47 protein-coding genes and 2 pseudogenes (2 of these 49 cut by a window edge) are annotated in these 56,093 nt (G+C 72.4%); 21 read left to right on the forward strand and 28 right to left on the reverse strand.

The features are described from left to right. The 4 genes from ACFXKG_RS15850 to ACFXKG_RS15865 all read right to left on the reverse strand — a co-directional run. Nucleotides 1–47, reverse strand: the beginning of a protein-coding gene (locus ACFXKG_RS15850) for a pyridoxal phosphate-dependent decarboxylase family protein (RefSeq protein ID WP_384838169.1). It extends 1,792 nt beyond the left edge of the window; 47 of the gene's 1,839 nt are visible here — the first part of the coding sequence; its start codon is at nucleotides 45–47; its stop codon lies beyond the left edge, outside the window. Then, nucleotides 44–1,453 carry a diaminobutyrate--2-oxoglutarate transaminase family protein gene (locus tag ACFXKG_RS15855; protein ID WP_384838171.1) on the reverse strand — a complete coding sequence of 470 codons (1,410 nt, stop codon included), beginning with the start codon at nucleotides 1,451–1,453 and terminating at the stop codon, nucleotides 44–46. The genes ACFXKG_RS15850 and ACFXKG_RS15855 overlap by 4 nt, the downstream gene beginning before the upstream one ends. Nucleotides 1,454–1,608: 155 nt before the next feature. Then, nucleotides 1,609–2,847, reverse strand: a complete 1,239-nt coding sequence (locus ACFXKG_RS15860) for an alanine racemase (protein WP_384838174.1) — start codon at nucleotides 2,845–2,847, stop codon at nucleotides 1,609–1,611. 185 nt (nucleotides 2,848–3,032) lie between these two features. Next, a complete protein-coding gene (locus ACFXKG_RS15865; protein WP_384838176.1) occupies nucleotides 3,033–4,139 on the reverse strand; it encodes an alpha/beta hydrolase-fold protein in 1,107 nt (368 codons plus the stop codon). A gap of 295 nt (nucleotides 4,140–4,434) precedes the next feature. Here ACFXKG_RS15865 and ACFXKG_RS15870 point away from each other — a divergent pair, with 295 nt between their 5' ends. From ACFXKG_RS15870 to ACFXKG_RS15880, 3 genes are read left to right on the forward strand one after another with little or no spacing between them, the layout of a single operon-like run. Further along, entirely contained in the window at nucleotides 4,435–5,547 is a 1,113-nt protein-coding gene (locus ACFXKG_RS15870) for an LLM class flavin-dependent oxidoreductase (RefSeq protein ID WP_384838179.1), read from the forward strand. A gap of 2 nt (nucleotides 5,548–5,549) precedes the next feature. Beyond that, nucleotides 5,550–6,269 (forward strand): FMN reductase, encoded by a 720-nt coding sequence (locus ACFXKG_RS15875; protein WP_384838182.1) that lies wholly within the window; start codon nucleotides 5,550–5,552, stop codon nucleotides 6,267–6,269. A 52-nt stretch (nucleotides 6,270–6,321) separates the two neighbouring features. Then, nucleotides 6,322–9,675, forward strand: coding sequence for an ATP-binding protein (locus ACFXKG_RS15880; protein ID WP_384838185.1), 3,354 nt, complete (start codon nucleotides 6,322–6,324; stop codon nucleotides 9,673–9,675). Between the two features lie 49 nt (nucleotides 9,676–9,724). Here the strand turns inward: ACFXKG_RS15880 and ACFXKG_RS15885 are convergent, their stop codons facing one another. The 4 genes from ACFXKG_RS15885 to ACFXKG_RS15900 form a co-directional block, all read right to left on the reverse strand. Beyond that, the gene (locus ACFXKG_RS15885) at nucleotides 9,725–10,915 is read right to left on the reverse strand and encodes a MerR family transcriptional regulator (protein ID WP_384838188.1); all 1,191 of its coding nucleotides are present in this window, start codon (nucleotides 10,913–10,915) and stop codon (nucleotides 9,725–9,727) included. Nucleotides 10,916–11,034: 119 nt separating this feature from the next. Further along, nucleotides 11,035–11,904, reverse strand: a complete 870-nt coding sequence (locus ACFXKG_RS15890; protein ID WP_384838191.1) for an ABC transporter permease — start codon at nucleotides 11,902–11,904, stop codon at nucleotides 11,035–11,037. Next, a complete protein-coding gene (locus tag ACFXKG_RS15895) occupies nucleotides 11,901–13,046 on the reverse strand; it encodes an ATP-binding cassette domain-containing protein (RefSeq protein WP_384838194.1) in 1,146 nt (381 codons plus the stop codon). The genes ACFXKG_RS15890 and ACFXKG_RS15895 overlap by 4 nt, the downstream gene beginning before the upstream one ends. Before the next feature lie 80 nt (nucleotides 13,047–13,126). Beyond that, nucleotides 13,127–13,624: a hypothetical protein gene (locus tag ACFXKG_RS15900; RefSeq protein WP_384838197.1), complete on the reverse strand. Its 498-nt coding sequence runs from the start codon at nucleotides 13,622–13,624 to the stop codon at nucleotides 13,127–13,129. Between the two features lie 178 nt (nucleotides 13,625–13,802). On the opposite strand from ACFXKG_RS15900, the gene ACFXKG_RS15905 reads away from it, so the two are divergent. From ACFXKG_RS15905 to ACFXKG_RS15920, 4 genes are all read left to right on the forward strand, one after another. Next, nucleotides 13,803–14,888 carry a hypothetical protein gene (locus ACFXKG_RS15905; RefSeq protein ID WP_384838200.1) on the forward strand — a complete coding sequence of 362 codons (1,086 nt, stop codon included), beginning with the start codon at nucleotides 13,803–13,805 and terminating at the stop codon, nucleotides 14,886–14,888. Nucleotides 14,889–15,134: 246 nt separating this feature from the next. Beyond that, nucleotides 15,135–15,491, forward strand: a complete 357-nt coding sequence (locus ACFXKG_RS15910) for a hypothetical protein (RefSeq protein ID WP_384838203.1) — start codon at nucleotides 15,135–15,137, stop codon at nucleotides 15,489–15,491. 155 nt (nucleotides 15,492–15,646) lie between these two features. Beyond that, entirely contained in the window at nucleotides 15,647–16,789 is a 1,143-nt protein-coding gene (locus ACFXKG_RS15915) for an endonuclease/exonuclease/phosphatase family protein (protein WP_384838206.1), read from the forward strand. 59 nt (nucleotides 16,790–16,848) lie between these two features. Further along, complete coding sequence (locus ACFXKG_RS15920; RefSeq protein WP_384838209.1) at nucleotides 16,849–18,969, forward strand: FUSC family protein; 2,121 nt, start codon at nucleotides 16,849–16,851, stop codon at nucleotides 18,967–18,969. On the opposite strand, the gene ACFXKG_RS15925 is transcribed toward ACFXKG_RS15920, so the two are convergent. The 3 genes from ACFXKG_RS15925 to ACFXKG_RS15935 all read right to left on the reverse strand — a co-directional run bounded on the left by ACFXKG_RS15925 (nucleotide 18,950) and on the right by ACFXKG_RS15935 (nucleotide 20,970). After that, complete coding sequence (locus tag ACFXKG_RS15925) at nucleotides 18,950–19,426, reverse strand: ATP-binding protein (RefSeq protein WP_384838212.1); 477 nt, start codon at nucleotides 19,424–19,426, stop codon at nucleotides 18,950–18,952. The genes ACFXKG_RS15920 and ACFXKG_RS15925 overlap by 20 nt on opposite strands. A gap of 135 nt (nucleotides 19,427–19,561) precedes the next feature. Then, the gene (locus ACFXKG_RS15930) at nucleotides 19,562–20,359 is read right to left on the reverse strand and encodes a maleylpyruvate isomerase family mycothiol-dependent enzyme (protein WP_384838216.1); all 798 of its coding nucleotides are present in this window, start codon (nucleotides 20,357–20,359) and stop codon (nucleotides 19,562–19,564) included. A 95-nt stretch (nucleotides 20,360–20,454) separates the two neighbouring features. Next, nucleotides 20,455–20,970, reverse strand: coding sequence for a YceI family protein (locus ACFXKG_RS15935; protein ID WP_384838219.1), 516 nt, complete (start codon nucleotides 20,968–20,970; stop codon nucleotides 20,455–20,457). 153 nt (nucleotides 20,971–21,123) lie between these two features. Between ACFXKG_RS15935 and ACFXKG_RS15940 the strand changes: the two genes are divergently transcribed. Next, nucleotides 21,124–21,621 (forward strand): MarR family winged helix-turn-helix transcriptional regulator, encoded by a 498-nt coding sequence (locus tag ACFXKG_RS15940; protein ID WP_384838222.1) that lies wholly within the window; start codon nucleotides 21,124–21,126, stop codon nucleotides 21,619–21,621. A gap of 142 nt (nucleotides 21,622–21,763) precedes the next feature. Here the strand turns inward: ACFXKG_RS15940 and ACFXKG_RS15945 are convergent, their stop codons facing one another. Next, the gene (locus ACFXKG_RS15945) at nucleotides 21,764–22,681 is read right to left on the reverse strand and encodes a class I SAM-dependent methyltransferase (protein WP_384838475.1); all 918 of its coding nucleotides are present in this window, start codon (nucleotides 22,679–22,681) and stop codon (nucleotides 21,764–21,766) included. Between the two features lie 206 nt (nucleotides 22,682–22,887). Here ACFXKG_RS15945 and ACFXKG_RS15950 point away from each other — a divergent pair, with 206 nt between their 5' ends. From ACFXKG_RS15950 to ACFXKG_RS15960, 3 genes are all read left to right on the forward strand, one after another. After that, nucleotides 22,888–23,721: a M55 family metallopeptidase gene (locus ACFXKG_RS15950; RefSeq protein ID WP_384838224.1), complete on the forward strand. Its 834-nt coding sequence runs from the start codon at nucleotides 22,888–22,890 to the stop codon at nucleotides 23,719–23,721. Nucleotides 23,722–23,830: 109 nt separating this feature from the next. Next, a complete protein-coding gene (locus ACFXKG_RS15955; protein ID WP_384838227.1) occupies nucleotides 23,831–24,958 on the forward strand; it encodes a nucleotide disphospho-sugar-binding domain-containing protein in 1,128 nt (375 codons plus the stop codon). Between the two features lie 318 nt (nucleotides 24,959–25,276). Further along, entirely contained in the window at nucleotides 25,277–26,053 is a 777-nt protein-coding gene (locus ACFXKG_RS15960; protein WP_384838231.1) for a DUF4232 domain-containing protein, read from the forward strand. Here ACFXKG_RS15960 and ACFXKG_RS15965 read toward each other — a convergent pair. Then, a complete protein-coding gene (locus ACFXKG_RS15965; protein ID WP_384838234.1) occupies nucleotides 26,043–26,600 on the reverse strand; it encodes a hypothetical protein in 558 nt (185 codons plus the stop codon). The genes ACFXKG_RS15960 and ACFXKG_RS15965 overlap by 11 nt on opposite strands. Nucleotides 26,601–26,701: 101 nt before the next feature. On the opposite strand from ACFXKG_RS15965, the gene ACFXKG_RS15970 reads away from it, so the two are divergent. Next, nucleotides 26,702–27,469 (forward strand): hypothetical protein, encoded by a 768-nt coding sequence (locus ACFXKG_RS15970; protein ID WP_384838237.1) that lies wholly within the window; start codon nucleotides 26,702–26,704, stop codon nucleotides 27,467–27,469. 58 nt (nucleotides 27,470–27,527) lie between these two features. Here the strand turns inward: ACFXKG_RS15970 and ACFXKG_RS15975 are convergent. Then, nucleotides 27,528–27,995: pseudogene (locus tag ACFXKG_RS15975) on the reverse strand (CatB-related O-acetyltransferase); the annotation flags it as partial. On the opposite strand from ACFXKG_RS15975, the pseudogene ACFXKG_RS15980 reads away from it, so the two are divergent. Then, nucleotides 27,932–28,138, forward strand: a pseudogene (locus ACFXKG_RS15980) (TetR-like C-terminal domain-containing protein); the annotation flags it as partial. The pseudogenes ACFXKG_RS15975 and ACFXKG_RS15980 overlap by 64 nt on opposite strands. A gap of 46 nt (nucleotides 28,139–28,184) precedes the next feature. On the opposite strand, the gene ACFXKG_RS15985 reads toward ACFXKG_RS15980, so the two are convergent. From ACFXKG_RS15985 to ACFXKG_RS15995, 3 genes are all read right to left on the reverse strand, one after another. Next, nucleotides 28,185–28,727, reverse strand: a complete 543-nt coding sequence (locus ACFXKG_RS15985; RefSeq protein ID WP_384838240.1) for a DUF1707 domain-containing protein — start codon at nucleotides 28,725–28,727, stop codon at nucleotides 28,185–28,187. Between the two features lie 107 nt (nucleotides 28,728–28,834). Beyond that, nucleotides 28,835–29,269: an RNA-binding S4 domain-containing protein gene (locus tag ACFXKG_RS15990; RefSeq protein ID WP_384838243.1), complete on the reverse strand. Its 435-nt coding sequence runs from the start codon at nucleotides 29,267–29,269 to the stop codon at nucleotides 28,835–28,837. Between the two features lie 141 nt (nucleotides 29,270–29,410). Beyond that, nucleotides 29,411–31,507, reverse strand: a complete 2,097-nt coding sequence (locus tag ACFXKG_RS15995; protein ID WP_384838246.1) for a PhoX family protein — start codon at nucleotides 31,505–31,507, stop codon at nucleotides 29,411–29,413. Between the two features lie 336 nt (nucleotides 31,508–31,843). Between ACFXKG_RS15995 and ACFXKG_RS16000 the strand changes: the two genes are divergently transcribed. Then, a complete protein-coding gene (locus tag ACFXKG_RS16000; protein ID WP_384838249.1) occupies nucleotides 31,844–33,640 on the forward strand; it encodes a VWA domain-containing protein in 1,797 nt (598 codons plus the stop codon). Nucleotides 33,641–33,811: 171 nt separating this feature from the next. Here ACFXKG_RS16000 and ACFXKG_RS16005 read toward each other — a convergent pair whose 3' ends face one another. Together ACFXKG_RS16005 and ACFXKG_RS16010 are read right to left on the reverse strand one after the other, a co-directional pair. Then, the gene (locus ACFXKG_RS16005; RefSeq protein WP_384838252.1) at nucleotides 33,812–35,044 is read right to left on the reverse strand and encodes a sensor histidine kinase; all 1,233 of its coding nucleotides are present in this window, start codon (nucleotides 35,042–35,044) and stop codon (nucleotides 33,812–33,814) included. Beyond that, nucleotides 35,041–35,694 carry a response regulator transcription factor gene (locus ACFXKG_RS16010; protein WP_384838256.1) on the reverse strand — a complete coding sequence of 218 codons (654 nt, stop codon included), beginning with the start codon at nucleotides 35,692–35,694 and terminating at the stop codon, nucleotides 35,041–35,043. The genes ACFXKG_RS16005 and ACFXKG_RS16010 overlap by 4 nt, the downstream gene beginning before the upstream one ends. A 323-nt stretch (nucleotides 35,695–36,017) precedes the next feature. Here ACFXKG_RS16010 and metG point away from each other — a divergent pair, with 323 nt between their 5' ends. After that, entirely contained in the window at nucleotides 36,018–37,622 is a 1,605-nt protein-coding gene (metG, locus tag ACFXKG_RS16015; protein WP_384838259.1) for a methionine--tRNA ligase, read from the forward strand. Nucleotides 37,623–37,721: 99 nt separating this feature from the next. On the opposite strand, the gene ACFXKG_RS16020 is transcribed toward metG, so the two are convergent. From ACFXKG_RS16020 to ACFXKG_RS16030, 3 genes are all read right to left on the reverse strand, one after another. Further along, nucleotides 37,722–38,672 carry an intradiol ring-cleavage dioxygenase gene (locus tag ACFXKG_RS16020; RefSeq protein WP_384838262.1) on the reverse strand — a complete coding sequence of 317 codons (951 nt, stop codon included), beginning with the start codon at nucleotides 38,670–38,672 and terminating at the stop codon, nucleotides 37,722–37,724. Nucleotides 38,673–38,831: 159 nt separating this feature from the next. Beyond that, nucleotides 38,832–39,713 (reverse strand): hypothetical protein, encoded by an 882-nt coding sequence (locus tag ACFXKG_RS16025; protein WP_384838265.1) that lies wholly within the window; start codon nucleotides 39,711–39,713, stop codon nucleotides 38,832–38,834. Nucleotides 39,714–39,982: 269 nt separating this feature from the next. Further along, nucleotides 39,983–40,453, reverse strand: coding sequence for a MarR family winged helix-turn-helix transcriptional regulator (locus ACFXKG_RS16030; protein WP_384838268.1), 471 nt, complete (start codon nucleotides 40,451–40,453; stop codon nucleotides 39,983–39,985). 228 nt (nucleotides 40,454–40,681) lie between these two features. Here ACFXKG_RS16030 and ACFXKG_RS16035 point away from each other — a divergent pair, with 228 nt between their 5' ends. Then, nucleotides 40,682–41,257: a DoxX family membrane protein gene (locus tag ACFXKG_RS16035; protein WP_384838271.1), complete on the forward strand. Its 576-nt coding sequence runs from the start codon at nucleotides 40,682–40,684 to the stop codon at nucleotides 41,255–41,257. Between the two features lie 107 nt (nucleotides 41,258–41,364). Here the strand turns inward: ACFXKG_RS16035 and aspS are convergent, their stop codons facing one another. Beyond that, the gene (aspS, locus tag ACFXKG_RS16040; protein WP_384838274.1) at nucleotides 41,365–43,158 is read right to left on the reverse strand and encodes an aspartate--tRNA ligase; all 1,794 of its coding nucleotides are present in this window, start codon (nucleotides 43,156–43,158) and stop codon (nucleotides 41,365–41,367) included. A gap of 245 nt (nucleotides 43,159–43,403) precedes the next feature. On the opposite strand from aspS, the gene ACFXKG_RS16045 reads away from it, so the two are divergent. Then, nucleotides 43,404–45,782: a SpoIIE family protein phosphatase gene (locus tag ACFXKG_RS16045; protein ID WP_384838277.1), complete on the forward strand. Its 2,379-nt coding sequence runs from the start codon at nucleotides 43,404–43,406 to the stop codon at nucleotides 45,780–45,782. On the opposite strand, the gene ACFXKG_RS16050 is transcribed toward ACFXKG_RS16045, so the two are convergent. The 3 genes from ACFXKG_RS16050 to ACFXKG_RS16060 all read right to left on the reverse strand — a co-directional run bounded on the left by ACFXKG_RS16050 (nucleotide 45,713) and on the right by ACFXKG_RS16060 (nucleotide 48,598). Next, nucleotides 45,713–46,816 carry an AI-2E family transporter gene (locus ACFXKG_RS16050; protein WP_384838280.1) on the reverse strand — a complete coding sequence of 368 codons (1,104 nt, stop codon included), beginning with the start codon at nucleotides 46,814–46,816 and terminating at the stop codon, nucleotides 45,713–45,715. The two genes, ACFXKG_RS16045 and ACFXKG_RS16050, sit on opposite strands and share 70 nt — an antisense overlap. 128 nt (nucleotides 46,817–46,944) lie before the next feature. Beyond that, nucleotides 46,945–47,892: a pirin family protein gene (locus ACFXKG_RS16055; RefSeq protein ID WP_384838283.1), complete on the reverse strand. Its 948-nt coding sequence runs from the start codon at nucleotides 47,890–47,892 to the stop codon at nucleotides 46,945–46,947. A gap of 229 nt (nucleotides 47,893–48,121) precedes the next feature. Then, entirely contained in the window at nucleotides 48,122–48,598 is a 477-nt protein-coding gene (locus ACFXKG_RS16060; RefSeq protein WP_365807350.1) for an SseB family protein, read from the reverse strand. Between the two features lie 188 nt (nucleotides 48,599–48,786). Between ACFXKG_RS16060 and ACFXKG_RS16065 the strand changes: the two genes are divergently transcribed. From ACFXKG_RS16065 to ACFXKG_RS16075, 3 genes are all read left to right on the forward strand, one after another. Further along, nucleotides 48,787–50,613: an acyl-CoA dehydrogenase gene (locus ACFXKG_RS16065; RefSeq protein WP_384838287.1), complete on the forward strand. Its 1,827-nt coding sequence runs from the start codon at nucleotides 48,787–48,789 to the stop codon at nucleotides 50,611–50,613. Nucleotides 50,614–50,748: 135 nt separating this feature from the next. Then, nucleotides 50,749–52,077: a M18 family aminopeptidase gene (locus ACFXKG_RS16070; protein ID WP_384838290.1), complete on the forward strand. Its 1,329-nt coding sequence runs from the start codon at nucleotides 50,749–50,751 to the stop codon at nucleotides 52,075–52,077. A gap of 142 nt (nucleotides 52,078–52,219) precedes the next feature. Next, entirely contained in the window at nucleotides 52,220–52,438 is a 219-nt protein-coding gene (locus ACFXKG_RS16075) for a DUF6458 family protein (RefSeq protein WP_382895351.1), read from the forward strand. A 65-nt stretch (nucleotides 52,439–52,503) separates the two neighbouring features. On the opposite strand, the gene ACFXKG_RS16080 is transcribed toward ACFXKG_RS16075, so the two are convergent. Beyond that, nucleotides 52,504–54,348, reverse strand: a complete 1,845-nt coding sequence (locus ACFXKG_RS16080) for an NHL domain-containing thioredoxin family protein (RefSeq protein WP_384838294.1) — start codon at nucleotides 54,346–54,348, stop codon at nucleotides 52,504–52,506. 84 nt (nucleotides 54,349–54,432) lie between these two features. Continuing rightward, nucleotides 54,433–55,227 (reverse strand): carbon-nitrogen family hydrolase, encoded by a 795-nt coding sequence (locus tag ACFXKG_RS16085; RefSeq protein ID WP_384838297.1) that lies wholly within the window; start codon nucleotides 55,225–55,227, stop codon nucleotides 54,433–54,435. Between the two features lie 177 nt (nucleotides 55,228–55,404). Here ACFXKG_RS16085 and ACFXKG_RS16090 point away from each other — a divergent pair, with 177 nt between their 5' ends. Further along, on the forward strand, nucleotides 55,405–56,093 hold the 5' portion of the coding sequence (locus ACFXKG_RS16090; protein ID WP_384838300.1) for a maleylpyruvate isomerase family mycothiol-dependent enzyme. 136 nt of this gene lie beyond the right edge of the window; 689 of the gene's 825 nt are visible here — the first part of the coding sequence; its start codon is at nucleotides 55,405–55,407; its stop codon lies off the right edge, out of view.

Consider the following 56,093-nt stretch of genomic DNA (forward strand, 5'->3'; position numbering starts at 1 on the left):
TTCGCCGTCTGCGTCCCCGCCCGCGTTTCCGTCCGCGTTTCCGTCATGCCTGCCGTCCCTGGCCCGCGGCCCGGCGCGGCGCGTCCTTCGTGGCCGTCGCGATCGCGTCCGCCAGCCGGTCCACCACCGCCTCCGCCTGCTCGTCCGTGATCACCAGCGGCGGCAGCAGCCGTACGGTCGCGTCGAACCGCCCGCCCAGTTCCACGATCAGCCCCCGGTCGAGACAGGCCGCGCGCACCCGCCCGGCCAGCTCCGCGTCGGCGGGACGGGCGCCGCAGGAGTCCGACGGGCCGTCCGGGTCCACCAGTTCGACGCCGATCATCAGGCCGCGCCCCCGTACGTCGCCGATCGCCGGGAGCTCCGCGCGCAGGCCGTCGAGCCGCGCCGTCATCCGGGCGCCGACGGTCGCCGCGCGTTCGCTCAGGCCTTCGGCGGTCACGAACCGCAGCGTCGCCGCGCCCGCCGCCATGGCCAGGGTGTTGCCGCGGAAGGTGCCGGTGTGGGCGCCGGGCAGCCAGCCGTCGTAACTCTCGTCGTACACGATCACGGCCATCGGCAGCCCGCCGCCGATCGCCTTCGACATGACCAGCACGTCCGGGGTGATCCCGCTGTGCTCGACGGCCCAGAAGGCGCCCGTGCGCCCGACGCCCGTCTGTACCTCGTCCACGATCAGCGGAATCCCGCGCTCCCGCGTGATCCGCCGCATCTCGCGCAGCCAGGAGTCCGGCGCGGGCACCGCCCCGCCCTCGCCCTGCACCGCCTCGACGATCATCGCGGCGGGCGGGACGACACCGCCCGCCGGGTCGTCGAGCAGCCGCTCCGCGTACGTGGCGGCGAGGGCGGCCCCGCGCTCGCCGCCGATGCCGAACGGGCAGCGGTACGCGTACGGGTACGGCAGCCGCGTCACCTCGGCCCCGCCACCCGCGACCCGTTCCTTGACGGCGACGCTGCCGGTCACGCCGAGCGCGCCCGCCGTCATGCCGTGGTACGCCCCGGTGAACGCGAGCAGTCCGCTCCGCCCGGTCGCGGTCTGCGTCAGCTTCAGGGCCGCCTCGACCGCGTCCGTACCGGCGGGTCCGCAGAAGTGGACACGGGCGCGGTCGGCGAGGCCGGGCGGCAGGGTGGCGAAGAGGGCGTCGGTGAAGTCGTCCTTCTCGGGGGTCGCCAGGTCGAGGACGTGCAGGGGCGCCCCGCTGTCCATCGTGCGCCGGACGGCCTCCAGCGTGACGGGGTGGTTGTGGCCGAGCGCGAGGGTCCCCGCGCCGGAGAGGCAGTCGAGATAACGGCGGCCGTCCGTCCCCTCGACGGTCATGCCCGAGGCGCGGGCGGGCACGATCGGGAACGAGCGGGCATAGGTACGTGCCGAGGACTCCCGGGCGCGCTGGCGCCGCAGGATGCCGTCCGCGGCCGCGGCGGCGGCCGGGACGGGCAGGGTGACGGGGGGCACGGTCATGACACGACTCCGGAGATACGAGGAGGGCAGACGGAGCGGATACGGACGCGGACACGTACGCGGATACGGATACGGATACGGATACGGATACGGATACGGATACGCACTTGTACGCGGATGCGGATGCGGACAGGTACGCGCATGCGGATACGGGCTCAGAGCAGATACCGCTCGGCGACGGGGTGGCCGAGGAAGGAGTGCGGGGCGAACTCCCAGCCGTACGAGCCCGCGCAGGGGAAAACGATCAGATCCCCCGCGCGTACCCGGTCGATCAGGACATCACGCAGAAGGGTGTCCTCGGGAGTGCACAGCTCACCGACGACGGTGACGCGCGTGTTCTCGGCCACCGGGCGCGGACACTCCTCGTCCCACCGCTCGACGGGCAGTACGGCCACGTTGTGGACGGCGTCCCGGGATATCGGAAGCTGGAAGTGGTGGATGCCGCCGCGCAGCACCGCGTACGTCACGCCGTACGACGTCTTGACGTCGGTCACCTCGGCCGCGTACCAGCCGCAGTCGGCGACGAGGAACCGGCCGGGTTCGAGGATCACCTTCACCCCGGCCGGAGGCTCGGTACGGCGGACGAGTTCGCCGAACCGGACGACGTCGAAGGGGAGTTCGCCCCCGGCGGGGACGCCGATGCCGCCGCCGACGTCGACGTGCCGCAGCTCGATCCCCGCCGCCCGGGCCGTCGCCGCGCTCCACTCCACGCACCAGCGGAGATAGTCGGCGTGGGCCTCGGCGTCGAGGTTGCCCGACGCGGCGTGGATATGGAAGCCGACCAGGTCGATACCGGGCAACGCACGTGCCTCGCACAGCACTTCGGGTACGTCGGGCTCCGCGACGCCGAACTGCGACACGACGCCCCGGGCCAGCGGCGTCCCGGCCGGGTTGACGCGCAGCGCGACGCGCGCGGTGACCCCCTCGGCGACGGCGATCCGGCTGATCCGGTGGAGTTCGAGGATGCTCTCGGCGTTGATGGCCTCGACGTCGGCGCGGACGAGGGAGGTCAGTAAGGAGACGGGCTTGGCCGGGCCCGCCGCGACGACCTGGACGGACGTGCCGGCCGGGAGGTCGGCGCACGAGCCCGCGTACAGGGCGAGTTCGAGCTCCGCGGCGGAGGCGACCTCGAAGCCCTCGACGTACGGGGCGAGCGCCTCGACGATGCCCGGGTACGCGTTGGCCTTGACCGCGTAGTAGACGGACGCCCACTCCGGCAGCGCGGCCCGCAGCTCGCGCGCCCGCAGCGCGGCGATCTCGCTGTCGTACACGTACGACGCCACCGGCTCCCCGGCCGCGGCCAGTTCGAGCAGCCGGTCACGGACCGGGGCGGGGAGGACGTCGACCGGGTACGAGGAACGCGGCGCGGCGGAGGGCGGGAGCTGTACGGTCACGGCTGGCACTACCTCGGAGTGGGGGGTGCTGCGGAAAGGGCACATGCCCAACAGCTTGCACCGCAAAGGTTTTGCTGAGGAGCCGTCAGGGACTCCCACCGGAAGGTTAGGCGAGCCTAACCTAACTTTCCACTCCACAGAGCGCCGGGCGCCCCCCACCACGCACGGACGGGGGACCTGAAACGCTACCCGACGGCCCCGGGTACCGGGCCCCGCATGTGGGCGCTGATCCACTGGATCAGGCCGCCGTCGACCAGGTTCGGCACGTACGTACGCGCGTTGTGCCCGCCTCCCCGGATCACGCTGAGCCTGGTCCTGACCGGCCCCCTCGTGTACGTCCGTACGAAGTCCTCGACCTTCGGCCGGGCGCGGGCGTCCGAGCCGGCCGTGCCCACCTGGAAGGCGAGGAAGACCTCGGGGCCCCCGGCCTCGACCAGCGCCGGGGCGAGGACCCGCGGGTCGTTCGCGCGCCGCTGCCGCTCGTGCCCGGCCCACAGCCGGGAGTCCGGCACGATGTCCGGGCCGGAGGCGATGGCCGCCTTGAACCGGCGGGGTTTCTGGAGCACGGACTTCAGGGCCGCGAATCCGCCGGTGGACGACCCCATGACCGCCCAGCCGTCGCGCGACCGCAGGGTGCGGAAATTGGCCCTGACGAGGTCGGGTACGTCCTCCGTCAGCCACGTCCCCATCTTCGGCTGCCCAGGGATGTCACTGGCGTCCCAGTACAGCCCGCCGGTGTCGGGACGGGGGTTGAGCACCGGCATCGCCAGGATGAAGGGCAGGCTCCGGCCCTCCTTGGACCACTTGGCGATGCTCGCCTCCAGTTTCAGATCCGTGCCCATCCAGTAGTTGACGGGGTAGCCGGCACCCCCGGGCAGCGCGATCAGCACCGGGAACCCGCTCCTCGCGTACGCCGGGTCCTTGTACTGCGGCGGCGCCCAGACCCAGACCCGCCCCGTGAATCCGGATTTCCTCCCCTTCAGCGTCGTGACGGCGATCTTGGACCCGTCCTCGGGAACGGTGGCCGCCACGGAGAAGGCGGCGGCAGGGCCGGTCGGCATCCGCACCTCGGACGCGCCGGCCGTCACCCCGGGGCGCCGGCCGCCGTCACCGCCGCTCACGGCCGGGGCCGGGGACAGGGGCACGTTCCCCTCCGTGGCGAAGCTGATCGGGTCGCCCGTGTCGGAGAAGACCCCGAGAGCGTCGAGCACGGGCCGGGCGACCAGCCCGAGCGCGACGGCCAGGACCACTCCGAGGGCCCACAGGCGGCCCCTGCGGCAGAGGTGCGACATCGGCGGTTCTCCTCGGGGCGTGCCGGTCCGTTCCACCCATCGAGAGGGGCATCGCGCGCCAAAGGGTTCCAGATGGACCAGATTGATATGACAAATCTACGTAAAGTGACCTGCCGCCTGACCTATCGCCTGACCTATCGCCTGACCTGTCGCCGCCGAGCGGCGGACCCGGAATAGATTCCGCACCCCCTGCCGTTGTAAGGTTCGGAAAGAAAAGTTGAAGCTTCAACTAAAGCGTTGAAGTACTGAGCCGGTCCACCGAGGACGAAAAGGCGAGAGGCAAGAGGTGAGCTCGATGCAGTTCGGGATCTTCACAGTCGGCGATGTCACGACCGACCCGACGACCGGACGTACGCCGACCGAGCACGAGCGGATCAAGGCGATGGTCGCCATCGCGCAGAAGGCCGAGGAAGTGGGACTGGACGTCTTCGCGACGGGCGAGCACCACAACCCGCCGTTCGTGCCCTCCTCGCCCACCACCATGCTCGGCTACATCGCGGCCACCACCGAGCGCCTGATCCTCTCCACCTCCACCACCCTCATCACCACCAACGACCCGGTGAAGATCGCCGAGGACTTCGCGATGCTCCAGCACCTGGCCGGCGGTCGCGTCGACCTGATGATGGGGCGGGGGAACACCGGGCCGGTCTACCCCTGGTTCGGGGAGGACATCCGGCAGGGCATCCCGCTCGCCGTCGAGAAGTACGCCCTGCTCCACAAGTTGTGGCGCGAGGACGTCGTGGACTGGGAGGGCAAGTTCCGTACGCCGCTCCAGGGCTTCACCTCGACGCCCCGGCCGCTGGACGGGGTCCCGCCGTTCGTCTGGCACGGGTCGATCAGGTCGCCGGAGATCGCCGAGCAGGCCGCCTACTACGGGGACGGCTTCTTCGCCAACAACATCTTCTGGCCCAAGGGGCACTTCCAGAAGCTGATCAACCTCTACCGCAGGCGGTACGCGCACTACGGCCACGGCACCCCGGAGCAGGCGATCGTCGGCCTCGGCGGCCAGGTGTTCCTGCGGAAGAACTCGCAGGACGCGGTACGGGAGTTCCGGCCGTACTTCGACAACGCGCCGGTGTACGGGCACGGTCCCTCCCTGGAGGAGTTCACCGAGCAGACCCCGCTCACCGTGGGCAGCCCGCAGGAGGTCATCGAGAAGACGCTGTCCTTCCGGGAGAGCTTCGGCGACTACCAGCGCCAGCTCTTCCTGATGGACCACGCGGGACTGCCGCTGAAGACGGTGCTGGAGCAGCTCGACCTGCTCGGCGAGGAGGTCGTCCCCGTACTGCGCAAGGAGTTCGCGAACCTGCGGCCGGCCGGGGTGCCGGACGGACCGCTGCACCCGGCCGTCTCCGCATCCGAGAAGAACGTGACCGACAAGGCCGTGAACGAGAAGAAGGGGGTCTGACGATGACCACAGCGCCGCTCGCCTCCGTCACTGTGGAGCCGTTGAGGCTGGTCGCCGTGTCGGCCGGGCTCGGCAAGCCGTCCTCGACGCGCCTGCTGGCCGACCGGCTGGCGGAGGCGTCGGTGCGCGCCCTCGCCGCCGAGGACCGCAAGGCCGAGGTCCAGGTCGTCGAAGTGCGCGAACTGGCCGTCGACATCGCGAACAACCTGGTCACCGGCTTCCCTTCGGCCGCGCTCGGCGCGGCGCTGGCAGCGGTGAGCGGCGCTGACGGGGTGATCGCGGTGACGCCGGTGTTCGCCGGTTCGTACAGCGGGCTGTTCAAGTCGTTCTTCGACCTGGTCGAACCCGACGCGCTCACCGGGACGCCCGTGCTGCTCGCGGCCACCGGCGGGACCGCCCGCCACTCGCTCGCGGTGGAGCACGCGATGCGGCCGCTGTTCTCGTACCTCCACGCGCTGACCCTGCCGACCGCCGTGTTCGCCGCGACGGACGACTGGGGCGCGGGCGCCGACACCCACGCGGGCGGGCTACCGGCCCGGATCGAACGGGCGGGCGGGGAGTTCGGCCGGCTGCTCCAGGGGCGGACGGCACGCGCGGCAGGCCCTGGCGGTGCGGGAGGCACGGGAGGTGCGGGAGGCCCGGGAGGCCCAGGAGTCGTGGGAGGCGGGAGCGACGATGAGGTGGTTCCCTTCGAGCAGCTTCTCGCGAACGTGACGCGCTGACCCGATCGGCGAACGAGGGCCCGTTGTCAGTGGGGCCTCCTATCGTTTGGGTATGACCCCTGCTCTCATCGGGCGTGACCACCCCATGGGTGTCCTCCGGGCGGAGATCGCCCGGACGGCGGACAGCCATGGGGGACTCACGCTGGTCACGGGGGAAGCGGGCATCGGCAAGACCGCGCTCGTCACACGGGCCGCGCACGAGGCGCGGCGGCGCGGGGCGCTCGTCGTCGGCGGCTCGTGCTGGGACTCCGACAGCGCGCCGGGTTACTGGCCGTGGGTGCAGGTGCTGCGGGGGCTGCGGCGCGGGGTCGGTGAGGAGCGCTGGGCGGAGGTCGAGAGCGCGGCGGGCGGGCAGCTCGCGGTGCTGCTGGGCGAGCCCCCGTCCCCGGCCGGGCTCCCGCCCCCGGATCCGGCTCCCGCTCCGGACCGGGACCGGGACGAGGACGCCTTCGCGCCGGACCGGGAGGACGCCTTCGCGCTGTACGACGCGGTGACCACGGCCCTGGTCACCGTCTCGCAGGACCGCCCCGTCGTGGTCGTCCTGGACGATCTGCACCGGGCGGACAGCGCCTCCCTCCGGCTCCTCGAATTCGCCGCGCAGCACGCCTGGTTCGAGCGGCTGCTGCTCGTCGGGGCGTACCGGGACGTCGAGGTGGAGGCGGCGGACCATCCGCTCCAGCCGCTGATCCTCCCGCTGGTCGCGCGCGCGACGACGACGGTGACGCTGACGGGGCTCGACCGGGACGACGTGGGTGCGCTGCTCGCGCTCACCGCCGGGCGGGAGCCGGACGCCGCCGTCATGGACGAGGTGCACCTGCGGACCGGCGGCAATCCCTTCTTCGTCGAGCAGACGGCCCGGCTCTGGTGCAGCGGCAGCCCGCTCTCCGCGGTGGCGCCCGGGGTGCGGGAGGCGGTCCGCAGCCGGCTCGCCCAACTCCCGCCGCCGGTGCACGCGTTACTGACCTCGGCCGCCGTGCTGGGCCGGGAGTTCCACCGCGGGGTGCTGGCGGGCGTCGTGGCGGAGCCGGTGCCGCGGGTGGACCGGCTGCTGGAGCGCGCGGTGGCGGCCCGGGTGGTGGTGGGCGCGCGGTCGGGGCGGTTCGCCTTCGCGCACGATCTCGTACGGGAGGCGCTGTACGAATCGCTCCCCGCGCCGGACGTACGGCGCCGGCACGCCGCGGTCGTCCGCGCCCTGGACGCCGATCCCGCCCTCAACGCCCATCTGCTCCCCGCCGAGCTGGCCCGGCACGCCTATCTGGCCGGCGCCGCGCTGGAGCGTGACCGCAGGCTGGACCTGCTGCTGGCGGCGGCCCGGGACGCCTCCAGCAGGCTGGCCGGCGAGGAGACCCTCGGCCACTACCGGCGCGCGTTGCGGATCGCCGAGGGGAGCGCGGAAGGAAGCACGGAGGAGAGCACGGAGGGAAATGCGGAGCCGGAACCGCTGCGGGCGCGGGCGCGGGCGAACGCGGGCGGGCCGGGCAGGACGGAGAGCGAGCCGGGCGGGCCGGAGCGGGGGGAGAGCGAGCCGGGCGATCCGCGCCGGGCCGTGCTGATCGCGCTCGACCTCGGCGGGGAGTTGCGGAACTACGGCGAGGAGGAGGAAGCCTGGCGGTACTTCGAACGGGCGGCGCTCCCGGCCCGCGAGCTACGGGACGCCGAGCTGCTGGCCCGGGTGGCGATCACCCTGCACCGGCGCGGCGGGGTCCCCGGGCACGAGGCGCAAACCGCCCGGCTGCTCCGGGAGGCCCACCGCACCCTGATCGGCGGCGAGGCCGATCCGCGGCAGCTCGACCCGGCGCAGCTCGCGCAGGAACTGACCGTGAGGTCCACGGCGTTGGCGCGCCGCGGGGAGGACGACGACGCGCTCGCCTTCTCGCTCTGGGCGCGGCACGACACGATCTGGGGCCTGGGCACGGCGGCCGAACGGCTCGCGCTCACGGACGAGATGGCCGCCATCGCCCGCCGCACGGGCGACCGTGACATGGAGGTGCACGCCACGGCGATGCGCTGGGTCACGCTGCTGGAGCAGGGCGATCCGCGCTTCCACGCGGAGCTGCGCGCGTATGTCGCGCTGGCCGAGCGGACGGGAAAGCGCCGCTTCGAGCTCGGCAGGGCCATCGACCTGTCCATGGCCGCGTCCCTCGCGGGCCGCTTCGACGAGGCGGAGGAACTGCTGGCCGAGGCGCTGGAGCCGTGGCGCGAGCACGCGCCGTACGGGTTCATCAGCGCGCACCTGGACTGGGCGCTCAAGCTGCTCCGGGGCCGTTTCGACGCGGCGCACGCGGTGGCCGGGGCGCTGGCCGGGCTGGGCCATCCGTATCCGCGGCTGCCGGCGGCGCTCACGGCACTGGAGCGCGGTGACACGGCGAGCGCCGTCCGGTATCTCCGGGAGACGGAGACCGGCGCCGATCCTCCCTTCCCGCGTGTCTTCGCCCCGCTGTGGCTGCGTTTCCGCGCCCAGGCGGCCGCCGCGTCCGGCGACGAGGCGCTGATCGACCGCGCGCGGGCCGCGCTCGCGCCGTACGCGGGCCAGTGGATGGTCTCCCTGTACGGCTGCGACATCAGCGGCCCCGTCGATCTCTGGCTCGGTGTGCTGGCCGCCGCGAGCGGCCGCCCGGACGAGGCGGTGACGGCGCTGACGGCCGCCCGCGACGCGGCGGACCGGCTCGGAGCGGCCCCGTGGTCGCACCGCGCGGCCACGGCCCTGGCCGCAGCCCTGCGCAGCCGCGACCACGACGGCAGCCGCTCCCCCTCGCACACAGCCACAGCCGCCCCCACCCCGGCGCCCGCGTCCACCGGGCCGCCCGCTCCCCCCTCCGTGCCGGTCCCCGCCGCCCGCATGCCGTCCCCCCGGGCCGAGTTCCGGCGGGACGGCACGGTCTGGGCGCTGGCCTTCGCGGGGCGGGCGATCCATGTGCCCGACGCCAAGGGGCTACGGGACCTGCACACGCTCCTCGGCCACCCGGGCACCGACCTGCCCGCCGGGGAACTCCTCGCCCCCGAGGGCGGCCGCGCCGTGGCCGCGACCCGGGCGCTGGGCGGCGACGCGGTACTGGACGAGGCCGCCAAGGCCGCCTACAAGCGCCGGCTGGCGGAGCTGGACGAGGAGATCGACCGGGCCTCCGTCCGCGGGGACACGGACCGCGCCGCCGAGGGCGAACGGGAGCGGCGGGCCCTTTTGGACGAGCTGCGCCGGGCGGCGGGGCTCGGCGGCCGGACCCGGCGTCTCGGCGACGAAGCCGAGCGGGCCCGCAAGACGGTCACCGCCCGGATCCGGGACACGCTGCGCAAGCTCGACACCCTCCACCCCGAACTCGCCGCCCACCTGCGGGCGTCGGTGTCCACGGGCACCACCTGCGCCTACCGCCCCGCCCCCGCCACCCCACCCCTCACCTGGCACCTCTGACCGGCCCCGGCCCCGGTCCCGCCCTCGGCCCCGGCCCCGGCCCCGGCACTCACAGCGGTACGACGTCCGCCACCACGCACGCGATGTTGTCCGCCCCTCCCGCGTGACGGGCCAGCTCGATCAGCTCCCGCACGGCCGGCTCGGGTCCGGCGGCCGCGGCGACCGTGCCGCGGATCACGTCCGCGTCCACCGCCGTGAACAGCCCGTCCGAGCAGAGCAGATACCGGTCGGCGGCGCGCACGTCATGGACGCGCAGTTCGGGCCGGGCCATCTCCTCGCTGCCGTCGAGCGCCCTGAGCAGCATGGCCCGCTGAGGGTGCGAGGCCGCTTCCTCGGGGCTGAGGCCGCCCGCGTCGATCATCGACTGCACCACGGTGTGGTCATGGGTGATCTGGAAGAACTCACCGTCGCGCAGCAGATAGGCGCGGGTGTCCCCGACATGGACCAGCGCGAGCCGCGAGCTGGTCCACAGCAGCGCCGTGAGCGTCGTGCCGGAGTCGACGAACCCGTCGACGGCCCGGTTCGCCTCCTCCACCGCCTCGGCGAGAGTGCTCAGCAGGTCGTCCCCGTCCCGGGCCTCCGGTCCCGTCCCGGGCAGCGACTTGAGCACCTCGACCGCGGCCTCGGACGCCGGGGCGCCCTCGCGCCCGTAGCCGTCGGCGACCGCCAGCAGCCGCGCACCCGCGTACGCCGTGTCCTGGTTGGTCTCCCGGACCAGACCCCGATCGGATCGCGCCGCGTACCGGAGGCCGAGCCGGGCGGCGGGAGAAGACGCGGACGAGGAAGTGACCGTAGAGGGGGACGAAGAGATGGACGAAGAGGGAGACGAAGAGGTGGAAGGGAGTTCGGATGATGACATGGCGGTGACGTCCTTCCCTGCCGGATTCCCCGACAGATGGCCGATGAGGAAGGTCGCCAGGTCCCGGCGGGCGGCCGTCTCGGCCTCCACCTGGATCCAGTACGCCCCGATGTCCCGCGCCGCGGCGTCCGCGTCCGTCTCACGGAGGTCGCACACGTACCGGATACGGGCCAGCGGCATCCCGATCCGCCGCAGCCACGCCACCAGCCGGGCCCGGTCCAACTGGGTCTCTTCGTAGTACCGGTAGCCGGTGTACGCGTCGACCCGGGCCGGTCGCAGCAGCCCCAGCTCGTCGTAGCGCCGCAGCGCCTTCGCGGACAGCCTGGACACACGGGCGAACGCACCGATCGTCAGCGAACCGGGATCCGGCGCCGGGCCCATGCTTCCTCCCTCGTACCGGGCTCCGTGCCCGGCCCCACCGATGCTGGGGCTTCCCCGCGGAGGAAGGTCAAGGGAGCGGTGAGCGTGGGCCGGTGAGCCCTGCGGGAGCGGCAGCGCTGTCATCTTCGGTTGTAGAAGCGCATCGTGACCGTACCGAACGCGATCAGCAGGACCGCCGACCAGCCCAGCGACCAGGCGATGGCGGCCGTCGGCCAGTTGCCCGCCATCAGTTCCCGCACCGCTGTGGCCACATGGCTGACCGGGCTGTTGTTGACGAACGCCTGGAGCCAGCCCGGCATGGTCTTCGGGTCGACGAAGACATTGCTCAGGAAGGTCAGCGGGAAGATCACCATCATGCTGACGCCCATCACGGACTTCTCGCTGCGCAGCATCAGCCCGAACATCGTCCAGACCCACGAGAACGAGAACGCGAAAACGAGCAGCAGCACCACGCCCGCCACGACCCCCGGCACGCCGCCCTGGGGGCGGTAACCGATGAGGATGCCGACGCCGAGCATGACGGCCGACGCGATCACATAGCGGACGACGTCGCCCAGGAGATAGCCGACCATCGGCGCCGGGCGCCAGATGGGGAGCGTGCGGAAGCGGTCGAAGACGCCCTTGCCGATGTCGGTGTTGACCGCGACGCCCGTGTACATCGTGACCATCACGACGCTCATCACCAGGATCCCCGGCAGCAGGAACTGGATGTACTCCGCGACCGAACCGGCCAGCGCACCGCCGAAGAGGTACGAGTACAGCAGCACCATCATGATCGGGAAGGCCGTGACGTCGAAGAGCTGCTCCGGCACGTGCTTGATCTTGAGCATGGTGCGCCAGCCGAAGGCCAGCGAGGCGGTGAGCCCACTGGGCCGGGCCGGCCGGTCCTGGTCGCCCAGCAGCTCTGCCAGGACCTCCGCCGTGGGGGACGCCTGCGCGGGATCCACGGAATCGGGCGCGTGCTGCGTCTTCGTGGCCCCGGTACTCATACCGCCGCCTCTTCCTTCGTCGCCGGGTCCACACTGTCCGCCGGTCTGTCCTCCTGCGGGCTGTCCTCCTGCGGGCTGTCCTCCTGCTGCCTGTCCTCCTGTTTGTCCGCCTGCCTGTCGTTCTGCCTGCTGTCCTGCCTGTTGTTCTGCCTTTTGTCCTGCCCGCTGTCCTGGTCTCGGGCCGGCTTTCTCTCGGTGAGGGCGAGGAACACCTCGTCCAGACTCGGCTGGCCCAGCGCGAAGTTGTCGACCGTGATCCCGGCGCGGGCCAGCTCCGCCAGCGCCCGCGCGGCCTGTTCCGCCGCGCCCCGCTCGGTGCTGTGGCCGTTGACCGTCGCCGTCAGCGCCACCGGGTCGGGGTCGAGCTGCACGGCCGTGTCGAGCGCGCGCGCCAGCACCCGCTCGGCCTCCGTCCGCTGCCCGGCGTCCCGCAGCCGCAGATGGACCGCCCCGGCACCGACCGACGCCTTCAGCTCGCCCTTCGTGCCCTCGGCGATCATCCGGCCGCGGTCGATCACCGCGATACGGGAGGCCAGCTGATCCGCCTCGTCCAGATACTGCGTCGTCAGCAGCACCGTCGTGCCGTGCGCGACGACGGCCCGCACGATGTCCCACACCTGATTGCGGCTGCGCGGGTCGAGACCGGTCGTCGGCTCGTCCAGGAAGAGCAGGTCCGGCGTGTTGAGGAGGGACGCGGCGATGTCGATACGGCGCCGCATCCCGCCCGAGTAGTGCTTGACCTGGCGTCCCGCCGCCTCCGCGAGGCCGAACGCCGCCAGCAGCCGCGCCGCCCGCTCGCGCGCCGCCCGGCCGGAATGGCCGAGGAGCCGGCCGAGCAGCACCAGGTTCTCCGTACCCGTCAGGTCTTCGTCGACCGACGCGTACTGACCCGTGAGACTCACCCGGCCGCGCACCGCGTCCGCGTCCTTCCGTACGTCCTTGCCGAAGACCCGCGCCTCGCCCCCGTCGGGCCGGAGCAGCGTCGCCAGCATCCTGACGAGGGTCGTCTTGCCCGCCCCGTTCGGCCCGAGGAGCCCGTAGACCGTGCCCGCCGGCACGGCGAGATCGACTCCGTCGACGGCCCGGTTCGCGCCGAAGACTTTCACCAGCTCTCTGGTCTCGATCGCCAGATCAGTGCTCATTACCGTTCCCTCACGCATTCGACAGTCCGCTTCGAGGGCGCCCCCTCACCACTCAGGCGCGAGACATGACCGCGCGGACCTCAGGGTTCTCGCGTGTAAAAGCTGTAGAACGTGGCGATGACCGTCCCGGCGCCGATCGCGAGGCCGATCCCCGAGGACAGCAGCACGCTGTGCCCGGTGAGGCTGTAGAGGAAGCCGATGGATCCGCCCACCAGCACCCCCCAGGCCGCGGCCCGCAGTTCGCGGGGCAGGACGTGCTGCACCCGGAGCAGCCCGAAGAGCAGCAGTGCGAAGGCCGCTCCCGAGATCAGCGCCAGGGCCAGCTGCCCCCAGGTCGCGGGGCCGCCGCTGCGCGCGATCTCCTGCGCGTAGGCGCCGTACGCGATGCCCAGGAGGAGCGGTACGCCGATGACGAGCGGGGAGACGCGCCCGCGGACACCCGCGTGCCGGCGTCGGTCGGGTGCGGCAGTGGTGGCGGATGTGGCAGTGGTGGCAGAGGTGTCATGCGTACGGTGCGCCCCTCGCGTGCGGAACGGCGCGCCACCGTGCCGCCCCGGCAGCCGGACAGGTGTGGCCATGACCGGGAACTCCTTCCCTCACACCCCCCGCACCCCCCACTTCTCCAGGGCACACCCGCCCGCCGTGCCCGTCAAGCCCGTTCCTCCCCTCTCGCGTCCTTTCGCTCCTCTTCCTCCCTCTCACCGGGTCGGCGGCGTACCGCTCGCGCCGCCCGGCCGCGCCACGTTCCCTTGAGATGTGCGGACCATTCACCGGACTTCCCTTTCCACGGCGCTGATCCTGCTGCTGACGGTCCTCACCCCGCTCAGCGCGATCGCCGCCTGGGCCGATCTGGAGATCGGCGACACCCACCGCTTCGTCGCGACAACCGCGCCGCTCGCCTCCGACCCCGCGGTACGGAACGCTCTGGCGGACCGGATCACGGACCAGGTCATGTCGGAGATCGCCAACGGCGGGTTCAATGTGGGGCCACTCCAGGACGACCTGCAACGCGCGATGCGCGGCCTGCTGCACGACGCCGTGCTCTCCTTCACCGAGGCCGGCGCCTTCAGGAACGCGTGGCGGACGGCCGTGCGCGCCACCCATTCCACCGTGGAACGGGCCCTGACCGAGGGGCGCGGCAACGCCGTGACCCTTGATCTGGCGCCTGTCGTCCGGCAGGTGAAGAGCCAACTGGTCGCGGACGGGGTGCCCTTCGCCGACCGGATCCCCGTGCAGGGCACCCGGATCGTCGTCGTGGAGGCCAACGGGCTCGGCGTCTGGCGCGATGTCACCGAGGGGCTGCGCGCCGCCGGGATCTGGCCCGCCGTGGGCACGTCGCTGCTCGCGGCGGCGGCCGTACCGCTCGCCGCGGCCGGCCGTCGGGGCCGGGCGCTGACGGGCGTCGGTCTGGCGGTCGCGGCGGGCGGGGCACTGCTGGTGGTGGTCGTCGCGGTGACGCGGGGGACCGTACTGCAGGATCTGCCGGACAACGGCGACCGGTCGGCCGGGGCCGCGTTCTACGACGCGCTGACCGGCTCGCTCCGGGGCACCGGCTGGGCCCTGCTGGCCGCCGGGCTCCTGCTGGCCCTGGCGGCGTGGCTGACGGGGCGACTGCGGCCGGCGGGACGGCTGCGTCGAGGCGTACGGACCGGCCCCGTCGACGGCCGGGGCAGCGGCCCCGTGGACGGCCCCACCGCCGCCCCGGGCACCGGCCCCGCCGACGGCACCGGCACCGGTCCTTCCACCGGCCCCTCAACGGGCCCCGGCGGCCCTCCCGACGGCCCCCGTGACGCCTGGCGCACTACCCGTCCCGAGGCCCGTCACGATGCCCGCCGCGCCTGACTTTACTAAATCTTTATGCCGATAACGCCCAGTCGAATGTCCCTTTTGTGGCGTTTGGAGCACCATGGGGATATGAGCCAGAACACAGCACAGCGGCCCCCCACCACGGGCATGGGCACAGGCACAGGTACTGGTACTGGAATGGGCATGGGAACCACCGGCGTAGGAACCGGAACCGGAGCCCATGCGGAAAGGAAGGCCGCTTGGGCAGTTGGCGGTAGCTTCTTCGCCGGCGTACTCCTGCTGGTGACCGGAGTGACAGACATTCTCCAGGGCATAGCGGCGGTCAGGAGGAACGCCTTCCTCAACGCCGCGGGCTACACCTACTCGTTCAACCTGACGTCGTGGGGCTGGATCCATGTGGCGATAGGCATCGTGCTCTGCCTCGTGGGTCTGGCGATCCTCGGGCGGGCCAGGTGGGCGCGGTACGCGGGTATAGGAATTGCGTCGCTGAATCTGATCGCGCAGTTCATGTATCTGCCGCACCAGCCGGTGTGGGCCATCGTCGGCATGGCACTGTCGGCGTTCATCATCTGGGCGCTGGCCACGGACCGAGGCGCTCTCGGCGCCGGAGCCGGAACCGGAGCGGGCGCCAGAACCTGACGGTTCGGCTCGCCGGAACAGAGAACCCCCCACCCATCTCGCGGGAGCAGCGGTCGTCATCGCTGTTCCCGCATTCACATGTGTGCTTCGTGCGTCCGTACGGCTTGAGGAAAGATGGACACCTCCAGCAGGCCGAGCGCGAGAGGCCAACCCCTTTGAGCGGCACGCACGACACGAGCGGCACGGACGCCACGGACGGCGAAACCAACAGCGCGGACGGCACGGACGGCACGAACCGCACGCCCCGTAAGGACCGTAAGGACCGTAAGGCCCCACCGGCACCGTCGGACACACCGTCACCGCCGGTCGCCCGTCCCCTCCCCCAGCGCCTGCTGGTCGGCGCCACCGGTCTGTTCCTTCTCGCCGCCACCGTCCTCCTCGGCTGCCGCGCACTCGGCAGCGACGGCGTCACCCCCGTACCGCAACTCCTCGCGTTCCTGCCCTGGCTGCTCGTCCCCGCCGCCCTCGCCCTGCTCCTCACCGCACTGCTGCGCTGGCGCGCCGGGGTGGTCTGGGCGCTGGTGGTGACCGGCGCCGTGGGTTGGTTCCTGCGGCCGTACGAAACAGGCACCGGCCCCGAAGTCAGGGCGGCGGGCGCCGTGTCCGGCTCCGGCGGCACCGCGCCGACCACGCTCAAGGTGCTGACGTCCAACGTCGAGTTCGGGCAGGCGGCGTCCGGCCTGGCCGACGCGATCCGACGCGAGAAGCCCGACCTCATATTCGTCCAGGAGTGCGAATTCGGCTGCACGCGCCTCCTCGACGAACGCATACCGGCCGCCGACTACCCGTACCGGAACATGGTCAGGGCCAGTGGCGCCGAAGGGTCCTCGATCCTGTCCCGCTTCCCGCTCACCGACACCGCGGGCCTCCCCGGCACCCTTGCCATGCCCGGCTCCGCGGCGCACATCGGGGACCGTACGGTGCAGCTCCAGCTCGCCCACCCGCTGCCGCCGATCCCGGGCATGGTCGACGACTGGCGGACGGAACTGGGCCGTATCCGTGACTACGCCGCCACGCAGAAGGCGGCCGGCGCGCCGCTGATCCTCGCCGGGGACTTCAACGCCACCCGCGACCACGCCGTGTTCCGCGCCCTCCTGGACGCGGGCCGGCTGCGCGACAGCGCGCTCCTGGCGGGCGCGGGCCACACCCCGTCCTGGCCCTCGGACGTGCCGCGGCCGCTGGGCGCCCAGATCGACCACGTACTGGTCAGCGACGACTTCTCGGTACGGAGCGCCCGCTTCCTGGACCTGGCGGACACCGACCACCGGTCACTGCTCGTCACCCTCGAACTGCACTGACCCTCGTACATCTCGTACGTCCCGCACGTCTCGCACATCTCGTACGTCACGCTGGCGTCATGGGAGAACATTCCGAGAGCAGTGTCCCGAGCGGCGCTTCCGGCGCCGGTCCGCCCTCGCCGCGCCGCCCCGCCGCGCCGCCGTGGCTGCTCGCGGGCCTGCGGCCCAGCTCCGCGCCCGTCCCCTGGGCCGCCGCCGCCCGCGCCTCCGTCGGCATGGCCGCGCCGCTCGCGGTGGGAATCGCCGCCGACCGGCCCGCCTATGGGGCGCTGGCCTCGCTGGGCGCCCTGTACGGCGTCATCGGCGACACCGCGGACGCGTACCGGATGCGTATCTTCAACATCGCGGTCCCCCAGCTCTTCGGCGCCGTCGGTGTCACGCTCGGCACGCTCGTCTTCGGCCGGGGCTGGTGGGCGGTGGGCGTCCTCACGCTGCTCGCGCTCGTCTCCGGAATGATCTCCTCCATCGGCGCGGTCGCCTCGTCCTCCGGGCTCCAGCTCCTTCTCTTCGCCGTGCTGGGCGCCGGCCTCGCGATGCCCGAGCCGTGGTGGGTGGCGCCGCTCCTGTTCACCCTGGGCGGGCTCTTCGTCCTTCTGCTGTCGCTGCTGGCCTGGCCGTTGCGCGGGCTGGAACCGGAACGGGCCGCCGTCGCCGGTACGTACCGCGCCGTGGCCGACCTCCTCGCGGTGGCGGGCCGTCAGCCGCCCGCGTCCGGCGCGCCGTACAACACGCACGGCACGCACGGGACATACGGCACGCACGGCACGTACGAGACGAGGCGTCAGGCCGTCACCGACGCCCTCAACAACGCCTACGACCTGGTCCTCGCCCGCCGCGCCCGCGAGCACGGCCGCTCGGAACCGCTCGTGCGGCTGCTCGCCCAGCTCAACGTCGTCATCCCGCTGGTGGAGGCCGCCCCCGCCGCCCATCAGCGCGGCCGTCCGCTGCCGGACGCGGTGCCCGCCGCCGTACGGGAGCTGGCGGACGCGGTGGCCGAAGGCCGTACGGACCGCGCGCGCTCCGCGCCGGAGCCCGCGCGGCCGGACCCGACGCGCCCCGGCGCCACCTCGGCCGAACGGGCCGTGGACGCCGCGCTCCGCCACGCCACGTCCGTCGTGCACCACGCCGAGCCCGACCCGGACAACGTCGACGACCGGCTCGGCCGCCCCGCCGCCCTGCGCGTCCGCGCCCGGCGCGCGACCCGTGACGTCCTGCTCTCCGGGGACTCCTGGCGGTACGGACTGCGCCTCGCCCTCTGCATCGGGCTCTCCCAGGCGCTGGTGTCCCTCATCCCGGTGCCGCGCTCGTACTGGGTGGCCCTCACCGTCACCTTCATCCTCAAGCCGGACTACGGTTCGGTCTTCTCCCGCGCGGTGCTGCGCGCCCTCGGCACGGTGGCGGGGCTGGTCGTCGCGGCGGTGATCCTCTCCCACGTCGCGCGCGGCTGGTGGGACGTGGCGGTGATGCTGGTCATCGCGGGGCTCGTGCCCGCGATGACGGTGAAGGGCTACGCCTTCCAGACGGCGGCCGTCACCCCCGTCATCCTGCTGCTCTCCGACCTCCTCAGCCACGAGGGGTCCGGGCTGCTGCTCACGCGCTTCGTCGACTCGATGATGGGGTGCGCGATCGCCCTGGTCGCGGGCTATCTGCTCTGGCCGGAGAGCTGGCACACCCGGATCGGGGACCGGCTGGCGGACGCGGTCGAGGAGACGGCGGAGTACGTACGGTGCGCGTTCGCCGCGGCGCCCGACGCCGACCGTGCGGAACGGGTGCGCACGCGCCGTCGTATCTACCGCGATCTCTCCGTCGTCCGCACCGAGTTCCAGCGCGCCCTGACGGAGCCCCCGCCCACCGGTACGCGCGCCAGGGCCTGGTGGCCGCTGCTCGTCGCCGTCGAACGCGTCGTGGACGCCACGACGGCGGCCCGGGTCCGCGTCGACCACGGCGCCCCGGCGCCCGCCCCCGCCGAGACCGCCGCGATCGAGCGCCAGTTGCGGGAAATGGCGGCCGGTATGCGCTCCAGCGACGTCCTGGTGGAGGTACGGGCGGAACTCGGCGGCGACGAGAAGGGCGTACTGGCCCCGCTGCGCCACGAGGTACGGGCGGCCCGCGCCATCGCCTCCCCGCAGCGCCGCACGGGCCTCGGCGGCACCACCGGGCTCACCGGTCGTGCGAGGTGACTCCCGGTACAAAGCCCCGCGTACCCCCGCCGGGCACCTTCAGCAGCGCCCAGACCCGCTTCCCGGGCCCCCTGCGCGGCGCCACGCCCCAGTCGTCGGCCAGCGCCGCGACCAGCGCGAGCCCCCGCCCGCACTCGTCGTCCGCACCCGGCACGCGCGGCCTCGGCAGACGGTCCCCCGCGTCCTCGACCTCCACCCGGAGCAGCCCCTCCGCGTGGTACAGGGTGACGGCGATCTCCCGGCCCGGCGGACTGCCGTGCCGCAGCGCGTTGGTGACCAGCTCGGACAGGAGCAGGGCCGCGGTCTCGCCCGGATCCCCGGGCAACCCGATCCGCGTGTGCAGGACTTCGCGGGCCCGGCCGACGCTACGGGGGTGACTGGGGAGCCGGAACGTGACGTATCGGCCCTGCGGATCGCGCTGTTCGTCGTCGTGCTTCATGGGGGCGTCGTGGTTCATGCGACAAAACTTCCCCGTAACAGGACATTTACGTTTTCCGGCCCGAATATCTCGGCCCGAAGTCCGCCGCCCGCCCGGAGCCGGGCTCCCCCTCGAAGTCCGCCGCCCGTCAGAAGTCCCGCCGCACGCCCGACGTCAGAACCCGGGGAAGACGCGCCGCAGGTCGTCCAGGGTGATCGCGTCGCCCGTGAGCACGACCGCGGCGGGGGTGTGGTCGGGGGCGTGCCGGCCGGTGACCGCGCGGAGCCACCACTCGGCCGGGGCGGTGAGGACACCGTCCGGCCGGTCGGGGGTGTCGCCGACCGTGGCGGCGTCGCCGAGTTCGAGGCCGAAGGAGCGGTCCGGGGAGGTGAGGCGGACGGCGAGCGCGACCTGACGGCCGTCGAGAGCGGCCGGCTTGGCGAGGAAACCGATGAGCGCGGCGGTCTGGTCGAGGAGCAGCCTGGTCGCCTCGGGCGCCAGCGCCGCCGTGGGGTCGAAGCCGACCCTGACGTCCCACGCGTGATGCGCGAACTCGCTGAGCCGCATGGTGGCCGCGGTGGCCACGTCGACCGGCGCGGGCAGGAAGCCCAGGTCGATACGGAGGTCCGCGCGGGCCTGCGCGTCCAGGCCCTCGTACCGCCGGACCAGGACCTCGTCGGCTTCGAGGAAGCGCTCGGCCCGCTCGGCGGGCGTCATCGCGTCCCAGCGCGCCCAGACGGAGCGGTTGAAGTCACCGTCGGGGCGCTCCGTGCCGTTCAGGGCGCTTTCGAGGACGGCGAGGTTGATCTCGGCGCCGCTGCCGAGATGGCTGAGCACCTGCGACACGTCCCATTCCGAGGCCCCGGTGGCGTGGGTGAGGTCGTCCGCGGTGAAGTCGCGCACGAGGGACGCCAGTTCGTCGTGTCCGGTACGCAGGGCCTTGATCGTCAGGTCGGCGCGGTCGGTCGTCATTGCTGTGGTCTCCGTCATCGGCGAGGCAGGTGGTCGGGAAGCAGGGCGTAAAGGAGGGGAGGAGAAGGGGGCAGGGGTAGGGGGTACGGGGCCGGTCACGCTACCGCGCGGGTGAAGCGGAGGGTGGCGTTGACGGCCGTCAGGCCGCGCATCATCCCCATCTGGTTCCACCCGATGCCGAACTGGGCGCGGTCGACGTCGAACTCGGTCTCCAGCGTGACCGCGCCGGCGTCCGCCCGTACGACCCGCGCGGTCAGCGTCTGGGGCCGGCTGACGCCGCGCACGGTGAGCTCGCCGGTCACCTGGACGGTGTCGTCGGGACGGAGCTCGGCGCCGTGGACGGCGAAGGTGAGGGCGGGGTGGTTGTCGGCGTCGAAGAAGTCGGCGTTGCGCAGGTGCTGGTCGCGCTTGGCGTGCTTGGTGTCGAGGGAGGCGGCGCCGAGCGTGACCGTGCCCTGGGCGGAAGCGCCGGCCCGGACCTCGCCCTCGCCGCTCACGGAGGTGAAGGTCCCCTTGACGTTGACCAGGCCCCACATCGTCTTCTGCTGTACGGCGACGACGGAGGCGGCCTGGTCGAGCCGCCACAGGCCGGTTTCGACGGCGACGGTCATGAGAGCGCTCCTTGCGGGGGACGGCATGCCGGAGGACGGCACGGGTCATCGGACGGGAAAAGTCATCCAAATTTGAACAACGCCACCGTAGCCCGTAATCCAAATATGAACAACCTACTCCTCCAAAATTGGACGACCGATAGAATGGGCCCCATGCCGGAACCCTCCGACCACCCAGCCGCACCCGAGTGCACCGCGCCCCGGGGGGACGCGCTGCTGCCGCCCGAGCTGCGCGCCTGGATGCACCTCCTGGCGGCGGCCGGCGTGGTCGAGCAGCGGCTGCGCTCGGACGTCAAGGAGGCCCTCGGGGTCTCGCACGACGAGTTCCTCGTGGTGTGCCTGCTCGCGGACCAGCCGGACGCCAGCCTCCGGATGACCCGGATCGCCGAACTCCTGGGCCGCCCGAAGACCCGGCTGACCTATCAGGTCGCCTGCCTCCAGCGTGCCGGGCTGGTCACCCGCCGGTCGGTCTCCTGCGACAAACGCGGCGTCGAGGTCGCCCTCACCGACAGGGCCCGCCGCGTCCTGGGCGAGGAGTTCCCGGCCCTGGCCGCCGCCGTCGTCCAGGCGCTCGCCGAGGACATCGACCCCACCCAGCGCGCCGCGCTCTGCGGGCTGCTGCCGCCCACCCGCGAAGAGGGCACCCCGTAACACCCTCAGCGGCGCCCGGACCGTCGCCGCGACGGCCCGGCGGTTTCGCTTCCCGCGCCGAAGTCGCTCACCTCGGCGAAAGGTGCGGAGGGGAAGCCAGGGAGGGCTAGGAGGGCTAGGAGGGCTAGGAGGGCTAGGAGGGCTAGGAGGGCTGGGAAGCCGGGGACGCCGGTTCGGCGGGACCCTTCCGCCAGACGCGGACCTCGGTGCTCGGCACGCGGCCGGAGAACCGGCCGGACGAGGAGGCCCGCCACAGCAGTCGGCGCAGGTCCGCCTCGAACGCGTCGCGACGGGCGCCGAACAGGTGCGGGGCCGAGAACGACATCGAGAAAACCCCCGCGACGGCGTCGTCCACCGTACGTTCCAGCGGCTGCCCGCCGGGCACGACATGGCGCTCGGGGCCGGTGAACCCCGCCCGCGCGAACACCGCCGCCTCTCCGCCGGGCGTCCCGTGCGGCAGCACCCCGCGGCCGGCCCGCCGGACCGGGCCCAGGTACTCCCTGACCAGTGCCCCGATCGCCGCGTCGGGCTCCGCCGGATACGGCACCCCGCTAACAGAGCTGACAGAGCTGACCGAGCCGACCGAGCCGACCGAGCCGACAGACTGGTCCGCCGACTTCAGGTCCGCGACGTGCACCAGCGCCCCGCCGGGAAGGAGCAGGTCCCGGATGATCGCGGCCACCCTGTCCTGATCCATCCAGTGGAAGGACTGACCGAACGTCGCGGCGGTGAACGTCCCGAGCCCCGGCGGCAGTTCCTCGGCCCGTGCCCGCACCCACCGCGTCCTGCCGGCCACGCCGGTCCCGGCCGCACCGCGCTCCGCCTCGGCGATCATCCCGGCGTCCGGGTCCACCCCGACGGTCTCGCGGAACGCGTGCGCCAGGCTCAGCGCGAGGGTGCCCGGTCCGCACCCCACGTCGATGAGGCGTCCGCGCCCGTCGAGGTCGAGCACATCGGCGAGCACGCCCGCCAGTCCGGGGGCGTACGGCGGTCTCCCGCGCCGGTAATAGGGCGCCGTGCCCAGGAACAGCGTCTCGTCCCACTCCCAGCCGGCCACCATGTCCGCGCACCACTCCTCGAAGAGATCACCCACCGGTCCGGCGGCCCGATGATTCCACGGCCCGCCCGGGCCCGCCGAACCCTTTTCACGGACGCCCGGACGCACGGACGCACGGACGCCCGGTCGGCCCGGAGACAGCCCGTCGCCACACCCGATCGCCCCAACCCGTGGGAGACAACTCACCTGACACCTAGGCTTCTTGAACTATGAAGGTGCTGATATCCGTTGACATGGAGGGCATCTCGGGGGTCGTACACCCCGCCGAGACGAATCCGGACCGCTACGACTACGAGCGCGGCCGGGCGTTGATGACGGCCGAGGCGAACGCCGTGATCGCCGGTGTCCTCGACGCCGAACCCACCGCCGTGGTGTGGGTCGCCGACGCGCACGGCCCGTACCGCAACCTGCTGCCGGAGGAACTCGACCGGCGGGCCCATCTCGTACGGGGCAAACCGCGCGCCCTGGGCATGCTCGGCGGGATCGACGAGGACACCGACGCGGTGCTGTTCATCGGCTACCACGCCCGCGCCGGCGTCGGGCCCGCCGTCCTCGCGCACACCATGAGCGGCGACATCCTCGACGTACGCGTCGCCGGACTCCCCCTGGGCGAGATCGGCCTCAACGCCGCCCTGGCCGGAACCCTGGGCGTGCCGGTCGTGCTCCTCAGCGGCGACGACACCGCCTGCGCCGAACTGCGCGAACTTCTGCCCACCGCGGTCACCGTCCCCGTCAAGCAGTCCCTCGGCCAGGCCGCCGCCGTCGCCCTGCACCCCGAGGAGGCCCGGGAGCGGCTGCGCCGCGCCGCCGCCGAGGCCGTCGCCCGGCGCGCGACGGTTCCGCCGCTGGCCCTGACCGGACCGTTCGACGTCGAGGTCGACCTCTACAGCCCGGTCTCGGTCGACCTGGCGACGCTCATCCCGGGCGTCTCACGCGCCGGCGGCGACGGGGGCCGCACGGTCACCTTCACGGTCGACGACTTCGCCGACGCCTATCGGCTGGTCCTCCTGCTCGTACAGCTCTCCTCCGTCAAACCCGGTTAGCGGTCCGCCGTTTCAGGTTGGATCGGATTACCAGGCACCACAGCGACAGTGAGGAACACAGATGCGAATACTCTTCAGCGCGACGCCGGCACACGGTCACCTCTTACCGATGGGCTCACTGATCCGTGCGGCAGTGGACCGCGGTCACCAGGTGGCCCTGCTGACCGGTGGGGGAATGGCTCAGGTGGTGGCGGAGGAACTGCCCCCGGCCGTGGAACTCCTGCCCGCCGGCCCCATGCCCGCGGAACTCCTCGCCGAGGCGACGCGGCGCGTGGGCAACGATGTCATGAACCCCTCGCCGGACGAGGTCGGCGAGATCTTCGCCGCGAGCAGGATCGACCTGACCGTCGAGGAAGCGGTGCCGGCCGTGTTCGGCTGGAAGCCGGACGTCGTCGTCGCCGAGGCGTACGACACCGTCGGCCCTCTCCTGGCGGCGATGCTGAACGTCGAGTGGTACGAGGTGGGCCTCGGGCCCGCCATGCCCGCCCCGTTCGCCGAGGCACTGGCCCGGGAGGCGGCTCCTCGCTATGCCGCGCGCGGGGCGCGGCCGGCGCCGCCGCGCAGTTACATCGACCCCTGCCCGCCGCTGCTCCAGGTACCCGAGTGGTCCAGCCCCGTCCGCCACTGGCCGATGCGCCCGGAGGCCCACCGCCGCCCCGGCAGCAGCTGGTCACCGCCGGCCTTCGCGGATCCGGCCAGGCCCCGAGTCCTCGTCACCCTCGGAACCATCTTCTCCGAGGCGGAGTTGCTCAACACGGTGGTGGAGGCCGTCACCTCGCAGAACACCAATGCCCTGGTCACCGTGGGCTTCGGCATCTCGCAGGGCCTGAAGACCGGAACGGGGCCGGCGGACGGTGCCGGCGGCGGTCCGGTGAACGGGGCGGGCGAGGCGCTGTACGTCCCCTTCGCGCCGATCCACGATCTGCTCGACGGCGCGGACGCGGTGGTCGGCGTCGGCGGCTCGGGCACCGTCCTGGCGGCCCTCAGCCACGGGGTGCCCATGGTCCTCTGGCCGCAGGGCGCCGACCAGCCGTTCACCGCCGCGCGCACGGAGGCCGCGGGCGTCTCGCTCGTCGCGGACAGCGCCGCGACGGTGGCCTCGTCCCTGTCGGAACTGCTGGCCGACGGCCGGTACCGCACCGCCGCGCGGGACGCGGCGGACCGGATCGCCGCGATGCCGAGCCCCGGCGACGTACTGGACGCGCTCGTGGCGGAAGCCGCCGCGAACGTCCGCTGACCCGGAGGACCGGAGACCTGGAAGACCGAGGGTCCTGGAAGACCGAGGGTCCTGGAAGACCGGAGGCCCCGGGGCCCGGGCGGCCCCGGGGCCCTCGTGCGCCGTACCCTGCGGTCCCTCAGCTCCCGCAGCGGCGCCGCGGACCCTTCCGCCGTCCCATCCACGCGTTCCAGGGACCCCGCGTTTCCCCTGCTCAGGGCACTTCTCAGCGTTCCACCATCCCGAACTCCCCGCTGACCGTGGCGGCTGGGACGGATGACCGGACAAGCTCTGGTCATCCAAGCAGCACCCCACCCGACGCCTAAGGGGAACCGCACCATGTCCCGCATCCGTAACTCCCGCACCCGTCTCGTGACCGTCGCCGCGAGCGTCGCACTCGCCGCGTTCTCCCTGACCGCGTGCCAGGACGGAACGGGCCTGGCCGACGAGGGCGCGTCGAAGGACTCCGCCGCGACCGCCCCGGCCGACGAGAGCGCGAACGCGTCGAAGGAGTCCGCCTCCGGCTCCTCCGACGGCAGTTCCTCCGGCGGCAGCTCTTCCGCCAACGGCTCCTCGGGCAGCGGCTCCTCCGGCAGCGGCTCCTCCGGCGGTGACGCGAAGCAGAACACCGGCGGCTCGCAGCCGAACGCGGAGGCCCCCGACCAGAAGGACTCCGCCTCCTCCGGCAAGACGGTCACCTGTGAGGGCTCCGTCACCAAGACCGTCGCGACTCCGCTGAGCCGCCCGCTGAACCACCTGCTCCTCACGGTCACCAACACCGGCAGCAACACCTGCTTCCTGTACGGCTACCCGGCCGTCCAGTTCGGTGAGGCCCAGTCCGTACCGCCGGTCATCGAGGACACGCAGCCCCAGGCCGTCGTCACCCTGGAGCCCGGCCAGTCCGGCTACGCCGCCGTGAGCCTGTCCGCCGGCGACGGCAGCGGCGCCGACGGCAGCACCGAGAAGTCCCTGGGCGTCTACTTCCAGGGCCGCTCCGGCAACGCGAGCGTCGGCAAGGGCGCCAACCCCCCGCTGCCCTCCAAGGGCGTCCACATCGACAACTCCCTCAAGGTCACCTACTGGCAGTCGACGATGGACCTCGCCATCAACTGGTGACCCCGCGGCTCTCCCCGCCCTCACCGCGCCGGGCGGCGGATGCCGCCCCCATGACCGTCCAGAGGGCCATGCCCCACAGGCTGAACGCGGCGATGAGACCCACCGCGAGGCGGACGGTCTCGTCCGGGCCGTCCGCGAGCCACACGGCCAGGCCCGCTGCTCCGGCCGCGACCAGCAGGGCCGCCGGCACGCGCAGCCGGGGCTGCCCGAACGCCGTCGCGAGCGGGAGGAAGTGCAGCCCGACCACCATCGCGACCAGCGGAGGAACGAGCACCGGCACCCCCGCGCGAGCGCACACCAGGGCGATGACGACGATCAGCAGCCACTGGAGACCGTTGATCTGATGGAACCGCCGGCGCCGGTCGGCGGGGAACGGTCCCCCGGCCGACGCGGGGAGAATACGTCGCGCGGCGAGCATCAGCCCCACCGTTACGGCGCAGCCGGCCACGACCGCGACCAGCCTCGCCGGGCCGTCGAACGCGCTGGTGGCCAGGGACCACCAGCCGAGGCCGAACAGCGCGAGGAACCCCACCCCTGACTTGAACATGATCAATATCCTAGAGGGAGGAGTGGTTCGTGGGACCGGAATATTCCCGGGCCGGCGCCCGCCTCGCCGACGGGCGGCCTCATCCGTTACCGTCCGGGGCCATGGAGGACGCGCGGCGCTGGCTCGCCGAGCAGGGCATCACGGAGCAGAGCATCACGGAGGCCGCCGGCAGGTGGTTCGACGCCGAGGCGCCGGACCGTCCGCTCACCGGCCACGAGGTCGCGCTCGCCTGGGCGGGCCAGCTGCTCGCCGACGGGTCCCTGGACGCGGCCGAGCGCGTACGGCTGGCCTTCGGGCTGCTGGATCTCCTCGGCGAGTACTGGGTGAGCCACGAGATCCGGTCCGCGGACCAGGGCCCGGAGGGCCCCCTGCCCGCCGACGCGCTGTGGGAGGGTTACCGCCGCGGACTGGAGGCGGACCGGGACGCCGAGGCGGTCACCTACTCGCTCTGGGTCGACTGGTTCGAGGACTCCGACACCGCGGCGACCGCCTTCGCCGAGGTGCTCGGGAACGACATCGACCGCGTCGTGGCGGAGGGAGCGGAGGGACCCGCGGCCCCGCTCCGCCGGGCCGGCCGCGTCCTGGCCGTCTCGGGCCCCGTCCCCTGGCCGGTGAAGCGGGCGGCGTACGAAGCCGCCGCACGGCTCCCCGCCCTGCACGGCCCGCTGTTCAAGGGCCTGCTCGCCGGCTACCACGATGTCCGCGGCGACCTGGATCCGGCGGGCGCCCGGGCCCTCCTCGCCCGGCTGCGGCTCCCGGCGGACACCCCGCATCTCGCGGAGCTCCGGTCCGTACTCGCGGCGGGGCACAGGAATCACTACCGCAGCCCCCACGCCTGGAACGACGCGGTGCGAGCCACGGCGGACTGATCCGCCGCGGCCCCGGCCTCGTAGCGCCGTACCGCCGTACAGCTCGCTCCCAAGAAGCTCACGGGGATGTCTGCGTCGCCCGTGCGGCCGGCGCCGCGTTCTCCAGGTCGTCGATGCTGCCGGACATGATCGTGCGGACGTGTTCGGTGAGGTGCTGGAGCGGCCAGTCCCACCAGGCCACGGCCAGCAGGCGGTTGACGTCCGCGTCGCTGTGGCGGCGGCGGATGAGACGGGCGGGGTTGCCGCCGACGACGCCGTAGTCGGGGACGTCGTCGACGACGACGGAGCCCGCGGCGATGATCGCCCCGTGGCCGATGCGGACGCCGGGCATCACCATGGTCCGGTAGCCGAACCAGACGTCATGGCCCACCACGGTGTCACCCCGCCCGGGCAGACCGGTGATGAGGTCGAAGTGCCCGGACCAGGAACCGCCCATGATCGGGAAAGGGAACGTGGAGGGGCCGTTGCGAGATCGTCGTCGGCCGGGCGGTCCGGCGCGGCGAACTCCCGCCGCGCACCGACGCCCGGCCGCTGCTCATCGCCGCCACCGCGCCGCTCTACCACCAGCTGGTGCTCCTGCGCACGCCACCCGACCCGCGCCTGCCCGGCCGTGCGGCCAGAACCGCCGCCCTCGCCGCGGCCGCGGGCGCCTTCGCCGGAGCTTCACCCACCGGGCCGCCGCCCACCGGGCCCCGCCCGCCGGGCCTTCGTCAGCTCAGCGCCGCGCGTGACGGATCTTCAGCCGCCCGAACCCCATCGTCCCGGAGATCCGGATCCTGGGCACGCCGGGGCGGTGGCCCCGCGGGACCCTGTGGAGCGAGTCCTTCCACCCGGTGCGCAGATCCTCGATGTCGACCGTCGCGTCGCGGGGCACCGTGATCTTCGCTCTGCCGGTGCCGAGTTGCAGCTCGATGTCGACCTCCGCATGGTCGAAGACCGCCCGGGACAGGTCCAGGTGCACCTTTCCGAACGCGGACTCGACCTTGAGGAACCGGGGTACCCGCCATGCGCCGCGCCGCCGGATCCGTCCGCCGGCGACGGCGATCGTGGACGTGGTGCCCGCGTTCTCCGCCGGGAGCGAGGCCAGAGCCGACACCAGCTCGCCGTGCGTCCTGGCGGTGAGCGCCCTGCCGAGCCGCTCGTCCATCTCCTCGTGCGAGAGGTGCCCCTCGGCATAGGCGTCCTGGAGGCGCCGCACGGCCGCGTCCCGGTCGTCCTCACGGATCAGCGACAGCGGGTCTTCCGGCAGCGAGGTCACCGTTTCACTGTAGTGCCGGGGTCACGACGCGAACACGCCCGGATCGCCCGGGAGTTCACGACAGGCACCGGGCCCGGCGGCGGCGTACGGGCGCCGTCGCCGTACGATCAAGAACTTTTCGGCGCCTGGCCCTGATCGAACCCCTGCAACCGCTCCATCTCCCGCCGGTCCCGCTTCGTCGGGCGGCCCGCGCCCCGGTCGCGCACCGGGACCGACGGGGTCAGCTCGCGGGGTGGGGGCGGGGGGCTGTTGTCGACGTAGCACTCGACCGCCACCGGGGCGCCGACCCGTTTCCGTACCGTACGGGAGACCACGACCACCCGGTCACGGCCCGCGTGGCGCAGGCGGACCTCGTCGCCCGGCTTCAGGGCGTACGCGGGCTTGACCCGCTCGCCGTTGACGCGGACATGGCCCGCGCGGCAGGCCGAGGCCGCCTGGGAGCGGGTCTTGGTGAGCCGTACGGACCAGATCCAGGTGTCGACCCGGGCCGTTCCCTCGTCCTGCCCTGTCCCCGTCCCCGTACCGGAAGCCTCAGAAGCCATACCCCGAGGGTAGCCCGGCCCGGCACGCGGAAGGGGTGGCGCCGGTCCGAGCGGCGCCACCCCTGGTCATACGTGTCTCACGCGGCCGGCGTCATACGGGTCGCACGCGGCCGGTGTCACACGTGTCTCACGCGACCGGCGTCACACGCCGATGTCACGGCCGTCGTTGCGCCACACCGAGACCACCGACGGACGGACGATCCGGCCCGGGCCGTCCGGCCACGCGCTCGCCGGCTTCTCGACCGACGCGCCGTCGACCTCGCCCGGGTGCTGGACCGCGACCAGGACCCGGCGGTCCTGGATGATCGGGCCACAGGTCTCCGCGCCGTTCGGCATGGTCAGGAACTGCTTCAGCTCACCGCGCCGCTCGCCCTGCGTCGCGACGCCGAACAGCCCGTCGTGGTTGCCGAGCGCGTTGCCGTCCGTCGAGATCCACAGGTTGCCGTGCGGGTCGAAGGCGACGTTGTCCGGGCAGGAGATCGGGGAGACCTTGTCCTTCGGGAAGCCCGCGAAGTACGTCGCCGGGTCCTTCGGGTCGCCCGCGACCAGGAAGAGCCGCCAGGCGAAGCCGTCGCCCGCCGGGTCGTCCCAGTTCTCCGCCAGCTCCAGGATGTGGCCGTGCTTGTTGGCGTTGCGCGGGTTGGCCTCGTCGGGACCGGCCTTGCTCGCCTTGCCGCGGTCGGTGTTGTTCGTCAGCGCGACATAGACGCGGCCCGTGCGCGGGGACGGCTCGACGTCCTCGGGACGGTCCATCTTCGTGGCGCCGACCTTGTCGCCCGCGAGGCGCGTGAAGACGTACACCTCGTCGGCGGACATGCCCGGGACGTGCGAGACATCGCCGGTGGCCAGCGGGATCCAGACGCCGGAACCGTCGAACTCGCCGTCGTTCGGCAGCTTGCCCGTGCCGTCGATCTCGCCCGCCGGGCTGTCGCCGGTCAGCTTCGCGACGTACAGCGTGCCCTCGTCGAGCAGCGTGAGGTTGTGCTCGTGGGCGGCGCGCCCGCCGCCCTTCTTCATCTTCTTCGAGGAGACGAACTTGTAGAGGTAGTCGAAGCGCTCGTCGTCGCCCATGTAGACGACGGGCCGGCCGTCGGCGGTGAGCCGGGGCTGCGCGGCCTCGTGCTTGAAGCGGCCGAGGGCGGTGCGCTTGCGGGGCGTAGAGTCCGGGTCGTACGGGTCCAGCTCGACGACCCAGCCGAAGCGGTGCGCCTCGTTGGGCTCCTGCTTGAGGTCGAAGCGCTTGTCGAAGAGCTCCCACTTGCGCTCGGACGCGCCGGTGCCGATCCCGTACCGCAGGTCGGTCGGGCTGGAACCGTTGGCGAAGTACTGGTTGAAGTTCTCCTCGCCGTGCAGCGTGGTGCCCCACGGAGTGGTGCCGCCGGCGCAGTTGTTGAGCGTGCCGTACACCTTGCTGCCCGTGCGGTCCGCGGAGGTGCGCAGCAGGTCGCTGCCGGCGGCCGGACCGGTGAGGCGGAACTCGCTCTTCACGGTGATCCGGCGGTTGAGCTGATGGCGGGTGACGGCGGTGAGCTTGCCGCTCTTGCGGTCCTCCTCGACCACGACGACGGAGAGGCCGTGGGCCGCCCAGGCGATCTCGACCTGCTCGCGGGTCGGCTTGGCCGGGTCGTATCCCTTGAACATCAGGATCTCGTCCGTGTACTCGTGGTTGGCCACGAGGAGCTGCCGGCCCTTCTCGCCCTTCTCGGTCAGGGGCAGCAGGCTCAGGAAGTCGTTGTTGTAGCCGAACTGACCGGCCTGGGCCTTCGCCGTCTGCTTGTCGGGGTCGAAGGCGGGCGCGCCGCGCAGGATCGGGTCGCCCCAGCGGATGACGACGTTCTGGCTGTGACCGGCGGGGATGGTCACCTTGTCGGCGGTGTTGGGCGCGACGGCCTGGAAGCGCAGGCCGCGGGCGCCGTCGGCGGTGGCGGAGCCGCCGCCCGTACCGGCGTTGCCGTGGCCGTTGCCGACGACGGGGGCGGCGGAGGCGGAGGAACCACCGGGGCCACCGAGGGCGAGCGCGCTGCCCGCGGCGCCCGCGACCGTGACGACGGCGGCGGCGCGCATCATCGAACGTCTCGACAGGGCACCGGCGATGACATCACCGACGTACTCGTTGTCGCTCTTGTTGGGCACCTCGTGGAAGCACGCGTCGCCGCAGCGGTAACGGCAGGTCAGGGCGGAACGGCCGCCGGGATGAGGGGATGAGGGGGAGCTGAGCAACGGGAGCAGCTTGCGCACGTACGCCTCCGGTGATGGTTCGGCGCGCACCGCGCCGACAGGCTGTCGGGATGACTCGGCGGCCGACGCTAGGCGCGGGCACCGGCAGCACGGCGGCCGGAAGATGAACGGAACATGAATCCACATCGACCGGGTGGTCGGGGGAGAGTAATGTCCGGCGCGCAGGCGAACGCGGGGCGCCGTGGAGGCCACGCCGCTACCCTTCTGCCCGTTACGTGCACCGCCCCTGCCGTAGATCGCCCGGGGCGGCCGCTAACCTTACGTATCCGCCCTGGCCAGGAATGCGCGTTTTCCCGGTGGCGGACACCGCACCCAACTCATCTGAAAGGCTCGCCCATGGGCATTCGGAGCTTGCTGCGCAAGGTGTTCGGACGCGACCGTGCGGAGGAGCGCAACGGGTCGGCCCCTGTTACGGAATCGGCCCCGGAGGCGGCGTCCGACGCGCCCCCGGCATCCACCTCTACTTCTGCCGCGACTTCTGCCGCGACTTCTGCCTCTACTTCTGCCTCGACCTCGACAGCCTCGGGCTCCGATGCCGATGCGGCGTCCGGTTCGGCATCGGTGCCGGCGTCCGTCTCGGTGCCCTCCCAGGCCGACCGTACGGAGAAGTCGGCGCCCGCGCGGAAGTCGCCGGCGACGGCGGGTGCCGGGGCGGGAGCGGGTGCCGGGGCCGCGGATCTGGTGGCCGCGGCGTTCGACAACGCCCGCCCGAGCGAGCCGGAGCGCAGCGTGCCGGCCCAGGCGTCGCGCACACGCTCGGCGGACGAGCCGCTGACGACCACTCAGGAGACCCCGTCGGCACCGGTGGTCCCGACCGTCCCGGCGCAGGCGTCCGCCGAACCGGAACTGAAGCCGGAGGCCAAGCCCGAGCCGGAAGCCGAGCCGGAGTCCGAGAAGACCCCGGAGCCGGAGTCGAAGCCGGAGGCCGAAGCGAAGCCCGCAGCGGTGACCGAGCCCGCCCCGGAAGCGAAGGCGGACGCGAAGGCAGACGCGAAGGCAGAGCCGGAGACCGGCCCCGAGACCGAGCCCCGGACCGGCCCCGAGACCGAGGCGGAGCCCAAGGCCGAGCCCACGCCGGAGCCCGCCCCGACCGCGAAGGCCGAGCCGGAACCCGTGACCGAGCCCGCAGCGGTGACCGAGCCCGCAGCCGTGGCCACGCCCGAGCCGGCCACCGAGCCCGCAGCCGCGCCCACGCCCACGCCGGAACCCGTGACCGAGCCCGCAGCCGTGCCCGAGCCGGTAGCCGCTGCCGCGCCCGTGACCGAGGCCGCTCCCGAGCCGGAGTCGGCACCCGAGCCCACCCCCTCGCCGGAGCCCGCGCCGGAGTCAACTCCCCTCCCTTCCAACGAGGTTGAGCCCCTCGCGGCGGAGATCACTCCCGAGGCCACCCCCGACACCGACACGGAGGGCGACGCCGAGGACGACGCCGACACCGCATCCGACACCGCGGCCCGCCCCGCCCTCGCCCTCGCCCGCGTCAAGTCCCGCGCACCCGGACTCTCCGAGCGCTACAAGGCCGCCGGTGCCGCGCTCAAGAAGTACGGGCTGACCGGGCGTCGCGCCACCGTCTACCTGGTCCTCGACCGGTCCGGTTCCATGCGGCCGTACTTCAAGGACGGCAGCGCCCAGCACCTCGGTGAGCAGGCCCTCGCGCTCTCCGCGCACCTGGACGAGGGCGCGACCGTCCCCGTCGTGTTCTTCTCGACGGAGATCGACGGGACCGGCGAGATCGGGCTCGACGCGTACGAGGGGAAGATCGACGAACTGAACGGCTCCCTCGGCCGCATGGGGCGTACGAACTACCACCGCGCCGTCGAAGAGGTCGTCTCGCACTACGAGAAGTCCGGCGCCGACGGGCCCGCGCTGGTGATCTTCCAGACGGACGGCGCGCCCAGCCTCGTACGCGCCGCCGAGCAGGCGTTCGCCGAGGCCGCGAAGCTGCCGGTGTTCTGGCAGTTCGTGGCGTTCGGCGAGGAGGACTCCAAGGCGTTCGACTTCGCGCGGAAGCTCGGCGCGGACGCGGCCACCGCCAACGTCGGCTTCTTCCACGCGGGCCCGGTCCCGCGCGACCTGCCCGACGCGGCGTTCTACCGCGGGCTGCTCGCCGACTGGCACCCCGAGAGCGGAGTCTGAGGGCCCCGGCCCCCACCGCCGGCCGCTCGCCCAGGCGCCGGACGGGCGCTTTCCCCGCCCATCCGGCGTCGGTGCCGGCACAAGCACCAACGCGAGCGCCGACGCAAGCACCGGCGCAGCCGCCGACACCGACGCCTACACCGACACCGACGCCGACGCCTACGTCGGCCCCTACGCCGGCACGGACTGCCCGACGGAGGCCGACGACCGCACCGCCGACGACCGCACCGGCAGCGTCACTGTCACCACCAGCCCCCCGCCGTCGCCGCCCGGCACCGCGTCCACCGTCCCGCCGTGCGCCTCCGCGATCGAGCGGACGATCGAGAGCCCGAGCCCCGCGCCCCGCCCCATCCGGTCGCGGCCCTCGCCCCGCCGGAACGGTTCGAACAGCGCGGGCACATCCGCCGCTGCGACCTCCGGCCCCGTGTTCCGCACCACGAGCACCGCGCCGGTCACCTCCACGTCCACCGTCCCGCCCGGCACGTTGTACGTGACGGCGTTGGCCAGCAGGTTCCCCACGAGCTGGCCGAGCAGCAGCCGGTTGCCCTGCACCGTCTCGGCGTCCTTGACCGTCAGCGACACGGCGCCCCCGCACCGCACCGTCTCCTCCGCCACCGCCTCGCCGAGGTCGACCGGCTCCAGGTCGTCCACCTCGCGCTCGCTGCGCGCCAGCACCAGCAGTCCCTCGATGAGCTTCTCGCTGCGCCGGTTGTTGTCGAGCAGGGTCTCCTTCGTACGCGCCAGTTCGTCCGGCGAGCAGAGGTCGTCCAGCCCGACCTGGATCGCGGTGCGCTGCGTCGCCAGCGGGGTGCGCAGCTCGTGCGAGGCGTTGGCGATGAAGCGGCGCTGGCTGTCGAACGCCTTCTGGAGCCGGGCCAGCAGGGCGTCCAGGGTGTCGCTCAACTCCTTGAGTTCGTCGTTCGGGCCGCGCGCCCTGATCCGCTCGTGCAGATTGCGCTCGGAGAGCCTGCGGGCCTTCGCCGTCATCGCGTGCACGGGCCGCAGCACCCGGCCCGCCGTCCACCACCCCACGCCCACCGCGCACGCCGCCATGATCAGCAGCGCGACGACCGACCAGAACACCATCTCGTCGGAGGCCGCGTTCGTGACGTTGTCGGCGACCTGGTTGACGGTGACGGGCGCGATCTGCTGCTCGCCGATCAGACGCGTCACGGACTCCGGCTGGACCGCGGGCGCCACCTGGGCCGGCGCCACCCGGGCGGCGATCTCCTCGGCCTCCATCTGTGTTCCGGCGCCGGCCAGCAGGTTGACGATGGTCAGCAGACAGCCGCCGAGGACGAGGAAGACACCGCCGTAGACGAGCGCGATGCGCGTACGGATGGTGGAGCCGGCGAGCGGCCGGAGCAGGCGGGCGCCGCCCTGACGTATCGGCCAGGGGCTCACAGCGCGTACCCCGCGCCCTGCACCGTACGGATCAGCGGCGGGTCCCCCAGCTTCGACCGCAGCTTGCTCAGGCAGACCCGTACCGCCCCGGTGAAGGGATCGGCGTGCGCGTCCCACGCGCGCTCCAGCAGTTCCTCGGCCGAGACGGGCGCCCCGTCCGCCTCCAGCAGGATCTGGAGTACGGAGAACTCCTTGGGCGAGAGATCCAGCGCCACCCCGTCCCGCGACGCGGTCCGCCGCACGGAGTCGAGCCGCACCCCGTACTTCTCCAGCTGCGGCGGTACGGGCCTGGCGCTGCGCCGCCGCAGGGCGCGGACCCGGGAGACCAGCTCGGGGAAGTCGAAGGGCTTGCCGAGATAGTCGTCGGCGCCCAGGTCGAGCCCTTCGACGCGGTCCTCCAGGGAGGCGGACGCGGTGAGCATCAGGATGCGCGTACGGGAGGACTCGGCGACGAGCCTGCGCGCCACGTCGTCGCCGTGGACGCGGGGCAGGTCGCGGTCGAGCACGACGACGTCGTAGTCGTGCAGGCCCAGATAGGCGAGGGCGGCGTCCCCGCTGTAGACGGTGTCGACGGCGAAGCCCGCCCGGCGCAGCCCGGTGGCCACCAGCTCGGCCAGGACCTCCTCGTCCTCGGCGACCAGTACCCGCATGCTGTCGTCCCCTGTCTCTCTCCCCGGCCCCGACCCCGGCGCCGGACCTGACCCCGGACCCGATCCCGGACCTGATCCCGGACCTGGCCCTGACCTCGGACCTGACTCCGACCCCGGACCTGACCCGGTATTCGTCCCCGTCCTTGTCCCCGCCCTTGTCCCCGTCCCGTCCCTCATCCGCTGTCCCGCCTCGTACATGATGCCCATTCCCTCCCAGGATGTGCCTGTATATCGCGGCACCTGTTTCCCGGAGGTCTCCACCGGGTAGCTACCGTCATTTATCGATGTGAAGGCACCGCTTCCGGGCCGATACCATTTCGAGCATGGCGGCCACTGGATCCGAAGAGCAGGGTGGGAAGGCGTACTACGTCACCACCCCCATTTACTACGTCAACGACGCTCCTCACCTGGGCCACGCCTACACGACCGTCGCAGGCGACGTGCTCTCCCGCTGGCACCGCCAGCGCGGCGAGAAGGTGTGGTTCCTCACCGGCACGGACGAGCACGGTCAGAAGATCATGCGCACCGCCGACGCGAACGGGGTCACCCCGCAGGAGTGGTGCGACAAGCTCGTCGAGGAGGCGTGGAAGCCCCTCTGGGAGCACCTGAACATCGCGAACGACGACTTCATCCGGACGACGGAGGAGCGGCACACGGCCCGTGTGCAGGAGTTCGTGCAGGACCTGTACGACAAGGACGAGATCTACAAGGGCGGCTACGAGGGCCCGTACTGCGTGGGCTGCGAGGAGTACAAACTCTCCGCCGAGCTGATCGAGGACGAGAACGGCGTCAAGCTGTGCTCGATTCACAAGACGCCGGTGGAGATCCTCAAGGAGGAGAACTACTTCTTCAAGCTCAGTGAGTACGGTCCGAAGCTCCTCGCGCACTACGAGGCCAACCCCGGCTTCGTCCAGCCCGAGTCCGCCCGCAACGAGGTCGTGAACTTCGTCAAGCAGGGCCTTCAGGACCTGTCGATCTCGCGCTCGACCTTCGACTGGGGCGTCCCGGTGCCGTGGGACGAGAAGCACGTCATCTACGTCTGGGTCGACGCGCTGCTGAACTACGCGACGGCGGTCGGCTACGGCGCGAACCAGGAGAAGTTCGACGCCACGTTCCCGGCCGACGTCCACCTGGTCGGCAAGGACATCCTGCGCTTCCACGCGATCATCTGGCCCGCCATGCTGATGGCGCAGGGGCTCCCCGTGCCCGGCCGGGTCGCCGCCAACGGCTGGCTGATGGTCGGCGGCGAGAAGATGTCGAAGTCGAATCTGACCGGCATCAAGCCGCAGGACCTGACCTCGCACTTCGGCGTCGACGCGTACCGCTGGTACTTCCTGCGGGCCATCGCCTTCGGGCAGGACGGCTCGTTCTCCTGGGAGGACTTCACCGCCCGCTACACCTCCGAGCTGGCGAACGACTACGGCAACCTCGCCTCGCGCGTCGCGGCCATGGTCGGCAAGTACTTCGGCGGCTCGCTGCCGGCCGACGCCGCCCCGGGCGACGCGGAGCAGGCCGTACGGGACGGGCTGGTGAAGGCGGTCGCCGAGGCGGACCGGAAGATCGGCGAGGAGCTGGACTTCGCGGGCGGGATCGCGGCGGTCTTCGACTTCGTGAAGCAGGTCAACGGCTATCTGACCGAGCAGGAGCCGTGGAAGGTCGCCAAGGACGACTCGGCGGAGGGCCGGGCGCGGCTCGCGACGATCCTCTACACGGCCTCCGAGTCGCTGCGGGCGATCGCCGTCCTGCTCAACGCGGTGATGCCGGAGACCTCGCAGAAGCTGTGGGACTCGCTCGGCGCGGACGACGCGCTGGGCGCGCTCGCCGACCAGCGGGTCCAGGACGCGGCCACGTGGGGCCTGCTGCCCGCGGGCGCGACGGTGACGAAGGGCGCGGTGCTCTTCCCGCGTCTGGAGGAGCAGCCGGCGTAGCGCCGTCCACACGTTCATGGGGCAGGGCCCGGAACCAGGCTGACGTGCCTGGTCCCGGGCCCTGCCCATGGATCGGATCACCGGGAGAGGGACGACGGATCAGAGATCGGTGCCGTCGTGGGTCTCGTCCGGGTCGACGCCCATGGTGAGGGAGCCGACGACACCGCGCGCCATGTCGTTCTTGCGGTACGAGAGCTTCAGCAGCCCGCCCTGGACGCCGCTCTGGTCGTAGATGGTGTCCTCGGTGAGCGTGGTGCGCTCGGTCGTGCTGGTCGAGTACGGCGCGATCTTCGCCGAGTCGAGGACCGCGGCCTCCTCGAAGAAGAACTGGCCGGTGTGGCAGGTGTGCCCGCCCTCGTACCCGGCGTCGGTCATCCTGCCGCCGACGTGCACCTTGGTGTGGATGTGCACGGCGCGGCCCCGGTACCAGCCCGGGAAGACCGTCTTGAACTCGACGAAGCCGTTCTTGTCGGTGAGCCAGGTGCCGCGCAGGTACCGCTTGTCGTCGGTGGGCTCCTCGTGACCGCCGCCGCCACCGCCGGGGCCGCCGGTCGGGGGTGTCCCGGTGGGCGTGTCCGTGGGGGCGTCGGTCGGGGCGTCGGTGGGCGGGGTGCCGCCGCCACCGCCGCCGGTGGAGGCGGACTCGTAACCGGAGTAGAGGCCCAGCGCGTCGCAGTGCCAGATGTCGACGGCCGCGCCGCGCAGCGGCTTGCAGGTGTCCGAGTCGATCGCCTTGAGGCGGAGGGTCATGGGGATGCCCTCCTTGCCCTCGGTGATGTCCTTCCTGATCTTGTCGGCGTCGATGTAGTACGGGCCCTCGGTGGTCTGCGAGGTGAGCCGGTAGCACTCCTCGCCGGCGCCGGTCGCCGTGGCGCCGTTCCCGGTGCCGTTCTTGGCGCCCGTGGACGAGGCTGCCGTGTCCTCGCCCGCCGACGCCGTGGTGACGGCCGCGGCCGCTATGCCGGTGGCGGCAATGGCCGCGCCGCCCGCGAGTACTGCTCTGCGGCGCATCATGTCCCGTTTCTCCAAAGGCACTTGGGTCTCTGTCATGTCACGGGACACTAGGGAGCCAAGCTGGCAGCGACCTGGGTGCGGGCTGTGAGCGACGGATCAACCGGGAGTGCCCGGGGACTCGGAGGAGCGGGCAGGGCCGTCGGGCTCATCGGCCCGCGAACATCAGGGGCTCACCGGTCCGTGAACGTCAGGGACTCATCGGCCCAGGGAGTCCTCGTCGCCCATCACCACGACCGGCCGCTTCGCCGGGTCCAGCGTGCGCAGCAGCTCCTTCATCCGCTCGCGCGGCACGGAGACGCACGCCTGGGTGGGGCCGCCGTGGTCCACATGGATCCAGATGCCGCCGCCCTTGTCGCCGCCGAGCGGCCGGGTCCAGTCGAGCGGGGTGCTGCCCGGCCTGCGGTTGTAGTTGATCGCGACGACGTAGTCGAAGGAGCCTTCGAGCGGCTCGCCCTCGAACCCGGTGCCCGAGACCGAGAAGGCCGGTCCCCGGTCGTACGGGAGCCGCGTCCCCGGATCGGCCAGCCGGCCGCCCGCGTCGGTCAGCCCGTACACCCCGATGGGCGAGCGCAGATCGCCCTGGTTGTGGTCGTCGGTCCACCCCTCCAGCGCGTTGTGCGCGGGCCAGGCGTCGGTGACGCGCTCCCAGCCGGTGACCGGGTCGCGCTCGTAGACGACGACGGAGGAGAGGTTGGAGTCGCGGTTGATACCGGTCACGACCACGGCCTGGGTCGTCCCCGGGGGGATCTCGGCGCGGGTCTCCGGGCCGAGGCCGGGGATCACCCGGGCCCGGGCGCCGCGCGCCTCCAGCGGCCCGGACGCGCCCGGGCCGGCGCCGGTGTCCTCGCCGTTGCGCGCGGCGGCGGCGTCGGAATCCGAGGCGGAAGCGGCGCCGGCGCCGCGACCGGAGGGGGTGCCGGCCTTGTCCGCCGTGTCCGCCCGGCCCGCGTCGCGCACGCCGTCGCCGTCCGCGCAGCCGGTGAGCAGCAGACCGGTCGCCAGCAGCGCGGCGACCAGCCGCGGTCCTCCGCGAAGCCTGCGAAGAGCGCGGACGGCGCGTGTCGGGCGCACAGACATGTACGGGCCTCTCATTCCGTATTGCCGGGGAAGGCAGGAGGGGCGGATGCGCTTCCTGCACCGAAGTCTGCGCCGGTGATCATCGTACGGACGTCCTCCGCCCGGTCCCCGGCGCGTCGCCCGCGTCGCACGGGACTTCGGCGGAGGCGGTGATTCACCCGACCGGTCCCGTGCCGCGGGCAGCGCCGCCGCGCATCCTTTTCGATCCCTCACGCCGGTGGAACGCGCCGGAAGACCGATCGGGTTGTCTCCGGTCTCCGATCGAAGGCTCAGCGGCCCCGCTCGCCCTCGCGCAGCCGCCGGCCGACCGTGCCGAGGCTCCCGGCGAGGGCGGCGAGTTGGTCGCCGTCGAGGACGTCGATGAACAGTTCGCGGACGAGCGCGACATGCCCGGGGGCCGCCGCGCGCAGCCGCTCGCGGCCCGCGTCGGTGAGAACGGCGAAGACGCCGCGCACGTCGGAGGGGCAGGAGCGGCGGCGGACGAGACCGGCCTTCTCCAGTTGTCCGACCTGATAGGTGAGGCCGCTCTTGGAGGTGAGCAGGAGATCCGCCAGCCCTGTCATACGCAGTTCGCCGCCGGGCGCCTCCGAGAGCCGCACCAGGATCTCGTACTGCGCGTGGGAGAGGCCCGCCTCCTCCTTGAGCTGCTGGTCGAGGCGGCGCTCCAGGAGGGTGGCGGCGGTGATGAAACCGCGCCACGCGGCCAGCTCGTGCTCGTCCAGCCAGCGGGGGTCGTCCATGGCCTCATCCTAGGCCCCGGTTGTTGAAATTCAAATCAATGTGTACGGTCGAAACCGCGCCATTGCTTCAACTTTCAAGGAATGGCCACAGGGCTCCCCGGAGCCGGCCACAGAACGGAACGGCCCCACCGAAGCGGCCCCGCAGAAGCGGCCTCACCGAAGCGGCCCCATCGAAGCGGCCCCGCAGAAGCGGCCCCCTCCCCCTTCACCCCAGGAGAGAACGCGCTCATGTCCTCCCCCACCTCCACCCGCACCCTCGCCCCGCTGTCCGGCGCCGGCGCCGGCGCCGCCCCCGGCGACCGGGTCCACGCCTCCACGCCCCACGCCTACGACGTCGGCCTGCTGCTGCTCCGCGTCGTCCTGGGCCTGACGATGGCCGCACACGGCAGCCAGAAGCTGTTCGGCTGGTTCGGCGGCGGCGGCCTGGACGGCACCGGCGCGTTCTTCACGATGAGCGGCTACCCGTCCGGCAAGGCGTTCGCCGTGGTCGCCGGGTTGACCGAGACCCTCGGCGGCCTCGGCCTGGCCGTCGGCCTGCTCACCCCGCTGATGGGCGCCGCCGTGGTCGGCACCATGGTCAACGCCATCGCAGTCAAGGGCACCGGCGCCTTCTTCGCCCCGGCCGGGATCGAGTACGAGCTCCTGCTCACCGCCGGCGCCGCCGCCCTGGCCCTCACCGGCCCCGGCCGACTCGCCGCCGACCGCTTCCTCCCCGTCCTCAAGGCACACCGCCTGGCCTACGGCGCGTCGGCGGTGCTCCTCGGCCTGGCGGTGGCGGGCCTGACCCTGCTGCTGCGCAAGTAACCGCCCGTACCCTCCCGGTCCCCCGCAACGGAAACGCCCGCATCCACCCCCGGAAACAGCAGGGGTGGATGCGGGCGCAACACCGAACGGCGCGGGCCCCGGGGCGGCTACTCCGCCCGCTTCTCGGACGTACCGCCCGACTTCGCCACCGGCTTGCGCAGCGCGATGTTCAGCTCGCGCAGCCGCGTCTCGTCCAGCTGCGTCGGCGCGCCCATCATCAGATCCTGCGCGTTGCCGTTGAGCGGGAAGGCGATCGTCTCGCGGATGTTCGGCTCGTCCGCCAGCAGCATGACGATCCGGTCCACGCCCGGGGCGATGCCGCCGTGCGGCGGGGCGCCGAGGCGGAATGCCTTGAGCATGCCCGCGAACTCGTGCTCCACCGTCTCCCGGTCGTAGCCCGCGATCTCGAACGCCTTGAGCATCAGCTCCGGTTCGTGGTTGCGAATCGCGCCGGACGACAGTTCGATGCCGTTGCAGACGATGTCGTACTGCCACGCCAGAATGTCCAGCGGGTCCTTCGACTCCAGGTCGTCCAGGCCGCCCTGGGGCATCGAGAACGGGTTGTGCGAGAAGTCGATCTTCCCGGTCTCCTCGTCCTTCTCGTACATCGGGAAGTCGACGATCCAGCAGAACCGGAAGACGCCCTCGTCGAAGTGGCCGGCGCGCTTCGCGGCCTCGACCCGTACCGCGCCCATGATCTTGGAGACCTCGTCGAAGGCGCCCGCGCCGAAGAAGACCGCGTGTCCCGGGACCAGCGACAGCCGCTCCGTGAGGACCTTGACGTCCGTCTCCGTCAGGAACTTGGCGATCGGGCCCGCCAGCGTCCCGTCCTCGCCGACCCGGACCCAGGCCAGGCCCTTCGCGCCGTGCTCGACCGCGTACGCACCGAGGCCGTCGAAGAACTTCCGCGACTGCCCGGCCGTGTCCGGCACCGGCAGGGCCCGTACGTGCTTGCCCGCGAACGCCTTGAACTCGGAGCCCTCGAAGACGTCCGAGATGTCGACCAGTTCGAGGTTGGCCCGCAGGTCGGGCTTGTCGTTGCCGTACTTCAGCATCGACTCGCGGAACGGGATGCGCGGGAACGGCGAGGTGACATGACGGCCGCCGCCGAACTCCTCGAACAGCTCCGTCATCAGCTTCTCGATCGGCCGGAAGACGTCCTCCTGCTCGACGAAGCTCATCTCGACGTCGAGCTGGTAGAACTCGCCCGGCGACCGGTCCGCGCGCGCGTCCTCGTCGCGGAAGCAGGGCGCGATCTGGAAGTAGCGGTCGAAGCCCGAGATCATCAGGAGCTGCTTGAACTGCTGCGGCGCCTGGGGCAGCGCGTAGAACTTGCCCGGGTTCAGCCGCGAGGGGACGACGAAGTCGCGGGCGCCCTCGGGGGACGTCGCGGTGAGGATCGGCGTCGCCATCTCGTTGAAGCCGAGGGCGGTCATCTTGTGCCGGATCGCGGAGACCACGGCCGTGCGCAGCAGGATGTTGCGGTGCATGCGCTCGCGGCGCAGGTCGAGGAAGCGGTACTCCAGGCGCCGCTCCTCGTTGACCCCGTCCTCCGCGTTGACCGTGAACGGCAGCGGCCCGGCCGCGCCGAGGATCTCGACCTCGGAGACCTCGATCTCGATCTCGCCGGTCGGCAGCTCCGGGTTCACGTTCTCGGCGCCGCGCGCGGAGACCCTGCCGTCGATACGGACGACGGTCTCCTTCGTGAGCTTCGACAGCTCGTCGTTGGCGGGCGTGCCCGGGCGGGCGACGAGCTGCACCAGACCGTAGTGGTCACGGAGATCGATGAAGAGGATGCCGCCCAGGTCTCGGCGATTGTGCAGCCAGCCGCTCAGCCGGACGTCGGCGCCGACGTCGGAGGCGCGGAGCTCGCCGCAGGTGTGGGACCTGTACCGGTGCATCGTCGTTTCATCCAGTCTTGGCAGTCGGAGTGGGCAGAGGCGGAGCGGGACCCCCGTGGCGTGCGCGACGCATGCGGGAGACATGCGCATGATGCGCCGGGCGCCACCGGTTGGCCAAACCGGTTTGGCCGAAACGGTTCGGGAAAACCGGTTCGGAAAAACCCGCTGGGCCATAACAGGCTACCGCCCGTGTCCGACACCGCCCTCAGTGGCGTTCGCTCCGCACATATTCATAAAGTGGGACAATGCGAACCGAGGATGTCCTGGCCGCGATCGGGACCGGCCTGTGGCGCTGGGACCTCGCGTCCGGGGCGGTCACCCTCGACGCCGAGGCCGCCCGGCTCTTCGGCTGGCCCGCGGAGCCCCTGAAGACCACGAGGGCCGCGGTCCGCGCCCGCCTCCACCCCGTCGACTGGAACGAGATCGAGGGCGTCGTACGCCTCGCCGTCGCCGAGTCCACCCCCGCCGAGGTCCGGCTGCGCGTCGTGGACGGCCGGAGCCGGGTGGTCCGTACGGTACGGAGCCGGGCCAAGCCCGTCGTCACCGGCCGCCCCGGCGGTGCCGAGGAACTCGAACTGTTGGGTACGGTCCAGGAGGTCACCGAGCCGCGCCCCGGCACCGCCGGCGGCAGCTCGATCACCGGCGACTGGCGCCGCTCCCGCGAGGCGTTCCTGCTGGACGCGGGGCGGGCGCTGGCCGAGGCGCGCTCCACCACCGAGGTCCTGCGGGTCGCCGCGTCCCTCTCCATGCCCGGTTTCTCGCCGGAGGGGCTCGCGGTCTTCGGCGTCTCCGGCAGCCCCTCCGGCGGTCCCTCGGGCCGGCGGCTGCGGATCATCGGGCACCACGGGCACGACGCCGCGGCCGTGGTCCCGTTCGAGGAGATGTCGCTCGACACCGACTATCCCGCCGCCGAGGTCATCAGGACCGGCCGCGCCATCTATCTGCCGACACCGGAGTCGTACGCGGACCGGTACCCCGCCACCTGGCAGTACGTGCGGCGCTTCGGCCGCCGCTCCTGGGCGTTCATCCCGCTGATCGTGGCGGGCCGCACCCTCGGCACGTGGATGGCGGCCTTCAAACACCCTGTCGTCTTCTCGCCGGACGAGCGCTCCGTACTGACGACGGTCGCGCGCATGCTGGCGCAGGCCCTGGCCCGCGCCGAGGCCACCGAGTCCGAGCGCGAGCTGTCGATCGGCCTCCAGCGCTCGATGATGCCGCGGCTGGGACCGGACATCCCGGGGATGACGATCACGGCGCGGTACGTGCCGACCGGCGGCGGCCTCCAGGTGGGCGGCGACTGGTACGACATGATCCCGCTGCCGGACGGACGGCGCGACAACCGGTCGGGCGGACGGTTCGCCCTGGTCATCGGGGATGTGCAGGGCCATGACGTGCATGCGGCCGGGCTGATGGGACAGCTCAGGATCGCGCTGCGGGCATACGCCGCGGAGGGGCACGGCCCCGACGCGGTGCTCTCCCGGGCCTCCCGCTTCCTGGCCGGGCTCCAGTACTACTCGGGGCCGGACGGCGGCGGCCCTCCGCACGGCACGGCCGGCGGACCGGGCGGACCGGGCGGACCGGCCGGGCTCTTCCCGGGGGACGCGGAATACGGCGGCGTCCCCGACGCCCTGGCCGGGCCGCGCTTCGCGACCTGCCTCTATCTGGAGGTCGACCCGGAGACGGGCACCCTCGACATCGCCCGCGCCGGCCACCCGGACCCGGTGATCCGCACGGCCGACGGCACCGCCGTCGTCCGACAGACCGCGGGCGGGCTGCCGCTCGGGATCGAGGCCGACTCCGACTATCCGACGACCCGGCTCCAGCTCGGCCCCGGGGAGCTGCTGATGCTCTGCACGGACGGGCTGATCGAGACGGGCGGGCACGACCTCGCGACGGGGTGGGCGCGGCTGCGCCCGGTCCTGGAGCAGCGGTCCGACAACCCCGACGCCACGGTGGCGGACGGCGCCACGGTGACCGACGGCGCCACGGTGGCCGACGGCGCCACGGTGGCCGACGGCGCCACGGAGCTGGAGCGGCTGGCCGACGCGCTGGTGCAGGCCGTGCACGGCCCGACCTCGCACCACACGACCGGGCCGCTCGCCGACCGCCGCGAGGACGACATCGCGCTCCTGCTGCTCGCCCGGGACCGGGCGGCGTCCTCCCGTACCGCCAGGACGCCCACCCGCAGGACCGCGCTGACCATCGCGCAGGCGGAACCGGAGCGGATCGCGGGCGCCCGGCGCCAGCTCCGTGACCTGCTGCACGACTGGGCGGACGCCGAGCAGGTCGACGCGGCGGAGCTGATGGTCTCCGAGATACTGACCAACGTGCTCGTCCACACGGACGGTGACGCGCTGCTGGTGACGGAGGCGCGGGGCGAGCGCGGAGCGCGCCGGCTGCGCGTCGAGGTCTCGGACACCAGCGACGACCCGCCGCACCGCAGACGCCCCGGCGAGCTGGCGTCCAGCGGGCGGGGGCTGGTGCTGATGGAGATCCTGGCGGACGCGTGGGGGGTCGACCCGCAGGGCGAGGGGAAGTGCATCTGGTTCGAGCTCTACGAAGACGGCGCGGACGGCGCGGACGGCCCGGTCGGCGGAGGCCGCGCGGAGGAGCCCGCGGCGTAACGTTCCCGCACCTCGGAGAGGACCCCGAACGCGGCGGCCGTCAACGGTACGGCGAGCAGCATGCCCAGAATCCCGGCGACGCTCGCGCCCGCCGTGATCGCCAGCATCACCACGGCGGGATGCATCTGCACCGTACGGCTCTGGATCATCGGCTGGAGCAGATGCCCCTCCAGCACCTGCACGGCGAGCACCACCCCGAGCGCCCACAGCCCGATCACCCACCCCCGGTCGACGACGGCGACCAGCACGGCGACGGCACCGGAGAGCGCGGCGCCGAGGTACGGGATGTACGCGCCGACGAAGACCAGCGCCCCCAGCCCGACCGCGCCGGGCACCCGCAGGATCAGCAGGCCGACGGTGATGCAGACCGCGTCGATGAGCGCGATCAGGGTCGTCCCGCGCATGAAGCCCTGGACGGCCCCGAAGGCGCGGCGCGCCATCGCCTCCAGGGCCCGCCCGCCCGTGCCCGGGGCGAACGCCCGCAGAGCGCGGGCGGCGCGGGACGCGTCCCGCAGGAAGAAGAAGACCAGCAGCAGCGCGAGGACCGCGGTGGCGATCAGCTCCCCGACGACGCTGATCCCGGTGAGGACACCGGAGGCCGCGGTGGCGCCGAACTTCCCGATGAGGTCCTTGGCGTTCTTCGCCAGATCCGCGAGCGAGGTCCCGGCGGCCCCGCCGAAGTGCCTGCTGATCTGCTCGCCGGCCTGGCGCAGCGAGGCGACGATCTGGTCCCCGGTGTCGACGAGCGCGCTGACGACGATGTACGCGGCGCCGCCGACCACGCCCACGATGGCGACGCAGGTCAGGCCGGCGGCGAGCGACGCGTTCAGCCGCATCGCGACGAGCCGGCGGTAGAGGGGGCCGAGCAGGGCGGTGCCGAGCAGGGCGAGCAGAACGGGGGTGACGGCCGTCTTGAAGGTGACGCACAGCCAGATCGCGACGGCCCCGACCCCCGAGACCAGCAGCGCCACCCCGCACCACGCGGCGAGGCGCCGGGCGCTCTCGGGGAGGAGGGGGTTCGGCGGCGTCGGCACCCACCCAGCCGACCACGGCCGCCCGGTCCTGTCCTGCGCTGCCCCGCCGCCCGGGTGACGCACCGTCATCCGGGCCGGCGGGGCACGGCGGGCCGGGGCCCTGCGGGCTTACGCCTACGGGCTCACGCCTACGAGGCGGGGACCACGCCCAGGCGGCCCGCCTGGAAGTCCTCGAAGGCCTGCTTCAGTTCGGCGTGACTGTTCATCACGAACGGCCCGTAGTGCGCCATCGGCTCCCGGATCGGCTGCCCGCCGAGGAGCACGACCTCCAGGTCCGGCGTGTGCGCGTCCTGCGTCGCGTCCGCCCGTACGGTGAGCGAGCCGCCCGCGCCGAAGACCGCCGTCTGGCCCGTACGGACCGGCCGCCGCTCGGTGCCGACCGCGCCGCGGCCGGCCAGGACGTACGCGAGGCCGTTGAAGTCCTCGCGCCACGGCAGCGTCACCTCGGCGCCGGGGCGCAGCGTGGCGTGGATCATCGTGATCGGGGTGTGGGTGATGCCGGGGCCCTCGTGTCCGTCGAGCGCGCCCGCGATCACGCGCAGGAGCGCGCCGCCGTCGGGGGACGTCAGCAGCTGGACCTGGCCGCCGCGGATGTCCTGGTAGCGCGGGTCCATCATCTTGTCGGACGCCGGGAGGTTCACCCAGAGCTGAAGGCCGTGGAAGAGCCCGCCGGAGGTGACGAGGGACTCCGGCGGCGCCTCGATGTGCAGCAGCCCGGAGCCCGCGGTCATCCACTGGGTGTCGCCGTTGCGGATGGTCCCGCCGCCGCCGTTGCTGTCCTGGTGGATGAACGTGCCGTCGATCAGGTACGTGACCGTCTCGAAGCCGCGGTGCGGGTGCCAGGGGGTCCCCTTCGGCTCCCCGGGCTGATACTCCACCTCGCCCATCTGGTCCATCATGATGAACGGGTCGAGGTGCTTGTAGTCGATCCCGGCGAACGCGCGGCGCACCGGGAAGCCCTCGCCCTCGAAGCCGCTGGGCGCGGTCGTGACGGCGAGCACGGGGCGGGCCACGGCGTCGGCCGGAGCCGCCACCCGGGGCAGGGTCAGCGGGTTTTCGACGGTCACTGCGGGCATGACGGCCTCCTCAGGCTCTCGCTCACAATTTAGTTGAACAGTGAACATCTGGCAAGGCGCGATCCATTCCCGCCCCCCCTTCCGGCCGCCTCGGGGCCGCCTCCGGGCCGCCTCCGGGCCGCCTCGGGGCCGCCTCCAGGGAGCACGCCGACGTCAGCACGAAGGGCCCGTACCGGTGCGGTACGGGCCCTGATCCAGCTTCGGGAAGCGGCACACGGCCGCGCGGCGCTCAGCCGTACATGCGGCGCATCGCGAAGTCCACCATCTGCTCGACCGCCTTCGCGTCGAACACCATCCGGTGCTCACCCTCCATGTCGAGCACGAAGCCGTACCCCGTGGGCAGCAGGTCGATCACCTCCGCGCCGGTGATCACGAAGTACTTCGACTCCTTGCCCGCGTACCGCCGCAGCTCCTTGAGCGTGCTGAACATGGGGATCACCGGCTGCTGTGTGTTGTGCAGCGCCAGGAACCCGGGGTTGTCGCCCCGCGGGCAGTAGACCTTCGACGTCGCGAAGATCTGCTGGAAGTCCTCGGCCTGGAGCGACCCCGTCGTGAACGCCCGCACGGCGTCACCGAGCGACGGAGGCGACGGTTCCGGATACAGCGGCTGCTCGCCGTACCCGCCCGCGCCCGCGCCGCCCATCGGCTGCTGCTGCGGGTGCGCGTACTGCTGCTGAGCGCCCATGTTCTGGTCGTAGCCGTACATGGACGCAAGAGTACTGAGGAATGGCGCCACCGGGGGCCCCGTCTACCGCGTCACATTGGTCCACCGGCCCCCGGTACGGGGTTGCATCTTATTACCGATGGGTAGCATCATCGATAGCTACCAACCGGTACTGGCACCCGCATGAGGGATCTGCCTTCTGCCTTCCCGATCCTTACGGAGTCGTCGCCATGGGGCACTACAAGTCGAATCTCCGCGACATCGAGTTCAACCTCTTCGAGGTCCTCGGGCGCGACAAGCTGTACGGGACCGGCCCGTTCGCCGAGATGGACGTCGAGACCGCCAAGAGCATCCTCGAAGAGGTCACCCGCCTCGCGGAGAACGACCTCGCGGAGTCGTTCGCCGAGGCCGACCGCACCCCGCCGGTGTTCGACCCGGAGACCAACACCGCGCCGGTCCCGGCCGCCTTCCGCAAGAGCTACCAGGCGTACATGGACTCCGAGTACTGGCGCCTCGGCCTCCCGGAGGAGATCGGCGGCACGACCTCCCCGCGCTCCCTGATCTGGGCCTACGCGGAGCTGCTGCTCGGCGCCAACCCGGCCGTCTGGATGTACTCCTCGGGCCCGGCCTTCGCCGGCATCCTCTTCGAGGAGGGCAACGAGGCGCAGAAGAAGGCCGCCGCGATCGCCGTCGAGCGCCGGTGGGGCTCCACGATGGTCCTCACCGAGCCGGACGCCGGCTCGGACGTCGGCGCGGGCCGCACGAAGGCCGTCGAGCAGGAGGACGGCAGCTGGCACATCGAGGGCGTGAAGCGCTTCATCACCTCCGGTGAGCACGACATGTCGGAGAACATCCTCCACTACGTCCTCGCCCGCCCCGAGGGAGCCGGACCGGGCACCAAGGGTCTGTCACTCTTCCTCGTACCGAAGTACGAGTTCGACGGGGAGACCGGCGAACTGGGCGAGCGCAACGGCGTCTACGCCACGAACGTCGAGCACAAGATGGGCCTCAAGGCGTCCAACACCTGCGAGCTGACCTTCGGCGACCGCCACCCCGCCAAGGGCTGGCTGATCGGCGACAAGCACGAGGGCATCCGCCAGATGTTCCGCATCATCGAGTTCGCGCGGATGATGGTCGGCACGAAGGCGATCGCCACCCTCTCCACCGGTTACCTGAACGCATTGGAGTACGCCAAGGAGCGCGTCCAGGGGCCCGACCTGGCGCAGTTCATGGACAAGGCCGCGCCCAAGGTCACCATCACGCACCACCCCGATGTGCGCCGCTCGCTGATGACGCAGAAGGCGTACGCGGAAGGCATGCGCGCCCTGGTCATGTACACCGCCTCGGTGCAGGACGAGATCGCGCTCAAGGAGGCCGAGGGCGAGCCCACCAAGGCGCTGCACGGCCTCAACGACCTGCTGCTGCCGATCGTGAAGGGGTACGGCTCCGAGCGGTCGTACGAGCAGCTCGCGCAGTCCCTCCAGATCTTCGGCGGCTCCGGATACCTCCAGGAGTACCCGGTCGAGCAGTACATCCGCGACGCCAAGATCGACACCCTCTACGAGGGAACGACGGCGATCCAGGGCCAGGACTACTTCTTCCGGAAGATCGTCCGCGACCAGGGCCAGGCGCTGAACACCCTCTCCGAGGAGATCAAGACGTTCCTCGCCGTCGGCACGGGCGGTACGGAGCTGGCCCCGGCCCGCGAGGCGCTCGCCAAGGCCGCCGGGGACCTGGAGGCGATCGTCGGCACGATGCTGACCGACCTCACGTCGACGGACGAGGACGTCAAGAACATCTACAAGGTGGGCCTCAACACCACGCGCCTGCTGATGGCTTCGGGCGACGTCGTCGTCGGCTACCTGCTGCTGCGCGGCGCCGCCGTGGCCGTGGAGAAGCTGGAGACGGCCTCCTCCAAGGACGTCGCGTTCTACCAGGGCAAGATCGCGGCGGCGAAGTTCTTCGCCGCGAACGTGCTGCCGGGCGTCGCGACCGAGCGGGCGCTCGCCGAGTCCGTGGACAACTCGCTGATGGAGCTGGACGAAGCGGCGTTCTGAGCGGCTCCGCCACCCGGCCCCGGCAGGGCACCTCGTCGCGCGCCGCGCGGGAGGTGCCCTGCCGCACTCCGTGCGGGCGCCGCCCCCGCGGCACTGGCAGGGCCGGTGTCGGACCCCGTCGTTAGGGTTGAGGGCATGAGCACTTCCTCCCGCTTCGACCGCGGCCACACCGACGACCTCATGTCCTACCTCGCGGCCAGCCCGTCGCCGTACCACGCGGTGGCGAACGCCGCGGCGCGCCTGGAGAAGGCGGGCTTCCGCCAGGTGCGGGAGACGGACGCCTGGGACGGCGCGAAGGGCGGCCGGTTCGTGGTGCGCGGCGGCGCGCTCATCGCCTGGTTCGTGCCGGAGGGCGCCGAGCCGCACACCCCGTTCCGGATCGTCGGCGCGCACACTGACTCGCCCAACCTGCGGGTGAAGCCCCTGCCGGACACCGGCTCGTACGGCTGGCGACAGATCGCGGTGGAGGTGTACGGCGGGACGCTGCTCAACACCTGGCTCGACCGCGATCTGGGGCTCGCGGGCCGGGTCACCCTGCGCGACGGTTCGCACCGGCTGGTCAATGTCGACCGCGCGCTGCTGCGCGTCCCGCAGCTCGCCGTCCACCTCGACCGCTCGGTCAACACGGACGGCCTGAAGCTGGACAGACAGCGGCACATGCAGCCGATCTGGGGCCTCGGGGAGGCCGAGGAAGGCGATCTGATCCGCTTCGTCGCGGGCGAAGTGGGCGTGGCGGCCGAGGAGATCACCGGCTGGGACCTGATGCCGCACGCCATCGAGGCGCCGTCGTACCTCGGCCGGGACCGCGAGCTGGTGGCCGGCCCCCGGATGGACAACCTGCTGTCGGTGCACGCCGGCACGGCGGCACTGGCCGCGGTCTCGGCGGAGGCCGGCGCCAACTCCGGCGCCAACTCCGGCTCCGGCAAGCCGCTGCCGTACATCCCGGTGCTCGCCGCCTTCGACCACGAGGAGAACGGCTCACAGTCGGACACCGGCGCCGAGGGCCCCCTGCTCGGCACGGTCATGGAGCGTTCGGTGCTCGCCCGCGGGGGGACGTACGAGGACCGCGCGCGGGCCTTCGCCGGCACGGTCTGCCTGTCGTCGGACACCGGCCACGCCGTCCACCCCAACTACGGCGAGCGCCACGACCCGACGCACCACCCGCGCGCCAACGGCGGCCCGATCCTCAAGGTCAACGTGAACATGCGGTACGCGACGGACGGCAGCGGCCGGGCCGTGTTCGCCACCGCGTGCGAGAAGGCGGGCGTGCCCTGGCAGTCGTTCGTCTCCAACAACGCCATGCCGTGCGGTACGACGATCGGCCCGATCACCGCCGCCCGCCACGGCATCCAGACCGTCGACATCGGTGTGGCCATCCTGTCGATGCACAGCGCGCGCGAGCTGTGCGGCGCGGACGACCCGTACCACCTGGCGAACGCGCTGGTGGCCTTCCTGGAGGGCTGAGCCCAGGGGCGCGATCCGGGGACGCGGTCCAGGGGCGCGAGCCGGGGACGTACGCGCCGCGGGAGTGGCCGTGCCGGTCAGGGGTACCCGAAGGGGCGACGGAAACCCGGCACGACACGACTCCTGTGAAGAGGCGGGCCCCATGGGCATAGGCGGATGCATCACACTCATCGCGGTCGGCGCGATCCTGACCTTCGCGACCGACTGGGAACTCGACAGCGTCAACCTGGACCTGGTCGGCGTGATCATGATGGTGGTCGGCATCATCGGCACCGCCGTCATGACCAGCATCGCCCGCCGCCGCAGGGCGGTCGTCACCCCGGTCGCCCCGACCGTCGTGGACCGGGACGACCACTTCTGACCGGCCCCGCCGCGTCGCGGGGGCCGGTGCGTCGCGGGACTGGCGCGTTGCGGGGGCCGACAGGCCTACGCGTCAAGTCCGGCGAGGACGAGCCCGAGCCGGTTCGTCCCCGTGTCGTCGACCACGACCGGCACACCCCAGTCCTGCTGGTGGACATGGCAGGCCGGGTACTCGTTCAGCGGGTCGTCGTCGCAGGAGGCCGCCATCGCGGAGACGTGCAGCACCCCCTCCGGGACGCCGTCGGCCAGCACCAGATCGCGGCTGAGGTCCGTACCGGCGCCGCCGCCCTCCAGCAGCAGTTCCGGCGGGGTCGCCGAGACCAGCAGCCGGGTGGACGGGCCGTAACGGGTGTCGAGCTTCTGCCCGTTCGGCGCCGTGAAGACCACGTCCAGCCGCAGCGCGCCCGGCGCGACCCCGGTCGCCGCCCGCTGCGTACGGTGCGCGACGGACTCCACGCGCACCGCCTCCTCGGGCAGCCGCAGCCGCGTCAGCCGGTGCCGCGCGGACTCGACCACCACGATGTCCTCGCCCACCAGGACGGCGTCGCTCGGCTCGCGCAGATCGGTGGCGAGCGTGGTCACCTCGCCGGTCACACGGTCGTAGCGGCGCAGCGCGTGGTTGTACGTGTCGCAGACCGCGACCGAGCCGTCGGGCAGGGCGGTGACCCCCAGCGGGTGCTGGAGCAGGGCCTGCGCGGCGGCGCCGTCGCGGTGCCCGAAGTCGAAGAGCCCGGTACCGACGGCCGTACGAACGACGAACCCGGCCCCGTCGCCGTCGCCGGACTCGTGCTGCTTCCGCTCCACCCACCGCAGCGCGCTGGTCTCGGAGTCCGCGATCCACAGCCGGTCCCCGGCCGCCGCGAGCCCGGACGGCTGCGCGAACCACGCCTCGGCGGCGTCCCCGTCCACCAGCCCCTCGTTGGTCGTGCCGGCCGCGACCTCGACGGTCCCGGTGGCCGGGTCGTAGGTCCAGAGCTGGTGGACCCCGGCCATCGCGATCCACACCCGGTCCGCCCACCAGGCGACGTCCCACGGCGAGGAGAGGGCCACCTCCAGGGCGGGACCCGAGGTCGGCGCCCCCTGCCACCACTGCCGGCCGGTTCCGGCGACGGTCTCGATCACGCCGCTGACCGGGTCGTACGTACGCAGCGCGTGGTTCACGGTGTCCGCGACGATCACCCGGCCGTCGGGCAGCAGCGCCAGCCCCTGCGGCTCGCTGAAGGCGTCCGGGCCGAAGCCGCGCTGCCCGCTCCCGATCCGCCGGACGACCGTCTCCGCGTCCGCGTCCAGCTCCACGAGCTGGTGCCGGGTCGAGTCCGAGACGAGCAGATGGCCGCCGGGCAGCTCCACCGCCTTGCCCGGGAAGCGCAGATCGCTCGCGACGGGCTCCGGCGGCACGTAGGGCCCGTCACCGCGCCGCAGCGTCCCCTTGGCGGCGTGCTCGGCCTCCAGCTCCGCCACCAGCTTCGCGAGGGCGTGCGCGTGCCCTTCCCCGGCGTGCTGGGCGACGACGTACCCCTCGGGGTCGATCACGACGAGCGTGGGCCAGGCCCGTACGGCGTACTGCTTCCAGGTCGCCAGCTCGGGATCGTCGAGCACCGGGTGGTGCACCTCGTACCGCTCGACGGCGTCGACCACGGCCTGGTGCTCGGCCTCGTGCACGAACTTCGGCGAGTGGACACCGATGATCACCACGGTGTCCCGGTGCTTCTCCTCCAGCTCCCGCAGCTCGTCGAGGACATGCAGACAGTTGATGCAGCAGAACGTCCAGAAGTCGAGGATGACGATGCGTCCGCGCAGGTCGGCGAGGGTGTAGGAGGTGTCGCCCGTATTGAGCCAGCCGCCCTTGCCGATCAGTTCGGGGGCGCGCACGCGGGCGCGACGGGAGGGGGCGGGGATCGCGTCGTTCATGGTTCAAGGGTGCCACTTCCCCAGGGGTCACCCACGCACCACCCGTACGGGGTCAGCCCACCCGTACGGGGTCAGCGGTACGGGTCAGCGGTGCGGCGGGGTCTCCAGCCCGAGGCGGCGGTCCTTGAGCGCCGGGAACTGCTCGCGCGTCCGGGCGACCTTCGCCGGGTCCACCTCCACGGTCAGCACCTCCTCCGCCGCGCCCGCCTCCGCGAGCACCTCGCCCCAGGGGTCCACGACGATGCTGTGCCCCGACTGCTCCACCCCGGCGTGCGTACCGGCGCTCGCGCAGGCCAGGACGTACGCCTGGTTCTCCACGGCGCGCGCCTGCGCGAGCAGCGTCCAGTGCGCACGCCGGCGCGCGGGCCAGCCGGCCGATACGACGAGCAGTTCGGCGCCCGCCCCGATCAGTCCGCGGAACAGTTCGGGGAAGCGGAGGTCGTAGCAGGTGGCGAGGCCGAGGGTGGTCTCCGGCAGCGGTACGGTGACGAGTTCGCCGCCCGCCTCCATCAGCACCGCCTCGCCCTGGTCGAAGCCGAACCGGTGGATCTTGCGGTACGTACGGACGAGTTCACCGGCGGGGGAGATGACGAGCGAGGTGTTGAAGAGCCCGCCGTCCGCCGCCTCCACCACCGAACCGGCGTGCAGCCAGACCCCCGCGTCACGCGCCGCGCCGGACATCGCCGCGAAGGTCGGCCCGTCCGCCGGCTCCGCCTCCGCCGCGAAGGACTCGTACGCGAACGCACCGACCGTCCAGAGCTCCGGGAGGACCACGAGATCGGCGCCACGCTGTTCCCGTACCAGCGCGGCGGCGCGCCGCCTGCGGGATTCGACCGATTCGTCCGGGTCTACTGCGATCTGGAGGAGCGAAGCGCGCACAGTACCACCGTCCTGGCATTCGAGCCGTCAACACGGGCCCTACGATCGTCACACGAAAGCACTGCCGGGGTGCCATCGGGCAGCGTAACTTAGCTGCCGAACCTCCCACGCAGCCCGCAGCCGCCGCCCGCCCGCCAGCAAGCCAGCCCGCGTACCGCAGAACCGCCGAGGGGTCCCGTGACCGTCCATCCCAGCCTTCAGACCTACGCCGATGCCTGGACCCACTCCATCGATGCCATAGCCGAGCTGGTGCAGCCGCTCGTCGAGGGTGAATGGAACCGGCGCACCCCGTGCCCCGGCTGGTCCGTGCGGGACATCGTCTCGCATGTCATCGGCCTGGACTGCGAGATGCTCGGGGACCCACGGCCGATCCACTCGCTGCCACGCGACCTCTACCACGTACGGGACGACCACACCCGCTACATGGAGATGCAGGTCGATGTACGGCGCCACCACACCGCGCCGGAGATGACCGCCGAGCTGGAGTACACGGTCATCCGCCGCAACCGGCAGCTGCGGAACGAGAACCGCGCGCCCGAGACCATGGTCCGCGCGCCGCTCGGCACCGAGCAGACCCTGGAGACCGCCATGCGGATGCGGGCGTTCGACATCTGGGTGCACGAGCAGGATCTGCGTTCCGCGCTCAACCGGCCCGGGAACCTGGACTCCCCCGGCGCCCTGGTCGCCCGCGACGTGCTGCTGTCCGCGCTGCCGAAGGTCGTCGCCAAGGACGCGGGCGCGCCGCCCCATTCGGCGGTCGTCATCGATGTGAGCGGCCCGGTGGAGTTCCTCCGTACGGTCCGGGTGAACGCGGAGGGCCGCGGCTCGATCGACGGTTCGCCCTCGCTCGGCCCGGTCGTCACGCT

Origin of the sequence: Streptomyces sp. NPDC059255, from assembly GCF_042752355.1 — a bacterium.
Taxonomy (GTDB): Bacteria; Actinomycetota; Actinomycetes; order Streptomycetales; family Streptomycetaceae; genus Streptomyces.

What these genes read in the sequence shown, in the direction of transcription:
- ACFXKG_RS15945 (WP_384838475.1), bottom strand. Translation starts at nt 22,681, where the DNA reads ATGGTGGCCGGCTGGGAGTGGGACGAGACGCTGTTCCTGGGCACGGCG.
- ACFXKG_RS15925 (WP_384838212.1), bottom strand. Translation starts at nt 19,426, where the DNA reads ATGAACCACGACGCCCCCATGAAGCACGACGACGAACAGCGCGATCCG.
- ACFXKG_RS15940 (WP_384838222.1), top strand. Translation starts at nt 21,124, where the DNA reads ATGCCGGAACCCTCCGACCACCCAGCCGCACCCGAGTGCACCGCGCCC.
- ACFXKG_RS16045 (WP_384838277.1), top strand. Translation starts at nt 43,404, where the DNA reads ATGCGAACCGAGGATGTCCTGGCCGCGATCGGGACCGGCCTGTGGCGC.
- ACFXKG_RS16020 (WP_384838262.1), bottom strand. Translation starts at nt 38,672, where the DNA reads ATGACAGAGACCCAAGTGCCTTTGGAGAAACGGGACATGATGCGCCGC.
- ACFXKG_RS15855 (WP_384838171.1), bottom strand. Translation starts at nt 1,453, where the DNA reads ATGACCGTGCCCCCCGTCACCCTGCCCGTCCCGGCCGCCGCCGCGGCC.
- ACFXKG_RS15875 (WP_384838182.1), top strand. Translation starts at nt 5,550, where the DNA reads ATGACCACAGCGCCGCTCGCCTCCGTCACTGTGGAGCCGTTGAGGCTG.
- ACFXKG_RS15895 (WP_384838194.1), bottom strand. Translation starts at nt 13,046, where the DNA reads ATGAGCACTGATCTGGCGATCGAGACCAGAGAGCTGGTGAAAGTCTTC.
- ACFXKG_RS15970 (WP_384838237.1), top strand. Translation starts at nt 26,702, where the DNA reads ATGGAGGACGCGCGGCGCTGGCTCGCCGAGCAGGGCATCACGGAGCAG.
- ACFXKG_RS15930 (WP_384838216.1), bottom strand. Translation starts at nt 20,359, where the DNA reads ATGACGACCGACCGCGCCGACCTGACGATCAAGGCCCTGCGTACCGGA.
- ACFXKG_RS16075 (WP_382895351.1), top strand. Translation starts at nt 52,220, where the DNA reads ATGGGCATAGGCGGATGCATCACACTCATCGCGGTCGGCGCGATCCTG.
- ACFXKG_RS16060 (WP_365807350.1), bottom strand. Translation starts at nt 48,598, where the DNA reads ATGTACGGCTACGACCAGAACATGGGCGCTCAGCAGCAGTACGCGCAC.
- ACFXKG_RS16070 (WP_384838290.1), top strand. Translation starts at nt 50,749, where the DNA reads ATGAGCACTTCCTCCCGCTTCGACCGCGGCCACACCGACGACCTCATG.
- ACFXKG_RS15890 (WP_384838191.1), bottom strand. Translation starts at nt 11,904, where the DNA reads ATGAGTACCGGGGCCACGAAGACGCAGCACGCGCCCGATTCCGTGGAT.
- ACFXKG_RS16055 (WP_384838283.1), bottom strand. Translation starts at nt 47,892, where the DNA reads ATGCCCGCAGTGACCGTCGAAAACCCGCTGACCCTGCCCCGGGTGGCG.
- ACFXKG_RS16035 (WP_384838271.1), top strand. Translation starts at nt 40,682, where the DNA reads ATGTCCTCCCCCACCTCCACCCGCACCCTCGCCCCGCTGTCCGGCGCC.
- ACFXKG_RS15965 (WP_384838234.1), bottom strand. Translation starts at nt 26,600, where the DNA reads ATGTTCAAGTCAGGGGTGGGGTTCCTCGCGCTGTTCGGCCTCGGCTGG.
- ACFXKG_RS15935 (WP_384838219.1), bottom strand. Translation starts at nt 20,970, where the DNA reads ATGACCGTCGCCGTCGAAACCGGCCTGTGGCGGCTCGACCAGGCCGCC.
- ACFXKG_RS15920 (WP_384838209.1), top strand. Translation starts at nt 16,849, where the DNA reads ATGGGAGAACATTCCGAGAGCAGTGTCCCGAGCGGCGCTTCCGGCGCC.
- ACFXKG_RS15960 (WP_384838231.1), top strand. Translation starts at nt 25,277, where the DNA reads ATGTCCCGCATCCGTAACTCCCGCACCCGTCTCGTGACCGTCGCCGCG.
- ACFXKG_RS15990 (WP_384838243.1), bottom strand. Translation starts at nt 29,269, where the DNA reads ATGGCTTCTGAGGCTTCCGGTACGGGGACGGGGACAGGGCAGGACGAG.
- metG (WP_384838259.1), top strand. Translation starts at nt 36,018, where the DNA reads ATGGCGGCCACTGGATCCGAAGAGCAGGGTGGGAAGGCGTACTACGTC.
- ACFXKG_RS15900 (WP_384838197.1), bottom strand. Translation starts at nt 13,624, where the DNA reads ATGGCCACACCTGTCCGGCTGCCGGGGCGGCACGGTGGCGCGCCGTTC.
- ACFXKG_RS16000 (WP_384838249.1), top strand. Translation starts at nt 31,844, where the DNA reads ATGGGCATTCGGAGCTTGCTGCGCAAGGTGTTCGGACGCGACCGTGCG.
- ACFXKG_RS16080 (WP_384838294.1), bottom strand. Translation starts at nt 54,348, where the DNA reads ATGAACGACGCGATCCCCGCCCCCTCCCGTCGCGCCCGCGTGCGCGCC.
- ACFXKG_RS15865 (WP_384838176.1), bottom strand. Translation starts at nt 4,139, where the DNA reads ATGTCGCACCTCTGCCGCAGGGGCCGCCTGTGGGCCCTCGGAGTGGTC.
- ACFXKG_RS16065 (WP_384838287.1), top strand. Translation starts at nt 48,787, where the DNA reads ATGGGGCACTACAAGTCGAATCTCCGCGACATCGAGTTCAACCTCTTC.
- ACFXKG_RS15885 (WP_384838188.1), bottom strand. Translation starts at nt 10,915, where the DNA reads ATGGGCCCGGCGCCGGATCCCGGTTCGCTGACGATCGGTGCGTTCGCC.
- ACFXKG_RS16030 (WP_384838268.1), bottom strand. Translation starts at nt 40,453, where the DNA reads ATGGACGACCCCCGCTGGCTGGACGAGCACGAGCTGGCCGCGTGGCGC.
- ACFXKG_RS16010 (WP_384838256.1), bottom strand. Translation starts at nt 35,694, where the DNA reads ATGCGGGTACTGGTCGCCGAGGACGAGGAGGTCCTGGCCGAGCTGGTG.
- aspS (WP_384838274.1), bottom strand. Translation starts at nt 43,158, where the DNA reads ATGCACCGGTACAGGTCCCACACCTGCGGCGAGCTCCGCGCCTCCGAC.
- ACFXKG_RS15880 (WP_384838185.1), top strand. Translation starts at nt 6,322, where the DNA reads ATGACCCCTGCTCTCATCGGGCGTGACCACCCCATGGGTGTCCTCCGG.
- ACFXKG_RS16025 (WP_384838265.1), bottom strand. Translation starts at nt 39,713, where the DNA reads ATGTCTGTGCGCCCGACACGCGCCGTCCGCGCTCTTCGCAGGCTTCGC.
- ACFXKG_RS15870 (WP_384838179.1), top strand. Translation starts at nt 4,435, where the DNA reads ATGCAGTTCGGGATCTTCACAGTCGGCGATGTCACGACCGACCCGACG.
- ACFXKG_RS15950 (WP_384838224.1), top strand. Translation starts at nt 22,888, where the DNA reads ATGAAGGTGCTGATATCCGTTGACATGGAGGGCATCTCGGGGGTCGTA.
- ACFXKG_RS15955 (WP_384838227.1), top strand. Translation starts at nt 23,831, where the DNA reads ATGGGCTCACTGATCCGTGCGGCAGTGGACCGCGGTCACCAGGTGGCC.